The sequence below is a fragment of the Enterococcus sp. CWB-B31 genome (assembly GCF_020567645.1).
Classification (GTDB): Bacteria; Bacillota; Bacilli; order Lactobacillales; family Enterococcaceae; genus Enterococcus_L.
On the sequence record NZ_JAJDJW010000009.1, the window covers coordinates 1 to 57671 of the forward strand.

The 57671-nt window shown below is 37.8% G+C and carries 48 protein-coding genes; 10 read left to right on the top strand and 38 right to left on the bottom strand.

What is annotated here, in order from left to right:
• Positions 1–144 precede the first annotated feature (144 nt).
• Positions 145–834, bottom strand: coding sequence for an ABC transporter ATP-binding protein (locus LI954_RS09470; protein WP_202067460.1), 690 nt, complete (start codon positions 832–834; stop codon positions 145–147).
• 13 nt (positions 835–847) lie between these two features.
• Positions 848–2386, bottom strand: coding sequence for an ABC transporter permease (locus LI954_RS09475; RefSeq protein WP_229444343.1), 1539 nt, complete (start codon positions 2384–2386; stop codon positions 848–850).
• 176 nt (positions 2387–2562) lie between these two features.
• Here LI954_RS09475 and LI954_RS09480 point away from each other — a divergent pair, with 176 nt between their 5' ends.
• Together LI954_RS09480 and LI954_RS09485 are read left to right on the top strand one after the other, a co-directional pair.
• The gene (locus LI954_RS09480) at positions 2563–3570 is read left to right on the top strand and encodes a serine hydrolase (RefSeq protein ID WP_420705976.1); all 1008 of its coding nucleotides are present in this window, start codon (positions 2563–2565) and stop codon (positions 3568–3570) included.
• A 273-nt stretch (positions 3571–3843) separates the two neighbouring features.
• The gene (locus tag LI954_RS09485; RefSeq protein ID WP_229444396.1) at positions 3844–5769 is read left to right on the top strand and encodes a heavy metal translocating P-type ATPase; all 1926 of its coding nucleotides are present in this window, start codon (positions 3844–3846) and stop codon (positions 5767–5769) included.
• A gap of 328 nt (positions 5770–6097) precedes the next feature.
• On the opposite strand, the gene wecB is transcribed toward LI954_RS09485, so the two are convergent.
• The gene (gene wecB, locus LI954_RS09490; protein WP_229444344.1) at positions 6098–7195 is read right to left on the bottom strand and encodes a non-hydrolyzing UDP-N-acetylglucosamine 2-epimerase; all 1098 of its coding nucleotides are present in this window, start codon (positions 7193–7195) and stop codon (positions 6098–6100) included.
• A 470-nt stretch (positions 7196–7665) separates the two neighbouring features.
• On the opposite strand from wecB, the gene rpsT reads away from it, so the two are divergent.
• Entirely contained in the window at positions 7666–7920 is a 255-nt protein-coding gene (gene rpsT, locus LI954_RS09495) for a 30S ribosomal protein S20 (RefSeq protein ID WP_229444345.1), read from the top strand.
• A 795-nt stretch (positions 7921–8715) separates the two neighbouring features.
• On the opposite strand, the gene holA is transcribed toward rpsT, so the two are convergent.
• The 4 genes from holA to LI954_RS09515 all read right to left on the bottom strand — a co-directional run bounded on the left by holA (position 8716) and on the right by LI954_RS09515 (position 13326).
• A complete protein-coding gene (gene holA / locus LI954_RS09500) occupies positions 8716–9744 on the bottom strand; it encodes a DNA polymerase III subunit delta (protein WP_202067455.1) in 1029 nt (342 codons plus the stop codon).
• Between the two features lie 49 nt (positions 9745–9793).
• Positions 9794–12118 carry a DNA internalization-related competence protein ComEC/Rec2 gene (locus LI954_RS09505; RefSeq protein WP_229441060.1) on the bottom strand — a complete coding sequence of 775 codons (2325 nt, stop codon included), beginning with the start codon at positions 12116–12118 and terminating at the stop codon, positions 9794–9796.
• Positions 12090–12593 carry a ComE operon protein 2 gene (locus LI954_RS09510; protein ID WP_202067499.1) on the bottom strand — a complete coding sequence of 168 codons (504 nt, stop codon included), beginning with the start codon at positions 12591–12593 and terminating at the stop codon, positions 12090–12092. The genes LI954_RS09505 and LI954_RS09510 overlap by 29 nt, the downstream gene beginning before the upstream one ends.
• 112 nt (positions 12594–12705) lie before the next feature.
• Entirely contained in the window at positions 12706–13326 is a 621-nt protein-coding gene (locus tag LI954_RS09515; RefSeq protein ID WP_202067453.1) for a helix-hairpin-helix domain-containing protein, read from the bottom strand.
• Positions 13327–13421: 95 nt separating this feature from the next.
• Between LI954_RS09515 and LI954_RS09520 the strand changes: the two genes are divergently transcribed.
• Together LI954_RS09520 and LI954_RS09525 are read left to right on the top strand one after the other, a co-directional pair.
• On the top strand, positions 13422–13967 hold the full coding sequence (locus LI954_RS09520) for a sigma-70 family RNA polymerase sigma factor (RefSeq protein ID WP_229441061.1): 546 nt from the start codon (positions 13422–13424) through the stop codon (positions 13965–13967).
• Complete coding sequence (locus tag LI954_RS09525) at positions 13951–14733, top strand: hypothetical protein (RefSeq protein ID WP_229441062.1); 783 nt, start codon at positions 13951–13953, stop codon at positions 14731–14733. Before LI954_RS09520 ends, LI954_RS09525 begins: the two co-directional genes overlap by 17 nt.
• A gap of 142 nt (positions 14734–14875) precedes the next feature.
• Here the strand turns inward: LI954_RS09525 and LI954_RS09530 are convergent, their stop codons facing one another.
• The 15 genes from LI954_RS09530 to LI954_RS09600 all read right to left on the bottom strand — a co-directional run bounded on the left by LI954_RS09530 (position 14876) and on the right by LI954_RS09600 (position 31131).
• Complete coding sequence (locus tag LI954_RS09530) at positions 14876–15922, bottom strand: SepM family pheromone-processing serine protease (RefSeq protein WP_229441274.1); 1047 nt, start codon at positions 15920–15922, stop codon at positions 14876–14878.
• The gene (coaD, locus tag LI954_RS09535) at positions 15912–16406 is read right to left on the bottom strand and encodes a pantetheine-phosphate adenylyltransferase (protein WP_202067449.1); all 495 of its coding nucleotides are present in this window, start codon (positions 16404–16406) and stop codon (positions 15912–15914) included. Before coaD ends, LI954_RS09530 begins: the two co-directional genes overlap by 11 nt.
• Positions 16399–17019: a 16S rRNA (guanine(966)-N(2))-methyltransferase RsmD gene (gene rsmD / locus LI954_RS09540; protein WP_267491466.1), complete on the bottom strand. Its 621-nt coding sequence runs from the start codon at positions 17017–17019 to the stop codon at positions 16399–16401. Before rsmD ends, coaD begins: the two co-directional genes overlap by 8 nt.
• Before the next feature lie 101 nt (positions 17020–17120).
• Positions 17121–17477, bottom strand: coding sequence for a YlbG family protein (locus LI954_RS09545; protein ID WP_202067447.1), 357 nt, complete (start codon positions 17475–17477; stop codon positions 17121–17123).
• Positions 17467–17898, bottom strand: a complete 432-nt coding sequence (locus LI954_RS09550; RefSeq protein ID WP_202067446.1) for a YlbF family regulator — start codon at positions 17896–17898, stop codon at positions 17467–17469. The genes LI954_RS09545 and LI954_RS09550 overlap by 11 nt, the downstream gene beginning before the upstream one ends.
• A gap of 1 nt (position 17899) precedes the next feature.
• A complete protein-coding gene (locus LI954_RS09555; RefSeq protein ID WP_229444346.1) occupies positions 17900–19030 on the bottom strand; it encodes a CAP-associated domain-containing protein in 1131 nt (376 codons plus the stop codon).
• Between the two features lie 20 nt (positions 19031–19050).
• The gene (locus LI954_RS09560) at positions 19051–22479 is read right to left on the bottom strand and encodes a pyruvate carboxylase (protein ID WP_229441065.1); all 3429 of its coding nucleotides are present in this window, start codon (positions 22477–22479) and stop codon (positions 19051–19053) included.
• 40 nt (positions 22480–22519) lie between these two features.
• On the bottom strand, positions 22520–23716 hold the full coding sequence (locus tag LI954_RS09565) for an FtsW/RodA/SpoVE family cell cycle protein (RefSeq protein ID WP_202067443.1): 1197 nt from the start codon (positions 23714–23716) through the stop codon (positions 22520–22522).
• Between the two features lie 3 nt (positions 23717–23719).
• Entirely contained in the window at positions 23720–24022 is a 303-nt protein-coding gene (locus LI954_RS09570) for a YlaN family protein (RefSeq protein ID WP_202067442.1), read from the bottom strand.
• A gap of 313 nt (positions 24023–24335) precedes the next feature.
• On the bottom strand, positions 24336–26135 hold the full coding sequence (gene recQ, locus LI954_RS09575) for a DNA helicase RecQ (protein ID WP_229444347.1): 1800 nt from the start codon (positions 26133–26135) through the stop codon (positions 24336–24338).
• A 335-nt stretch (positions 26136–26470) separates the two neighbouring features.
• Positions 26471–27256: an ABC transporter ATP-binding protein gene (locus LI954_RS09580; RefSeq protein ID WP_229444348.1), complete on the bottom strand. Its 786-nt coding sequence runs from the start codon at positions 27254–27256 to the stop codon at positions 26471–26473.
• Positions 27253–28140 (bottom strand): ABC transporter permease, encoded by an 888-nt coding sequence (locus LI954_RS09585; protein ID WP_202067439.1) that lies wholly within the window; start codon positions 28138–28140, stop codon positions 27253–27255. Before LI954_RS09585 ends, LI954_RS09580 begins: the two co-directional genes overlap by 4 nt.
• A 73-nt stretch (positions 28141–28213) precedes the next feature.
• On the bottom strand, positions 28214–29206 hold the full coding sequence (trpX, locus tag LI954_RS09590; RefSeq protein WP_202067438.1) for a tryptophan ABC transporter substrate-binding protein: 993 nt from the start codon (positions 29204–29206) through the stop codon (positions 28214–28216).
• Between the two features lie 410 nt (positions 29207–29616).
• Positions 29617–30192 (bottom strand): GNAT family N-acetyltransferase, encoded by a 576-nt coding sequence (locus LI954_RS09595; RefSeq protein WP_229444349.1) that lies wholly within the window; start codon positions 30190–30192, stop codon positions 29617–29619.
• Positions 30193–30306: 114 nt separating this feature from the next.
• Positions 30307–31131, bottom strand: coding sequence for a hypothetical protein (locus LI954_RS09600; protein WP_202067437.1), 825 nt, complete (start codon positions 31129–31131; stop codon positions 30307–30309).
• Positions 31132–31723: 592 nt separating this feature from the next.
• Here LI954_RS09600 and LI954_RS09605 point away from each other — a divergent pair.
• Positions 31724–33385 carry a phosphoenolpyruvate carboxykinase (ATP) gene (locus LI954_RS09605; protein ID WP_229444350.1) on the top strand — a complete coding sequence of 554 codons (1662 nt, stop codon included), beginning with the start codon at positions 31724–31726 and terminating at the stop codon, positions 33383–33385.
• A 69-nt stretch (positions 33386–33454) separates the two neighbouring features.
• Here LI954_RS09605 and LI954_RS09610 read toward each other — a convergent pair whose 3' ends face one another.
• Both LI954_RS09610 and LI954_RS09615 read right to left on the bottom strand, forming a co-directional pair.
• A complete protein-coding gene (locus tag LI954_RS09610; protein ID WP_202067435.1) occupies positions 33455–33718 on the bottom strand; it encodes a hypothetical protein in 264 nt (87 codons plus the stop codon).
• Positions 33719–34591: 873 nt separating this feature from the next.
• A complete protein-coding gene (locus LI954_RS09615; protein WP_202067434.1) occupies positions 34592–35536 on the bottom strand; it encodes a haloacid dehalogenase-like hydrolase in 945 nt (314 codons plus the stop codon).
• Between the two features lie 310 nt (positions 35537–35846).
• Between LI954_RS09615 and LI954_RS09620 the strand changes: the two genes are divergently transcribed.
• Together LI954_RS09620 and LI954_RS09625 are read left to right on the top strand one after the other, a co-directional pair.
• The gene (locus LI954_RS09620) at positions 35847–37550 is read left to right on the top strand and encodes an NFACT RNA binding domain-containing protein (RefSeq protein ID WP_229444351.1); all 1704 of its coding nucleotides are present in this window, start codon (positions 35847–35849) and stop codon (positions 37548–37550) included.
• Between the two features lie 1116 nt (positions 37551–38666).
• A complete protein-coding gene (locus LI954_RS09625) occupies positions 38667–39494 on the top strand; it encodes an undecaprenyl-diphosphate phosphatase (protein ID WP_202067432.1) in 828 nt (275 codons plus the stop codon).
• 248 nt (positions 39495–39742) lie between these two features.
• Here LI954_RS09625 and LI954_RS09630 read toward each other — a convergent pair whose 3' ends face one another.
• A complete protein-coding gene (locus tag LI954_RS09630) occupies positions 39743–40768 on the bottom strand; it encodes a DUF1002 domain-containing protein (protein ID WP_420705900.1) in 1026 nt (341 codons plus the stop codon).
• 191 nt (positions 40769–40959) lie between these two features.
• A complete protein-coding gene (locus LI954_RS09635; RefSeq protein WP_229444352.1) occupies positions 40960–42111 on the bottom strand; it encodes an AI-2E family transporter in 1152 nt (383 codons plus the stop codon).
• Between the two features lie 628 nt (positions 42112–42739).
• Between LI954_RS09635 and LI954_RS09640 the strand changes: the two genes are divergently transcribed.
• Positions 42740–43018, top strand: a complete 279-nt coding sequence (locus LI954_RS09640) for a hypothetical protein (RefSeq protein WP_202067430.1) — start codon at positions 42740–42742, stop codon at positions 43016–43018.
• A 31-nt stretch (positions 43019–43049) separates the two neighbouring features.
• On the opposite strand, the gene LI954_RS09645 is transcribed toward LI954_RS09640, so the two are convergent.
• From LI954_RS09645 to LI954_RS09690, 10 genes are all read right to left on the bottom strand, one after another.
• Positions 43050–43679, bottom strand: a complete 630-nt coding sequence (locus tag LI954_RS09645; protein ID WP_229444353.1) for a V-type ATP synthase subunit D — start codon at positions 43677–43679, stop codon at positions 43050–43052.
• Between the two features lie 4 nt (positions 43680–43683).
• Complete coding sequence (locus LI954_RS09650; RefSeq protein ID WP_229441076.1) at positions 43684–45060, bottom strand: V-type ATP synthase subunit B; 1377 nt, start codon at positions 45058–45060, stop codon at positions 43684–43686.
• Positions 45053–46834, bottom strand: a complete 1782-nt coding sequence (locus LI954_RS09655) for a V-type ATP synthase subunit A (RefSeq protein WP_324254751.1) — start codon at positions 46832–46834, stop codon at positions 45053–45055. The genes LI954_RS09650 and LI954_RS09655 overlap by 8 nt, the downstream gene beginning before the upstream one ends.
• Before the next feature lie 256 nt (positions 46835–47090).
• Positions 47091–47402 (bottom strand): V-type ATP synthase subunit F, encoded by a 312-nt coding sequence (locus tag LI954_RS09660; RefSeq protein ID WP_229444355.1) that lies wholly within the window; start codon positions 47400–47402, stop codon positions 47091–47093.
• Entirely contained in the window at positions 47392–48393 is a 1002-nt protein-coding gene (locus tag LI954_RS09665) for a V-type ATPase subunit (protein WP_324254752.1), read from the bottom strand. The genes LI954_RS09660 and LI954_RS09665 overlap by 11 nt, the downstream gene beginning before the upstream one ends.
• Positions 48394–48405: 12 nt before the next feature.
• Entirely contained in the window at positions 48406–48987 is a 582-nt protein-coding gene (locus LI954_RS09670; RefSeq protein ID WP_202067424.1) for a hypothetical protein, read from the bottom strand.
• 12 nt (positions 48988–48999) lie between these two features.
• Entirely contained in the window at positions 49000–49473 is a 474-nt protein-coding gene (locus LI954_RS09675) for a V-type ATP synthase subunit K (protein WP_202067423.1), read from the bottom strand.
• Between the two features lie 16 nt (positions 49474–49489).
• On the bottom strand, positions 49490–51490 hold the full coding sequence (locus tag LI954_RS09680) for a V-type ATP synthase subunit I (protein WP_229444356.1): 2001 nt from the start codon (positions 51488–51490) through the stop codon (positions 49490–49492).
• The gene (locus LI954_RS09685; protein WP_202067421.1) at positions 51477–51803 is read right to left on the bottom strand and encodes a hypothetical protein; all 327 of its coding nucleotides are present in this window, start codon (positions 51801–51803) and stop codon (positions 51477–51479) included. Before LI954_RS09685 ends, LI954_RS09680 begins: the two co-directional genes overlap by 14 nt.
• 654 nt (positions 51804–52457) lie before the next feature.
• Positions 52458–52907: a universal stress protein gene (locus LI954_RS09690; protein ID WP_202067420.1), complete on the bottom strand. Its 450-nt coding sequence runs from the start codon at positions 52905–52907 to the stop codon at positions 52458–52460.
• A 204-nt stretch (positions 52908–53111) separates the two neighbouring features.
• Here LI954_RS09690 and LI954_RS09695 point away from each other — a divergent pair, with 204 nt between their 5' ends.
• Positions 53112–53261, top strand: a complete 150-nt coding sequence (locus LI954_RS09695; protein ID WP_202067419.1) for a hypothetical protein — start codon at positions 53112–53114, stop codon at positions 53259–53261.
• Between the two features lie 780 nt (positions 53262–54041).
• Here the strand turns inward: LI954_RS09695 and LI954_RS09700 are convergent.
• Positions 54042–55307, bottom strand: a complete 1266-nt coding sequence (locus tag LI954_RS09700) for an aminoacyltransferase (protein WP_229444357.1) — start codon at positions 55305–55307, stop codon at positions 54042–54044.
• 484 nt (positions 55308–55791) lie between these two features.
• Positions 55792–56769: a S66 family peptidase gene (locus LI954_RS09705; RefSeq protein ID WP_229441083.1), complete on the bottom strand. Its 978-nt coding sequence runs from the start codon at positions 56767–56769 to the stop codon at positions 55792–55794.
• Between the last annotated feature and the right edge of the window lie 902 nt (positions 56770–57671).

A 57671-nucleotide genomic window follows, 5' to 3' on the forward strand; every position in this document is an offset into this window, starting at 1 on the left:
GAGTCGTGAGTAATTGTGGTGCTAGCGGGAGACCTTTCTTCAGTGGGCCTTTCAGGCTCTGGCCGGTAATAGAGGCTTTCAGCCGCAGAGCAAACCTCCAGTTCACACTGGAGGTTTTGATTGATGTTCCAATGTTCCGCCTGTTCAACTGACAGCTTCGTTGGCTTCCTTATTTTTACGCTTCTTGGTAAACTTCTGATTTTTCAGTTCAAACACTGTATCACATGCATTTGCTACATCCTGTTCATGCGTTACAATAATGATACATTTATGCTCTTCATGAGCAACCTTTTGAAAAAGTTTAACAATGTCCTCAGATGTTTTTTCATCCAGATTCCCTGTCGGTTCATCCGCTACAATCAGCTCATGATCACAGCATAATGCACGAACAATTGCTACCCTTTGTTGCTGTCCACCGGATAATTGAGTCACATTTTTCTTTGCCAGTGCTTCATCAATACCGACTGCAGCCAAATGTTCAAGGGCACGGCCCCTTCTGTCATCCTTTTTCAATCCTGAAATAGCCATAGCAGTAAGAACATTTTCCAATGCTGACATATAAGGAAGTAAATTATAGGCCTGAAAAATAATCGATACATCATTTCGGCGGTAATTTCTCAAACCAATATTTTTTAAAGATTCTCCATTGTATTGAATCGTTCCGGTTTTTGGTACATCCAATCCTGAAATCAGTGACAGAAAAGTTGTTTTCCCTGATCCGCTGGCACCTAAAATAGCGTACATCTTCCCCTTGTGAAATTCCAGATCCACATCTTTATATAAATATTCTTCTTCCTGTTTGTACCAGTATCCTACATTTTTAGTTTCTAACATTTATTTACCCCTCCTATGTTGTCAAAATTTTACGCGGCTGCAGCCGAATAATTCCAATTGAAGATAACAGAATTGACCCAAAACTGATCATCAGACCCATTCCAGCCAGCATTGCAATTTGTTCTGCAGTAACCTTAATATCCATATCTTCAATTTGTGCAGCTGCTTCCTGTGAGCTTGCTCCAAGACTTCCAAAGTTGCCAGGACCACCGCCCATATTACCTTGTTGACCTCCTGGACCTCCACCTGCCATTTGAGCATTATCATTACCATTCGCGGCTGTCTGACTTGATTCTGTCTGCTGCTGAATCAGCTGTTCACCAACAACATTTCCGACAACATTTCCACTAACAGAGGCAACTGCTAATGCAATCAACATACAAACAAATATTTCAGTAAAAAATTGCATAATGACTTTTGCCCTTGCTTCACCCATTGAAAGCAGAACACCAATCTCATATCTTCTTTCACGAATTGTCATCATAACAATCAGTGTCAGAATAATTACACCTGCAACAGCAACCAAAATCACAATATTTCTTGCAAAGCTTGCTACATTATTTAATGGCTGCAGCATAGACTGATACATTTGATCATTCGTTTGCAGACTAAAAGTGTCAGTATCAATCAGTGCTTCTGCTTCTTCGACAAATGCCTCCATTTTTTCAGGATCAGTCAGGCTATAACTTGCTGAATCAATTGTCCCTTCTGAATCATCCCCCTTAAGTGTATTGGCAAATGTATACGAGCTGTACAAAGTATTGGATGGGTTCAGAAAATTGAACATCATCCCCATGCTGCTCCCGCTTTCTGACGTTTCAAAAATTCCCTTTACAGTAACTTCATAGGTAGTGTCTTCGTCATCAGGACTTGTAATAGTAAATGTGTCACCTACACTTAATTCATTGGCATCCGCTAATGTCTGCTCAATAACAACATTATTTGTATCCTCATCAGCAGAACTTATTACCTCTCCCTCAACAATAGTGGAAGTACCCTCAGAAAATCCTGAATACATGGATAGATCCATCACACCAGTTACCTGAAAATCGCTTTGCATCATTGCAGCACCGTCACCGGTCTGTTCGCCTCCACCCATCATTCCGCCGCCTCCGAAGCCGTTCGTGCCGCCTTCAGCTGTTTCTGTTGACGCAGAATCTGTTGTTTCGTCTTCGCTGGAAATTGGTATGATATCATCCGTCGCTCCTGCAGAGGATGAAGAAATAAATGAGTAGCTTTTAACGTTATCCAATGCAGCAATCTTTTCTGCATCCTCCAGATTTACCGGTGTTACGCTAAAACTTCCCGGATCAAATCTTTCGCTGCTTCCGTCAGAGCTTTCAGCTCTCTGTATACTGCTCTCTCGGTTGGTACTCAAGGTTACGGTTGCTCCTACACTTTTCTTTGCGTTTTCAGTTGCTGTCAAGGCTGCGCTTCGAATAGTCAGCCCTGCCAAAACAAATATTAAAATCGCTGAGAACACAGCGCTCAGCAGTAATGTCCGTCCTTTCTTTGCTTTCATACTTAACAATGCCCGTCTAATAAAATCCATAAAAATCCTCCTAGCTAGATAATCCTTTCGGAACTATCATTACTTTATTCCTGCCAACTTAAATAGAACTTAAAATTTCATAACAAAATTTCACCTTGCAAAAAAAAGGTAAAGATGTTTAAATGGAACTGTCTCAATTTATTTATAGAAAGGACAGTACATTGGTTAAAAAGAAAATGAGCCTATATGGAGTGGTTTTCCTTGTCTGTTTGTTTCTAATATTCACCTATTTCTTCTCAACGAATACAGTTGATTATGCAAAAGAAGAGAAAATAACACAGACTTCTGAACCCGATATAGTGATAGAGCCTCCTGCTCAGCCCATTGCAGGAAAACAGGAAAGTAATCCTGAAACAGCCATTGAAATAGTTGATGCTGAAGAGCTGGACGTTTTTTATGATCAAATACAAACGATTATCAATAAAGCTTCTGTTGATTTTTCCGGAGATTTCGCTGTGACATATATAGACCTGTCAACTGGAAAACAATTGTCAGTTAATGGCGACAAAGAATTCTACACTGCAAGTACCATTAAAGTCCCTCTGGCTATGATGGTTGCAGATAGAGTTAATGAAGGTGTCCTTCACTGGAATGATCAAATTGTTTATAACAAAGAAAGAGATTATGAAGAAGGAACTGGAAAGATAATCAACAATATTCAACCCTCCTATTCTTTAAACACTCTTCAGGAATACAATATTACTTACTCAGATAATATTGCGAAAAATATGCTGTACAGCTTATTTGGCGGAGAAAAACAGGCTAAACGTCAGCTTTACAGATACTTTTTTTCTCGTGAAACAGATGTAGAAGATGTCCAGTTTACATCGGAAGAAGCCGCTTCCATCCTTCAGATACTTTATCAGGAAAAAGCTGAAAATGCTGAATACCAAAAAATTTATGATTATATGAAAAAGACTGTTTTTCACGAACGCTTGGAAACCTCATTAACGGAAGGAAAAGTCGCACATAAAATCGGTTCTTACGATAACTATATTCATGATATTGGTATTTTGGAAACTTCACATCCATTTATTCTTTCTGTTTTTACAAAAGAAGAAGTTTCCGGAACCGGTGCAGAAGCTATTTCAAGACTGACAGATCAACTATGGAAGCTTCAGTCTGAACACTACCCTTCTTCTGCCGCTTCGCCTCAACAGCTGATACAACAAGCAGGTGCATAAAAAGTAGAGACCTCTGAACATTCAATAATACATGTTCAGAGTTTTTTTGTGCGCCGATCATTATTTTTTTATCCGTTGCCTTTCCCCTTTTACTGTTCTTTTATCCCCCTAACAGTTGATAATTATTATCATTATGGATTAGAAATATCATAAATAAAAATACATAAAAACAAAGATTTTATCTAATTGATAACTACTATCGTTCTCAATTAGACATATTTATTATCAATTACAATTAAATTTATGCTACTCTTTATACAAGGAGGGATTATGATGAAATTATCAAAAGAAAAACAAGCAGTATTATCCACTGTTTTTTGTTTTCTATTTATGATCACAGGTCTGCTGTTAGAAAAATCAGGAAGTTCTATCTATCCAATCAGTTTTGTTTTAGCAATAATCAGTGGTGGGGCAAAGCAGACAAAAGAAGGGATTTTAGACACCTGGAAAAATAAACATCTGAATGTGGATTTACTGATGGCACTGGCAGCTGTTGGAGCCTGTATTATCGGCAACTGGTTTGAAGGAGCCATGCTCACTTTTATCTTCTGTCTAAGCGGAGCACTGGAAGAATACGCGACAAACAAAAGTAAAAAAGAAATTTCCAATCTGATTAATATTCAGCCGGAAACTGCCTTGAAGCTCATGGAAGATGGAGAAACGATTAAAATACCTGTCTCTGAGCTGAAACTTAAAGACCATGTATTAGTTCCGAAAGGCTCCAGCATTCCAATTGACGGTATCCTTTTAAGCGGGGACAGTTCAATTGATGAAGCAGCAATCAGCGGAGAATCCATTCCTGTTGAAAAACAAGCCGGTGCTGAATTGTTTGGCGGAACGATTAATTTGGGAGAAGTGTTTACCATGGAAGTCAACAAAAAAAGTGACGATACTCTCTTGGCAAAAATTGTTCGACTCGTTGATGAAGCGCAAAACACGCCATCTCAAACTGCAAGCTTTATTGATAAAATAGAAAATATCTATGTAAAAATTGTACTGATTATTGTTCCCTTAATGATCTTTATTCCTTATCTCTTTCTAGATTGGAGTTGGAATGAGAGTTTCTACCGGGGAATGGTTCTGTTGGTTGTTGCTTCTCCATGTGCGCTCGTAGCCTCAGCAACCCCTGCAACCCTTGCAGCAATTTCAAATGGAGCTAGAGAAGGTGTTTTGTTTAAAGGAGGTATTTATCTCGAAAACATTGCTGATCTGAAAGCAATCGCATTTGATAAAACCGGTACACTGACAAAAGGTGTTCCGGCAGTCACAGATGCACTGTTTTTGACAGAAAATCGTGATGGTTTGAATATATTACTGGCGATGGAACAGCAATCTACCCATCCGCTTGCACAAGCGATTGTGTCATTTTATAAAGATCATAACGAAAAAATCATTGAAGATTTGGTTGTTCATAACATCGTAGGATTTGGGATGGAAACTGTTGTTGAGGGTATCACTTGGCGTGTTGGAAAGCAATCCTTTTCTGATGGAGAACCATTGAAGCCTGAACTTATTCAACAAGTTGAAAAACTTCACAGCGAAGGAAAAACAGTTATTTACCTATTTAAAGAAAAGGAAATTGCAGCTTATTTCGGGTTGCTGGATCTGCCTAAACCGGAAGCAAAGAATGTCTTAGAGTACTTTAAGAATGAAGGAATCCATACAACAATGATTACCGGTGACCATTTAAGAACAGCGCAGGCAGTGGCAGCAGACCTTCCTATTGATGAAATCCATGCAGATTGTTTGCCTGAAGATAAAACAGCCTTAATCAAGCAGCAAAAAGAAAAATATAAGGTGAATGCGATGGTTGGAGACGGGATTAATGATGCCCCTGCTCTTGCAAACGCAACAATAGGCGTGGCAATGGGAGAAGGAACAGATGTGGCGATGGATGTGGCAGATATGGTTTTGATGAAGAATGATCTTGAAAAACTTCAGATGAGCCACCTTTTGTCCAAGAAATTAAAGCGAATTGTTACACAAAATATTATTTTTTCAGCAGCAGTTATCCTTCTTTTAATCCTATCCAACTTATTCCAGGTAATAAGTTTACCTCTTGGAGTTATCGGCCATGAAGGAAGTACCATTCTGGTGATTTTGAACGGTTTAAGATTGCTGAAAACAATTCCGCTTCCCACATCTAAAGATTCAAGTTCTCATGAACAAATGACTGGAAAGCTGATTGAAAATCGTTAATCGAATTGCTGGAACAGCAATAAAAAGAGTTTCTCCCAGCACCCTGACCAAGTTATAAATTATAACAAAAGACCGTTTATAAATGATATTCAATGATAGTAAATGTTAACCTGTATACTTCAATGACAAGAACAAAACAGCTTTAAACCTGTATTAAAAGCTTGCTTCCACGCTTCTTCAAATGCTCGTCACCTATCCAGTAGTCATATATGTAATATTACTGGATAGGCTCCATATTTCTTGGATTAGAAGCATAACTTAGTTTTAATTCATTCAATATGCTATCATTATCAGGAAAAACCCTTTTTATTATCTATGAAGTTCAGCTTTACAGTTCTTTTTCTAAAATATCTGCAATTCTCTGAGATGCATGCCCATCTCCATAAGGATTACTCGCCTGACTCATTTTCTCATACTCAGCAGGGTCTTCCAACAGCCTTTTAAAATTCGCATAAATGGTTTCTTCGTCTGTTCCGACGAGCTTCAACGTTCCTGCCGCAATGCCTTCCGGTCTTTCCGTTGTGTCTCTAAGAACAAGAACCGGCTTCCCCAAAGACGGAGCTTCCTCCTGAATTCCGCCGCTGTCAGTTAGGATCAGGTAGCTCCTGGCAAGAAAATTATGAAAATCAACGACTTCCAAAGGTTCGATTAATCGAATACGTTCCTCTCTGCCCAAGTATCTATTTGCCGTTTCTCTTACCTTGGGATTAAGATGGATAGGATAAATGGCTTTAACATTATGATGTTCATCAATAATTCTGCGAATTGCCTTAAACATGCGTTCCAGTGGTCCGCCCAAATTTTCTCTTCGATGGGCTGTAATCAGAATCAGACGATCCTCCCCTATCCAGTCCAGCTCCTCATGTTTGTATGAAGGTGTCACAGTCGTTTCTAGAGCATCTATTCCAGTATTGCCAGTAACATAGATATGCTCCACTTTCTTCCCTTCTTTTAATAAATGTTCCTTTGCTGTTTCAGTCGGAGCAAAATGAAATTTACTGATTAACCCGGTTGCCTGACGATTAAACTCTTCTGGAAACGGTGAGAAAATATTGTAAGTACGTAATCCTGCTTCTACATGACCAACTGGAATTTGGAGATAGAAACAAGCCAGCCCTGTAACAAAAGTGGTGGTTGTATCTCCATGAACAAGCACTACATCCGGACGTTCTTTTTCCAAAACCTCTTTAATACTAAGAAGTATGTTTGATGTAACATCGAATAACGTCTGATTTTCTTTCATTACAGCCAAATCATAATCGGGCTTCACGTTAAAAACATGTAAAACCTGATCCAGCATTTCCCGATGCTGACCAGTCACACAGACCTTTATGTCCAATTTTTTTCGACTTTTTAATTCATTTACTAATGGACACATCTTAATTGCTTCTGGTCTCGTACCAAAAACTAATAATACTTTTTTCATAAATATACGCCCCTCCTGATAAAGCAGCTCATTTTTTATACTTATACTATTCTTAAATATTATATTGCTGTTTCATATCCATCGTTAATTATAGCAGTTTTTCATCAACTATTTAAGCTTACACATCCTTTTGAAGTTCTTTCATTCTGTCAGCAGGCAATATAGTAGGAGAACAGTCTGCCTCTTCTTCATTTATGGTAATTGAAACGATTCATTCAATCATTACTCCTGTGAGAATTTCTGGAATATACAGCCAGCTATCTGTTATATAATTAAACTTTTTACTTCTACACTTTTAAAGATGAGAAACGAACTGAACCTAACAGTAAAATGAAAAAATTTACTGTTAAGGAAAAAAACTTGTCATCTTTTATTGCAATGAATGATTTGATTCGGTATAATGATTACTGTTGAATTACATTTTGGGCTCGCCTGAATTGTAAGACCTTATTTTATCGGAGGTGAAAGAAATGCCAAATATTGAATCTGCAATCAAACGTGTACGTACTAACGCAAACGCGAATGCTAAAAATTCATCTCAAACAAACGCTATGCGTACAGCTATTAAGAAATTTGAAGAAGCTGTCACTGCTGGAGCTGACAACGTGGATGCATTATATAAAGATGCTGTAAAAGCTATTGATATGGCTGAAACTAAAGGTTTGATCCATAAAAACAAAGCGAACCGCGACAAGTCTCGCCTAAGCAAAAAAGTAGCTAAATAATTGATTTTTAGAAGCTGATTTAAGTCAGCTTCTTTTTTGTAGTACGCCAGGCATGGCAACTACCTAGGTGGTGAAAGTCCACTGCGAGCGTACACATCGACCAATCGCTAGAGAAACGCAAGGTGGTATTCGTGAGGATGAGGCTGAAGGAAGCGTGTATCAAATTCTTGGCTCGACGAACAGAAAGCTGATACCAAGGATCGGTAAGTGGATAAGGTTTCTATACAAACCAAAGTCCAAAAGATGTACGTAAACTTATCGGGTAAATCAGGCGAGTAAAAGAGGAAAGTTAGTTGTCTTACCCTGGGAGATCTCACGAACGATTGAGAAGTCTCCTAGTAAGAAAATTGGGCGAAAAAGGTTTATCGTGAGAAGTCAGCCGAGGTCATAGTAGTGGATTATCCAAAGTTGTTCATGGAGCATTATCCACTAAATGACTAAAGCAAAGAGGAATCCTCTTTGCCTTAGATTATTATCTAAACGTACACACTGCAATATAAGTTGAACCGCCGTATGCCGAACGGCTTGTACGGTGGTGTGAGAGGGGGCGGAAAGTCAGTTAGCTTTTCCCTCTACTCGATTCCAATGATATAACTATTAGAAGGCTTAGAAAAATTCAGATAAAAAGCTGCTTTAACAGTTCCCATAAGCAGGCAGATTAGATTGATTCAATCATTTTCTTTTGGCCTATAAATACAATATATCTTCAAAACAAAATCAGTGATTTTCTGGATATTTACAGACTCAGAAGAACACTGATTTTATTATTTGGAACACTTTTTTCTTATTTGTTTTCTATAAAACCTTATCTGAAATCTTTAGAATAAACAACTCAAATTGTAATTCTTTATCCATTCTTCCAGTTTTGACTGAAAAATCATTTTCCACCAGTTCATCATAAATTTTTTCCAATCTCTGTAATTTGAAGCTGCGGCTTTGCTGCAGACCCAATTTAATTCGATAAGGATGAACCTTCAATGCTTCGGCTATATTTGACTGCTGATAGCCCAGCTGAGACAATATCTTTGTCTGGAGCAGCAGACGTATCTGACTTAATAGGATGGCAGTCAGCTTGATCGTTTCTTCTCCCTGCAGCAAAAGATCCTGATAAGTCTGAATTGCTTTTTCACTATTGCCTGCCAAAATCTCTGCTGTAAGATCAAACACATTATGCTCTAAGGATTTTGGTACCAGTTCTTCCACTATCTCCAAAGTAATCCTTTTATCTTCAGAAGAAAAAAGAAACAATTTTTGCAGCTCTCCCATAATCTTCGTCAATTGGAAATCAGATAAATAAAGAAGCTTATCAAATGCTTTAGGTTGAATCTCATAGCCTTCATTTTTAATAGTTTGCTGAGTGTACTCTTTTAATGCCCGCTCATCCATTGGAGAAACATCAACCACCACCGCCTGTTTCTTTAGGAGTTTGGTTATCTTCTTTCTTTCGTCCAGCTTTTCAACATGTGCCTGAAAAACAACCACTGTAGAAGATGAGGGCTGCTCAAGATATGCAGTTAACTCTTTCATATCATGTTCGACAGGCGCAGCTTTCTTTTCACTGGTTAAAAAATAAGGATTCTCTATAAAAACCAGCCGATGATCCCCAAAAAAAGGTAACGTGTCTGCTTCAGCCAATGCTGCAGATAAAGAGATTTCTTCCATGTCATAAGAAGTTATATTAAATTCCTCTTCTCCTGATTGAAATAAGTGGTTCTGTAATTCTAACTTGAACAGTTCACTCAAATAGGTTTCTGTTCCTAAAACCAAATATAACGGAGCAATCTTACTCTCACGAACATCTTTCAATACTGTCTGCAAACTCATCTGATCCCTCTTTTCTCTTATTTATCCTAACATTCTCAAGTGTCAAAAGCTAGTCTGATCCTGTCACTGTTTTTAATTGCAGATCAGGTGAAAAAAATGACCACTCACAGTAAATCATTCCCTGTTTGTCGGTTCGATATATCTTCATTTTTTCTTCGTTCAGCTTTTCAAGTGTTTCTTCATGCGGGTGGTTAAAATGATTGTTTTGTCCACAGGAAATAACTGCTTCCTGCGCAGAGACAGCCTTTAAAAATTCTCGAGTTGTTGATGTTTTACTACCATGATGTCCGACTTTTAAAATATCTGCTGACAAAGCAGGAAATGCCTCAACCAACTTTTTCTCCCCTGTCTCCTCTAAATCTCCTGTAAACAAAAAACGCTTCTGCATTATATTGGTATAAAGAACAAGTGAATCATCATTGCTTCCTGCGCCAGCTTCCATAGGAGCTAATACTTTGACATCTAACTCCCCAGGTAAATCAGCTTTTGATTTAATGCTATAGAAAGAAGTTCCCTTCCTCTCCATTTCTTGAATTATTTGAAAAAAAGCAGTATCCTGTTCTGCTCCTTCAGAAAAATAAACAGATTCAATTTTTATTTTTTCACTAACAGCCAGCAAGTCGCCCATATGATCTGTATCACTGTGTGTTATAAAAACTTTATCAAGCTTTTTGACCCCTCTGCTCTTAAGAAATGGAATCACCGTATATTCTGCTGGACTTTTCTGCATTGTACGAGTTCTCCACGGCTCGGTCTGAAATGTGATCCTTCCGCCTGTATCAATCAAAATTGACTCACCACCAAAAGGAGCCTGAATGAATATACTGTCTCCTTGTCCAACATCTATAAAAGCTACAATCCCTGACTGCAGCACATATTTCTGAAATAAAAGAAACACCAATATTCCTGTATACACTAAAGCCTTTATTTTCTTATCAGGAAGATAAAACAGAATAAGCAAAACCAGGATAATTTCTGCCGCAAAAAGAATGAACGGTATCTTTCCAATGGCTGCAGAAAAGAACTGCTCCTCACTCATACTGGCAAATACTTTGTTCATTTGAATGAGGCATATTTCCAGCAACTGGCTGAGTATTGTCTTTTTTAAAATAAAAGACAATACAAATCCACTTGTCAAAGCCGGTAAAAGCAGATTTTCAAAAAAAGGAAGTAAAATAAATGTTAAAAGAATCCCAAGCGGCTGCCACTCATAAGTAGTCATTCCCAAGATCGGAATAGTAAAGATAGAAAGTAGTGCAGAGAAAAGAAATTTCCGAAAAATTGGAGAGCTTACCGTTTTTAGCGCTTCACTTAAATAAATAATGGAAAAAGACAGAAAATAACTGTACTGCCCTGCTAAAGTAAAAAGCAGAAAAGGCTGAATGAGTACCGCAAAAAATAAGGTCAAGCTCCAGATATCCAATGTGGAGAGGTGAAGCCGAAAGCGATTGCTGCCTTCTGAAAGATTTTTTTGAAGCAGCGCCCGAACCACACTGACAGAAAAACCTGTAAGTCCTGCGAAAAGAAAAGAAAGCAGCAACTGCCACCAGAAAAATGTCTCTATAGAAACACCCAGTCTGAGCAGCGTGTATCGCAGCAGGTTGGCAAAAAAAGCAACGTGCATACCGGATAAACTGAAAAGATGTAAGATACCCAAGCTTGTAAAAATTTCGTTCAGCTCATCATCTCCTGCTCTTTCTCCAAACAGAAATATCTTACAGTAAACGGCTGTAGTTGGATAGAGTACTTCATTACAATATAGCAACGCTTTTTTCCGAATTACGGACAGTTGCTCAAACAAAGAGAAGAATGGAGCCTTTACATCTTTTTGACTATGAATTTTTTCAATTCTCAGAATCTGATTTATATGATTCTGTCTAAGATATTCTGCATAATCAAAACCGTTTAGATTTGTTTTGCCTGACGGAAGTTCAAAACTTCCTGATACACATACCTCTGCTATTTCTGTCTGATGAAGCCAAAATTGCTGCTCCTGTTCTGAGGACAGCTGGTAAGTTCCCTTTACAATCAGCTGTCTGTCCTCAGTCAAGTCCCCTTCCACCTGTAAAAGATCACCATCTACTTTAATTTTATCAGGATGAATACGCAGAATTTTTTCTGTAACCGGACCTCCAAGCTTCTGTTCAGCCTCTTCTTTAATCAAAACATTAATCGAAATGAGAATAGTAAAAAAACTGCACAGAAAACCCGCATAAATAATCTTACGTTTTCCTGTGCTTACTAATCGGATGATACTGTATATCCATAAGATCAGGGTAATACTATTAAATTGTAGAATCACACAATTTCCGGCAACCGCAAAAAGAATTGGATAAAACCAATAATTAGTCAGTTCCTGAAGCAGGCTCTTCAAATGAGCTGAGTTCCTCTTCTCCTAATTGAAGTTCAGCAAAGTATTTTTTGGATAAGGTTACTTTTTCCGCTACGGCCCCTGCTTTTGAAATCAGTTCAACTGCATAAGGGTCATTTCTATAATCTTTCAGGTAATGAATTTTCTTGATTCCAGCCTGTAGGATCATTTTGGTACATTGCAGGCATGGAAAATGTGTGACATAAATTTCCGCCTGATCTGTTGGAATACCGAATTTTGCGCATTGTAAAATGGCATTCATCTCCGCATGTATTGTTCTTACACAATGACCATCTACGACATAACAGCCGTCGTCAATACAATGAACATCACTGCTGACAGAACCATTGTAGCCTCCTGCGATGATTCGTTTATCCCGCACAATAGTTGCCCCGACTTCCAGACGAGTACACGTGCTTCTTAAGGCCAGCAGCACACTCTGTGCCATAAAATACTGATCCCAAGGTATACGTTCCACTGTCAATATTGCTCCCCTCCATCTCATAAATCTTCTTTTGCTGAAACTTAAGCTATACAAATAGTACGTGAATTAGAAATTGCCGTCAATAGGATTTACAAAATAATTCGTATTAAGAGACAAAAATAGAGTCTCTTAACTTCTCAAATGTTTTCTCTCCGATTCCAGAAATATCAGACAATTCCTCAATAGAGCTGAATCTGCCATTCTCTTCTCTGTACTTAATGATCTCCTGTGCTTTTTTCTCCCCAATACCCGATAGAGTCATTAAAGCTTGTTCATCTGCAGTGTTTAAATCAATCTTACCACTTTGTGAATTATTGGTTTTATTGACTTCGTCTACAGCACTTATAATTTCCTCTCCTTCCTCAGGAACATAGATGACCATTTGATCTTCCAGCCGTTGAGATAAATTGATCTGCTTTTCATCAGCTGATTCAGTCAGCCCTCCAGCCATTTCCAAAACGTCCCATACTCTCATTTCTGAACTAACTTCATAAATCCCTGGAACTGCAACTGCTCCCTTTACGTCCACATACACCTGCTCCTCTTCAAATGAGCTTTCCTGTACAGCTGCTTCAGAAGTTGAAGTAGCTGCGTACCACTCTTCCTGCGGTTGCTCACTGAGGATGGGTTTTAGGAAGATTAAGCGATAGACACAGAAAATGATACAGCAGAAAATCACAGCTCCCCCACCCAGCCAATAACGATAAGTAACGATTTTTTCCTTCATAATCCTCCCTCCTAAAAAATAATACGCATTTTTTAGCTTTTGTTGATAAAAAAATAGTTTGTCGATCGTATAATAGGATGAAAGGAGGGCCAGATATGGATGCAAAAATTGTAGAATTAATGAAGATGAAGGACTTCAGGGGGTTGGAATTGCTGATTAACTCTTATGGAGAAGAAATTATCAAGACAATTAATGCGGTATTAAATCGTACTGAAGAGCACAATTACCATAAAGAAGCAGAAAATGAAGTTTTCTACAAAATTTGGAGATCAATAGATCAGTTTGATGTATCGAAAAGCAGTCTGAAAACCTGGTCTCTGACAATCACCCGTAATAGCTGCATTGATAAAAAAAGAACTATTATCCGTAAGCAAAAACTTGTACCTCTTGAACAAGCAGCAGAATCTAAAATATATGATCAATACTTTGAAAAAGAAGAGTTTCTGGATTTGATTTGCAGTCTGAGCAGCGAAGATCAGCTGATTTTTCTTAAATATTATTACTATCAGGAAACTCCGCAAATGATTGCAGAGGAACTGCAATTGCCGATCACACAAATTTACAATCACCTATCCAGAGGTCGAAAAAAACTCAAAAAAAATTTACAGGAAGGAGTAATAAATCATGGCGAATACTTTTAGAAAAAGTGTCCGGAAACTGAATCAGGAACAGATGAATCAAGACGCATCTGCACTCTTTTCCAGCGAGCAGAAAAATGCACTTTTCAAACAGACTAAGATGTATATTTTCCTGCAGGAGCTGCTTGAGTCAGTCAAAGGTGAACTTGAGGCAGAGGAAGAAATCCAATCCTACTTTCCTCTGACAACTGATGGCCCCAATCTCAGCTTTATGAATGTTGGTTATTTGGGCATTTATCATCCAAAAACAGAAAAAGGTCGTAAATATATCAAAGATTTTCATGATTTGAGAGGAAACAGATTATTAATCTTTACTGATCAGAGGATTATCTTTTTGACAATCATTGAATATATTGATCAGGGGTTATTTTACAGCTACCCATATGAAGCGATCAGCGTGATTACCGTGAAAAAAATGAAGAGCAGTTATTGGGAGCGGGAAGGTGGTTTTCGATTTATCAGGAAAAAATTAATTAGTTATTACTTCGACTTTGAATGTGAAAACAGTATTTTTTCGGAGTTGATCGATGAAGCAGATGCCCAGCTTTTCTTAGAACAAATATCAGAAATTGATAAGATGAAAAATATTTCAATTAGAGAATCCGTCTACAGAAAAAGAAAATTTGATTTCCTGATTAATAATTTTCAAATGGGTTTGCGAATTGGTATTTTCTTATCCTACTCAATGATTGTTCTCTTTATACTTTTCTTTTTGCTGGGAGTTGTGTTTCATATTGGTCCGTGGGCCGACTTGATACCAAAATACTAACGCTAAAAATACACCTGTATGCCATACCTCAAACGGCTCACAGGTGTATTTTTTTATGAAAGGTTCGTCTAATTGTACTTGTAAATTGGGAAAAATCTACATCCACTATGTGAACACGATGTTCAGTCAATAACTATTATTACTATTTTTCTTCCAGCTCATTTAGGTAATCCAAGGCATCCTGAACGGTTTTTACAGGAACAATTTTCATATCTGTTCCAATTTTTTCGGCTGCAGCAAGTGCTTCTTCGTAGTTGGTTTTGGTCTCTGGGTACTCTTCTTTTAATTCGTCAGATATTTCATCATCTGGAGCGAAAAAGATTTCTGCCCCGTTTTCACTGGCAGTTACCACTTTCTTATCGATTCCTCCAATTCTTCCAACTGTTCCTTCAGAATTAATCGTACCTGTGCCGGCAATTTCATGACCTTTCCGAATTTCTTTTCCTGTAAGCAATTCGTATGTCTGCAACGTAAACATCAGCCCGGCTGAGGGCCCTCCGATGCTGCCTGCATCAATTCTCACATCCACATCTGTCTCAATCTCTGTATGATCCGTCAGTCCAATACCAATCCCCGGATTTTTTGTGGAAAGCTCCATTAATCTGCCAGATGCTTCCTTTTCTTCCCCATCATGTAAAAACGTTACTGTTACTTTTTGACCCACTTCCTGGCTTTTTACATACTCTATCAGCTCTTCGCTGTTCTCAAATATTTTTCCGTCAACTCCTGTTACTGTGTCACCAACTTCAATTTTATTCTTAAAATCTGATTCTTCATCGATCGTCAAAACGTAGACACCTTTATACTCCATCCGATAATCAATTCCTGCGAGCCTCAACGCCTGTTCAATTGCAGCATTTTGAGAAGAATCCATGTAGTATTGTTGAATTTGTTCGTATTCCTTACTTGTGCTGCTGCCCATCAGCTCCTCTTTGCTTAGCAGCTCATTGAAATCCGTAAAATGGGCTACTATAGCTGATACAGCAGTTGCTCTTCTCACACTCACAGTTGTCAGATAAAAGCCTCCGGCTCCTTCATCTTTCTTTCCATCCACTGTTACAAAGTCCTTCAGATTTTCTGTCGAGCCAGGCCCTTCAATATAATAAGGAATTCTCACAACAAACAATAGAATGAATACAAGAATCAAAAAAAAGGGAATAAAAGAAAATTTTTTCTTATTATTTATCATCAATCATCGCTCTCTTCTCCAACATATCATTTACTGCATTTGGCAAAAATTCTGAAACATCTCCACCAAATACTGCTATTTCTTTCAACACACTTGAACTGACATGCGCATATTTTTCATCTGCCAGCAAGAAGACAGTATCTATCTTCGGCTCTAAATGCCGATTCATCAAAGCAATGTTTTTTTCATATTCATAGTCCTGAATATTCCGGATTCCTCTGATTAAAAATCCAGCACCTAGTGCACATGCAGTTTCTACTGTAAGTTTCTTTTCCTGATGAATAACACGAATATTACTCAAATGTTCGGTTGCTTTCACAATCATTTCTTCTTTTTCTATCGCATTGAACCAGGAATTCTTTCCGGTATTTGTAAAAATACCAATAATTACCTCATCAAAAATCTGTGCTGCGCGCTCAACAGTATTTAGGTGCCCCTTAGTAAAAGGGTCAAAGCTTCCTGGAAAAAGAGCTGTTTTAGTCATCAGCAGAGTCCTTTCTATAAATCGATATTTTAGATATCCCATAAACAGATTCCTTTGCTTTATATAAAGAATCGATTGTTTCAGGCAACTCAACCTCTTTATCTGTTTCACAAACCACAACACAATGATCATTTAACAGATGGGTTAAAAGCATTTTTTTGAGCTGTTCTTCAATTTTTTGTTGCGCATACGGCGGATCAAGAAGAATCACATCAAAATGCCAGCCTTCACCTGATAAATAGTCCAATGCTTTGTCCGCATCCATTTTTTTTACAGTGAACTTTTCATCTTCTTTTGTCACAGCAATATTTTCCTGAATCACTTTAAATGCCGAAAAATTTTTCTCGATACATACTGCTTTTGCTGCACCTCTGGAAACAGCTTCAATTGCAAGGCTTCCACTGCCGGAATATAAATCCAGCACATATTCTCCATCAAAATAAGGACCAATCATATTAAAAATGGATTCTTTTACTTTATCTGTTGTAGGTCGTGTGCTATCACCAGTTAATGCTTTTAAACGACGACCTCTATATTCACCTGCAACTACTCGCATCTTCTCGCTCCTGTTCTTTTTATAGCTAACTGAATTCACTCGTTTTGCCGCAGTCATCAAACAAAACAGTAACAGTCATCAGCTTTATTCTAGCTTTTCTTCATGGAAAAAAGATGAAAAATGTTTGAAGTTCCTACACATTTTTCATCTCTTCAAATTTATACATTTTCAGCTAAGCGAATCTGAGTATTGATTTCTTCAACTTCAAAACCTTCTTCTTCAACATATTGATAAGCCGCCTTTGTCCCGATTTTTTCTGCAAAATTCATTTCAACATCCGGTCGATAAGAACGTTCCACCTTGCGAACAAAATGCAGTCCGTTAATTTTTGCTTCTGCTGACTCAATTTCTTCTTCATTCATATAAAGAACAATATATTTCATCCTTCTGGAAACATACTGTATAAGTCCATATCTCTTCAGTGTTTTCAACTGCTTCAAAGAATAAACCCAAATAATGATTGATCTGCGCTTTTGCAGAGTCAATTCTTTTTCCTCATTTACATTAACTTGCATGACAGCTTCCTCCGCATCCATGCTGAGTTCCTTTGGTAAAGAACGGGTTCCCAGCATCCACTTTAATATCATCAGAAATTGTTTTTGCGATTGCAGAACTGATCGTATCTAAAATATCCTGAATATCTGTTTCTGAAATTCTGAATTCAGAAACCTCTTCACACATATCCAGCTGTCTTTTCGCCTGACGAAGTGCTCTTTGCTTCGTTTTAAAATCAGGGGCATGCGAGCCATAGCTTTCTATACGCTCAAACGCTGTTTTTGAAGACAAAAATTCAGACAGCCTCTCCTGCACCGTTTCTGACTGATTCATTTTTCTTTTATTTTCTTTATATTGTTTAAGTTTGCTGCTGCTCAAAACAGTTTGAACCAGCAGCTCTGTTTGATCCTCTATGTTAAAAAGTGATTCATTCACTATCATCTTATCTGCTATCCTCTGTTTCTTCTGTATTATTTTGTGTATTCTCTAATAAGACTAACACATCTTCTTTAGAAAAAGCAACGCCAATGTTCTGAGCATTCTCCTGTGAAAAGCGTGCATAATAGGCACCATCTGAAAACCAAAAAAGAGCAGCAAAGGAAGGATCATAGACAGGGGTCATATAAATCCCATCCGGCTTTCGCAAAGGCAGATTACTTTTATCCGCCATTTTTTCAAATTCTGTATTTGAAAATATAAAAGCAGAAGCAATTTCGCCAAGGCTTTCATTTTTGACTTGTGATAGAGATTCCAACCGTTCGACAGAAAGGAATTCTGAAGCATTCTCTTCGTAAAACCGATATAACTCAACTGCATTCTTCATTGTCTCAGAATTTATTGCGTAGGGTTCCAGACCATCATTAATTCTTAATAAATTGATCATTCGAATGATTGTTTTCTGCTTCTCCGCTGCTATCTCAGCTTCAGTTTCTTCAATAGTAATTGGCAGCGCCTGTCCCGTTGTCAGCTGATAAGGCATTACTGTCAACAGATACTCTTTTGAAACATATGTAATCCCAGAAATACTCTCTTTTCCATGCGTAAAAAATAAAACAGCAAAGCTTTGATTGTCAAAGGCTATCAGCGGTCGATAGTTCATATCTTCTTCCGTAAGCTCTATCGAATACTCTTCTGCTTCATAATCAATGGAGAAATTTGAAAATATGGTGGTTAATTCTGAAATATCAGACAAGGTCATCTCAAAATTAAACGGGGCAGTTCTGTCTGTAGTATTAAACACCTTAACAGACTGAATAATATCATTATTTACGCTAACTTCCATATATTCTGAATCTTCCTCACCAAATATTAACAAATCATAACCTAAGCCTGTGGAATATCTGGTAAGCGGCTCGCCGAATTCCTGCGTAAACGTGCTGATTTTTTTTCCTATGTATAAGGCATACCCCGAAGCTTCAAGCTCTTCGTGGGGCAATGCCGTATGAGAGACAACCTGTCCCCCGTTATTACTTATATCGATTTCGACTTTTTCAGGAGGAAAAAATACAGGTTCAAGATAGCCAATAATCAATACCGTTGAAAGTACTGCAAGAAAAGCCAAAACTCTTTTCATTTTTTCCTCCCTCAATGCCTTTATTTTTCCTCTAATTCCAATAATAGATCGCCTGAGCTGATTGCTTCGCCCTCTGACACATAAATATGATCTACCATTCCATCAAAATGAGCTTCCAGACTAGTTTCCATTTTCATTGCTTCTGTGATAATTAAAGGGTCGCCTTTTTTAACTTTGTCACCTTTCTTAACAAGGAGCTGCAGAACTGATCCGGACATAGTAGCCCCTATCTGCCCCTTATTTGTCGGCTCAGCTTTTCGCTTCGTTTGAACACTGGATTTGATTGAGTGATCCTTGATCTCTATTTCACGTCGCTGACCATTCAGATTAAAGAATAATGTTCGATTTCCTTCCACATCCGGTTCACCGATTTCGTCTAAGCGAACAATTAACGTCTTTCCTCTTTCAATCTGGACTTCAACCGTTTCACCCAATCGAATTCCCTGGAAGAATGTCGGTGTATCAAGTAGAGTAACATCGCCATAATTTTGATAAGAGGTCCGATAATCAAGAAAGACCTGAGGATACATCAAGTAGCTTAATACTTCTTCCATTTTCGGCTCATATCCGATTTTCTCAGCAAGCTCTTTACTTATCGCTGCAAAATCTACAGGCTCAGCCAAATCTCCCGGACGATCAGTAAAGGCCGGACGTCCCTTAAGAATAATACGTTGCAGCTCTTTAGGAAATCCGCCAGTCGGCTGCCCAAGATCTCCCTGGAAAAATGTTACTACAGACTCAGGGAAGCTCAATTGATTGCCGCACTCAAAAACTGCTTCTTCTGTTAAATCATTCTGCACCATGAACAATGCCATATCCCCAACAACTTTCGAAGACGGGGTTACTTTCACAATATCACCAAACATTAAATTAACTGTCTGGTACATTTTTTTTATATCATCCCATTTGTCACCTAAACCGACTGCTTTTGCCTGCTGTTGCAAATTGGAATACTGACCGCCAGGCATTTCATGCATATAAACTTCTGTCTGAGGCGCATTCAAGCCATTTTCAAACGGAATATAATACATACGAACATCTTCCCAGTAGTGATTGATTTTCTGAGCATTGTCAACATTGATATCCGGAGTACGTTCTCCATTTACCAGCGCATAATACAAACTAGTCATACTAGGCTGGCTTGTTGCTCCGCTCATTGCACTCGCCGCAACATCTACAATATCCACTCCGGCTTTTGTTGCTGCAGAATATGTGATAATACCATTTCCGCTTGTATCATGAGTATGGAGATGAATAGGCAGGTCAACAGTATCCTTCAGCTCGCTGATTAAGCGATAGGCAGCCTGTGGTTTGAGCAGACCTGCCATATCCTTAATGGCTATGATGTGGCTGCCCAGCTGTTCAAGCTCTTTGGCCATATCCTTATAATATTGAATAGTATATTTATTTCTGGATGGATCATTGATATCTCCAGTATAACAAATTGCCGCTTCTGCAATTTTTCCTGAATCGCGAACAGCCTGAATACTCTTTTCCATTTGAGGAATCCAGTTTAAGCTGTCAAAAATACGGAAAACATCTACTCCCTGCTTGGCTGACTCTTTAATAAATTCTCTGATGACATTATCTGGATAATTTTGATAACCGACTGCATTTGACCCTCTAAACAGCATTTGGAACAATGTGTTCGGCATCAGCTTTCTCAGTTTTCTCAATCGCTGCCATGGATCTTCATTTAAGAATCGGTAAGCTACATCAAATGTAGCCCCGCCCCACATTTCAGTTGAAAAAAGTTCAGGCAAACCTTCTGAAGTTGCCTGGGCAATTTCCTTGAAATCTTGTGTGCGAACTCGTGTAGCTAAAAGGCTTTGATGCGCATCTCTGAATGTTGTATCCGTCAGTAAAACATTTTCCTGTTGTTTTACCCATTCAACAACTCCTTCTGCTCCCTTCTCATCAAGCACATTCTTTGCAGTAATGAAATCTTTCTTAAGAACCAGATTTTCAGGCAATCTAGGTTGACCAAAATAACGCTTTTCTAATTTTTCAATCCCCGGAAAACCATTTACAGTTACTTCACCGATAAATTTCATTGTTTTGTTTCCACGGTCGCGTACACGAGGAAATTCAAATAATTCAGGTGTATTGTCAATAAAAGTTGTATGTGCCTCACCTGATCGGAATAATGGGTGACTTACTACATTTTGCAGAAACGGAATATTCGTCTTTACACCACGAACACGAAATTCTTTCAGACAACGCTGCATTTTCTGCACAGACTTTTCAAAGGTAATACCATGCGTACAGACTTTAACTAATAGTGAGTCAAAATAAGGAGTTACCGCATAACCTGAATAGGCATTTCCAACATCCAAACGAACTCCAAAACCACCTGGAGAACGATACGTATCAATTTTTCCAGTATCCGGCATGAAATTGTTCAGCGGATCTTCTGTCGTAATTCTGCACTGAATAGCAGCACCATTCAAGCGCAACTCTTCTTGTTTAGGAATGCCAATTTCTTTATGAAGCTCCAGCCCCTGAGCAATAAGAAGCTGCGAAACTACGATATCGATATCTGTAACCATTTCCGTAATCGTATGCTCAACCTGTACACGCGGATTTACTTCAATAAAATAAAAGCGGTCGCCTTCAACCAAAAACTCAACAGTTCCGGCATTCACATAACCGACATGACTCATCAGCTGAACAGCGGCATTACAAATTTCTTCCCGCAATGCTTCATCCATTGAAACACATGGAGCAACTTCTACAACTTTTTGATGACGTCTTTGCACAGAGCAGTCACGTTCAAACAAATGAATAACATTCCCATGACAATCTCCTAATATCTGAACCTCAATATGCTTTGGATTTGAAATATATCGTTCTACATATACTTCATCCGAACCAAAGGCTGCTTTGGCCTCGCTTTTTGCACGCTCATAACCTTCACGTGCATCTTTTTCATTATAAGCTACCCGCATCCCACGACCGCCGCCGCCCAATGCAGCTTTGATCATGACAGGAAATCCATGTGTATTTCCAAACTCAAGTACTTCGTCAATTGTATCAACTGGACCGTCCGATCCTGGAATTGACGCAATACCAGCAGCTACAGCCGCTTCTTTAGCTTTAATTTTGTCACCAAAGATATCTAAATGATGGATATTGGGTCCGATAAATGTAATTCCTTCTTCTTCACAGCGCTTCGCAAATTCAAGGTTTTCAGAAAGAAAACCATATCCCGGGTGAATTGCATCAGCTCCTGCATTTTTAGCAATCTTTAAAATTCCTTCGATATCCAGATATGCTTCAATCGGTTTTTTCCCGCGTCCTACCAAGTACGCTTCATCCGCTTTAAACCGATGGACTGAATATTCATCTTCTTCCGCATAGACAGCAACTGTCTGGATATTTAATTCAGTACATGCCCGAAAAATACGAACAGCGATTTCACCGCGGTTTGCTACTAAAACTTTCTTCATTTTCCCACTCCTACCTTCATTTATAGTTGCTCTCAAATCGTTATATATCAGATTCAGCCACCTGGTAATCATCGATCAGTTTCTGCCGCTTTTCATCCGCACTGATGTTCAGTACAAATCCAACAGCTGCCGAGACGACCAAAAGGCTGTTTCCTCCATGACTTAAAAATGGGAAAGTTATCCCGGTTAAAGGAATGATTCCTGTAATTCCGCCTAAGTTGACAAACACTTGAATCATCAGCATTGCGCCAATTCCGATACAGAAGAGTGAATTAAACGGTTTTTTCGAACGAACCCCGACCAAAATAATCCGACTAATCAAAAAGAACAAAACTAAAAGAATCAAAATTGAAACAATCAGTCCCAGCTCCTCAATCGTAATCGAAAAAATAAAATCCGAGTGTGCTTCAGGCAAAAAACCTTTTTTCTGAATGCTATTTCCCAGACCTCGACCAAACCAGCCGCCATTACTCATTGCATAATAGGAATTAATCAACTGATGTCCAGTTTCTCTTTCGTCAATAAAAGGATTCAAAAAAACTTCAAAACGTTTGTATACATATTGAAACTGGGCTGGAATAAAACTTCCTTTTGTCAGTAAAAGAGCTTCAATAAAAGCAATACTTCCCAAAATCCCTGCTCCGGCGATTACATATGTATACATGTAATTGATTCCGCTCGCCAACAAAATAGTAATGGCTACCAGAGTCAACACTGCTGCATTTCCTAAATCGGGTTGAATAATAACCAAAAAAATAAGAGCAGCAACTAAAAGCATGGGTCTGAAAACTGCTTTTTTAAATTCTTTATCAATATATTTTTGGCGTCTGGCCAATATATATGCCAGATACCAGATAATCATAATTTTTAAATACTCCGCAGGCTGCATGGAAAATCCGGCAATAACAAGCCAACCCTTGGCACCATTGATTGTCTGCCCCAAATCTGTGAAGCGGACCGCCAGAAGTAATGCTGAAATCACTGCAATAGCAAACATGATAAACCCTTTATTCTGATAAACAGTTGTCTTCATCTTGTAAATAAAAAACATCGCCACCAGACTCAAAATCCAAAACTGAACCTGATTTATCACCATTGCAGTTAAAGGTTTTCCCTCTGTAAGCTGTTTTGCCGAAGTTGTACTGTAAACCATGATCAAGCCCACACAGCTCAAAATTAAGTAAGGAATCAAAATACTATAATCCAGCAGATGTCTTTTCTTTACTTTCTTTGGCAAAGTTTAAACCTCCTTGCCACTCTCATTTTTATCTTGTGTCACTTCATACACTTCAGTATATAATCGATTCAGTTCTTTTTCCAAATCACTAAGCATCTGGTGACCTTCTTGAGAACTAATAATACCCAGTCGAACAGCATAGGTCATTTGTCTTGAAAAGCCGTACATTTGCGTGTCAACAACCTCTTCAAATGCCTTACATTGAGAAATACAAAGGCTGTTATTTTGATTGCGAATCAGCATCATAATTCTGTCAGCATCCTCTTTCAGCAGTTCCATCGCAAATTCTTTTGTGATAGGTTTCATCTGCAGTCAACCTCCTAATCTTAATTATGTAATTATAGCATATTTCCTTGCATTATTAATAGAAATTTTCTGAAAAACAACAGTCTATACTCTTTTTTAACTTTCCGGCAGCAGACTTGTCTGTATTGACCTCTAGCTGAAACTTCACCAGCTGCGAAAAAATTTTAATGAAAAATCATTTGTTTTTTCGGCTGATTTCCATCAGAATATTTCAAAAAAATACCAAATACATTTATACATAGTATCAAAAAAGATAAAAATCTGCTATTTATAACCTGTTGTTTCTCAAAAAACACAAGCTTTCAAGACTAGTCTAATTTTTTGTCGATTCTGTATTGTCTGACGGCGGATAGCTGTTAATTACTTGAAGAAACTGCTCCCCATATTTCTCCAATTTATTTTGCCCAACACCTTTGACCTGTAAAAATTCAATCGAATTTTTAGGCTGCTTTTCACAGAGCTCTTTCAATGTACTATCTGAAAAAATGAGGTATGGGGGTACATTCCCTGCCTGAGCAAACTCCATCCGCAAAGACCTCAGTAATTCAAACAACTGATCATCCACTGCTTCAAGACGCCGAATCCGCTGATCTTCTTTTCTAAAGACCTTTTGTTTACCAAGCAGTACTTGAACACCTGACTGAGAGACGGATAACAGAGGGAACTGACCATCAGAAGGAGAAAGATACCGTTCAGCAGTCAAATAATCAATCAGCTGTCCTACTTCCTTTTGAGTACGATCTTTCATCAGCCCATAGGTTGACAGCCTGTCAAAGCCCCACTGATCAATCTTCTGATCCTTTGATCCCGTCAGCACTTTAGTTACCAGTCCTTTTCCAAAGCGTTCCCCCATTCTTTTTACACAGGAAAGAACCTTTTGTGCCTCGAGACTCACATCTACCAGTTCTCTATTATCCAGACAATTACTGCATCTCCCGCAATCTGTTCCTTTTTCACCAAAATATCTTAAAATAAATTTTTGCAGACAAATTTGAGCATTGCCGTATTGTGACATTTCTCTCAATTTCATGTATTCTTTTTGCTTATATTCAATAGGAGAATCTGATTGGTCGATAAAATATTGTTGTATTTGGAGGTCCTGTGGGGCATAAAATAATATAGCATCACTTGGCAAGCCATCCCGGCCGGCCCTTCCTGCTTCCTGATAGTATGATTCTATATTGCCGGGAATTTGGGCGTGAATAACGAAACGCACATTGCTTTTATTAATCCCCATACCAAAAGCATTTGTCGCCACCATTACCCGCAGTTCATCAAAAAGAAAACGTTCCTGACTTTTATTACGAAGTCCTTCATTCATTCCGCCATGATACATACCGACAGCAATATTTTTACTTTTCAGCAAATGATAAATACGTTCCACTTCTTTTCGGGTACTCGCATAAACAATCCCCGACTGATCTCCATTCAACTTCAAATATTCTAAAAGAAAGACATCCCGGTTCTGATCTTTAATCACCTGAAAAGCTAAATTTTCTCTGGCAAAACCAGTTTTAATCTGATTCTTCTCAGGGATATGCAGCTGTTGGATTATATCGTCAGCAACTTGCGGCGTTGCTGTCGCCGTTAACGCAATGATTACAGGTACCTGCTGGAACTGTTGAACAACTTCAGCCATCCGCAAATAACTCGGACGAAAATCATGTCCCCATTGCGAAATACAATGCGCTTCATCAACAGCTAAAAGATCAATCTCTACATGTGTAAGCAGCTGTTGAAACTCAAATGATTCCAATCGCTCAGGAGCTACATACAAGAGCTTGATTTTTTTATCTACAACTAACTGAATCCGCTGATTCATTTCCTGCGTTGTTAAAGTGCTGTTAATAAACGCAGCAGGAATTCCCATCAGGTTCAGAGCATCCACCTGATCCTTCATCAGTGAAATTAAAGGAGAAACAACAAGGGTTACATTTTCCATTAATAATGCCGGAAGCTGATAGCAAATTGATTTCCCGCCGCCAGTAGGCATAATTCCCAAAACATTTTCCCCATTCAATACATGATCAATAATTTCTTTTTGACCTTCCCTAAATTGATCATACCCAAATACTTCTTTCAATACTTTCTGAACTTTCTGACTGTCAGTCATATATAATTCTCCCGTCCATTCTCGCTGTTAGCTATTTTAACATGAGAAGAAGTATCGATTCAAGACGCCATTCAGCATCTGAATCAACAACAATAAAAATTCATTGCCGGACAATCTGCATAACAACAAATTTCTAAGCCAACAATGAATTTTCTGATAATTTTTCTTATTTTTGCTTTTATATTCTTAAAAAGTAAAATGCCGATCTGGAAACACTTGTACGTTTACTAAAAAACAGGCCTGAGTATTTGACACAACCTCATAATAAACCAGGAGCTGATGTACCTGTTTCATAGAGAACAAAGAATAAAGTACTATTTTTTTTGATTTAACCTCTAGTCAACTGACAGCTCTTCCGGTTCTTCTTCAAAAAACAATAGCAAATCCTGCAATTTCAAAGCAGCCTTCTCTTCTCTGTCTAAGTCTTTAACAATCCTTCCTTTTTGCATAACAATCAGTCGATTGCCATAATGCAACGCATCTTCCATTCGATGAGTAATCATCAGACAGGTAAGATTTCCATCGGTAATACGCTGATCGGTCAGCTTCATTAACTGTTTGGAAGTTTTTGGATCAAGTGCAGCAGTATGCTCATCCAAGAGCAGAAGTCGAGGCTTTGTCAGAGTGGCCATCAATAAGCTGAGTGCTTGACGCTGTCCGCCTGACAGATTTCCAGTCGGCGTATCCAAATGTTCTTCCAGTCCGTTTCCAACCTCACTGCAGATTTCAAAAAAGAGGTCCCGGCGTTCATTCAAGCGTCGGTTTTTTAATGTCCTCTTTTGACCTCTATACAATGCTAACAATAAATTTTCAGCAACAGTCATCCTTGGTGCAGTACCAAGCTTCGGATCTTGAAAGACTCGTGAAAAATAATTTGCCCGTTTTTCCTCAGAAAAAGAGGTGATTTCCTCACTTCCGCTTTTTATTTTCCCACCAGACAAGGTCAATGTTCCTGTGATACTATTAAACAATGTACTTTTCCCAGCTCCGTTACCGCCCAAAACAGTAATAAAATCTCCCTCATTAATGGTTAATGAAACATCGTTTAAAATTACTTTCTTTTCATTTATTCCATTATCAATCACTTTAGTTGCATGGCTGATTTCCAGAATTGCACTCATTTTTCTTCCCCCTTTTCTGGCAAAATACGGAGATTCAACGCTTTTCTTAATTGCGGAATCATCAGACATATCGCAAGAATTCCTGCTGAGAAAATCTTAAGATAGGTTGTATCAAATCCTAGTTTGATAACAGCCAGAATCAGCAGCTGATAAATAATACTGCCAATGACAATTGCCACAAGCCGCTCCGCAAATGTCAGTTCACCGAACAGTACTTCCCCAATGATAATAGAAGCCAAGCCAATCACAATGACTCCAATCCCTTTATTGACATCTGCATACCCATCATTTTGTGCAATCAAAGCTCCTGACAGTGCAATAATACCATTGGAAAGTGTCAGCCCGAGAATTTTCATGTTATCTGTTTTAATCCCAATTGAGCGGGCCATATCTTCATTATCTCCCGTAGCAATGTACGCCTGTCCTAGAACCGTATTAAAGAAAAACAACAGAAGTCCGATAATCAGAACCAGAACGATTGCTCCAAGAAAAACACTGTCAAAATAATTCGGCAGTTCCATGGAAGAAAAAATATCCTGAATTTTGGGTTGATTCAACAATGAAAGATTGGGTGTTTGCATCACATATAAAATCACTGAATTCAAGCCTGACATCACCAATATACCAGATAGAATGACTGGTATTTTCCCTTTAGTAAACAAGAGTCCAGTTACAAAGCCTGCACACATACCAGCTAAAATCCCCAGAAGTGTTGCAAATATCGGTGAAATTCCTTGCGTAATCGCAGTGACACAAACTGCCCCGCCCAATGGGAATGAGCCCTCCGTTGTCATATCCGGAAAATTCAATATCCTGTATGTCATAAATATTCCCAGTCCTAAAATTGCCCATAGCATTCCTTGTCCAATTGCTGAAACAATCATGTGATCCACTCCTGTTCTTCATTTTATAATACGAAAAAATCTATTTTAACCGCTCGTTTTAAATTATTCAGCTTTATTCTTCTCCTACCAGCTTCGCCTCTTTTAAGACTGCTTCCGGTATCGTCACACCAAGTTTTTTCGCCTGAACTTCATTAATGATAATGTCTCCTGTGTTAAATGTATAGATAGGCGTTGTTGCTGGATCTGACTTGCCTGAAATGATATCTGCCGCCATTTTTCCCGTTTGGACCCCAAGATCAAACTGATTAATTCCCACAGTGGCCAGTCCACCTTCAGAAACCATAGTGTCCACCGAAGGAATAATGGGCGTGTTCATTTTATTTGCCTCGTTCACAACAGTCTGCATTGCATTTGCAATGGTATTGTCTGTTGGAATATAGATAAAGTCTATCTCACTCGACATAACCTGAACTGTCTGGGCAATCTCATTACTGGACGGAACAACATACTCCTTAACCGTCAATCCAAGTCCCTGTGCTGCTTCCTTCGCTTCAGCGGCCTGATACTTTGAGTTTTCCTCTGCGGAAGAGTAAAGTATACCCACACTCTTCGCTTTAGGCAATAATGAAACTGCTAAGTCAAGTTGACTATCGACCGGCGATTTATCACTGACACCGGTGATATTTCCGCCCGGCTTTTCATTTGTTTCCACCAGTCCAGCACTTACAGGATCTGTAATCGCACCAAGTACAATTGGAATTTCGCTGGTACTGTTAGCCAATGCTTGCGCTGCTGGTGTCGCTATACCAATTAAGACCTCTGAATTTTTTTGAATTAACTGCTGACTCATTGTCGTCAGCTTACTCTGATCTGCCTGACCATTTTGAAAAATAATTTTTATGTTCTCTCCATCTACAAATCCGCTTTCTTTTAATCCCTCTTGAATCCCGTTGTAGATTTCATCTAAAGCCGGATGACTGACATACTGCAACACACCTACTACAGGAATTTCCTCAGCTTTTTCTTCACGTTTTTCTGTAAAAAAAGCAATGATTAAAAATAAAAAAACAACGCCAAGTGTTCCCATTAATTTTTTCGATTTCATACACTTTCCTCCTAAATGAATAACTTATACTTCAATGACCTCTTTAATTCTGAAGCAGTTCTAAAATCATCATCTTCATTTTTTAAACAAAAAACAGCAACCGTCTTTTTAAGAATGGTTGCTGCTCAACGCAAAAACCACATAGATGATTATCTATGTGGTTTGAATTTCAAAATAATTTGAATAAGCCAGCATAGATACAAATTTTAGAATCCATCTTCTAAAGTTGTATCTATGAAAAATCATACATACAACTTATCTACGCCAGTTTTGCCATGATTGAGCTTTGGTAATAGATAGTTGTGTCATGTTTGATTCCTCCCAAATTTTTGTTAAAGTTATTTTACCGTCAATTACTTGATTCTGTCAATAACCTTTTATCAAAAATTTCAGTTTTTGATGGTGGAATTTCACTGTTTTTCAGAAACAGTCAGTCTTTTTTGATAGCTCCAGCTGTTTTTATGCTCCTTAAAGGGATAGAATTTCAGGCTGGTGAACATTTTCTGAGAAGCTTTATTCCAGTTGAATATCTCGCTGACAATCATTGATTCTCTGCCCATTTTTCTTGATTTATAAATAAAGTATTTCGTAACTGTCCGCCCAATATGACGACTTCTAAAATCCTGATCAATCACAATTGCGTAATCATCTTTTGCAAGCCAGACATCCCCAATTGTCTGATATTCATCATCTTTCAAATATTCTATATAGTATAATTGCCCATTTTCATTTTGCCACTTATACATTTCTTCAATTTGTTTTTTATTATAAACAGCTGCAGTCCCGACTATATTCTTCATACTCTCCGGATCACTATACCAACGAAGAGATTCTCCCCGAGTCTTATCAAAGCGAACCAGCCTAATTCGTTTCCCTAAATATACCCGTCTATTCTTAAACTGCCTGAAAGAGGGCTCCTGATTATCCGGAACCCTCTTTCTTTTTAATAAGACTGCTGCTTTTTCTTTCAAATCAGTAACGATCACGTGAACCACTTCTTACATATACAGGAACAGCACTCCTGCGTGTATTTAACAAGAAGAAAACACCTAAAGTGAATAAAATCATAAATCTCATCTTAATCCCTTCTTTCTGTCAGTCTACTGTACCGTCTGTAGTTTTTCCTGATGCAGCTGTTCTGCAGTTGGTTCCGGTTCAGTTGGTTCAGGAGCAGCAGATTCTGTTGTTGGAGCATCTGTGGGAGTATCTATCGGCGCGTCCGATTCAACTATTGCTAATGGCAACTCATTAAGCTTTAATATTAACTCTGTTTTGACATCCATTGTACTCTCAACAATAAATCGATTTCGCTCCTTGCCGCCTTCAAAAAAGATAACTGTGACGTCCTCTTTTTTTATATTATACTGCTTTTCGATTTCACTTGCATCATATATGATTGGATAAACAGTAAGACTGCGGCTGAACATCTTCATTTCTTCCTCATCTTCAAACAGTGAAATTACCCGATCATACGTTTTTCCACTTGGTACTGAAAATACAACTGTAATTGCACGGCTATCCTTAATCTCTTTTTCAATTGTTTTTGTATCAGCAAACTTCACTTTTTTACTGCTGAAGTCCACATCAACTAATGATTCGACCTGTGATAAACGAATATTTGCCTGGACTCTTGGAATGACCAAGAATAGTGCTGCAATAATAATGATCACAGCAACCCCCAGTTGAATCAGCAATTTGGGGTTCTTATTTCCCTTTTTAGGTTTATTGGTTGGGGTAGAATTGTTTTGCAAATGACTCTCTCCTCTTTTAAATTGATTATAGTCCATTCGTTGTTTCTTGGTTAATGGATTTTTTTCTGATGGTCCGGCTGCCAATGCGTTTCGGCTTCTCATAAACGCATTTGTATCGAGGATCGCAGTCCGGCGAGAACCGTAGATACAATGATTGTTACGGGGTGAAATCACAAAGAACTATTGGCTCTCCTTTTAATTTTTGTTAGCAAATAATCTTTAGCTCTGTTTGGTAGATTATTTGCTTTCTTTCGGACAGTCCGGCTGCCAATGCGTTTCGGCTTCTCATAAACGCATTTGTATCGAGGATCGCAGTCCGGCGAGAACCGTAGATACAATGATTATTACGGGGTGAAACTGCAAAGAACTATTGGCTCTCCTTTTAATTTTTGTTAGCAAATAATCTTTAGCTCTGTTTGGTAGATTATTTGCTTTCTTTCGGACAGTCCGGCTGCCAACACGTTTCGGCTTCTCATAAACGCATTTGTATCGAGGATCGCAGTCCGGCGAGACCGTAGATACAATGATTGTTACGGGGTGAAATCACAAAGAATCATCAACCGGGAATTCAGTATAGAATTTTTTCTCTTTTAAACTTGTGTGAACTATAGAATTCACTGAATTATTTTATTCCTTCTCATTTTCATTATACTAATACTTTGTTTTTTTGCCTAGAGAAACTATATTATTTTTTTATAGAAAACGCATACAAAACTGTTATTCTTATGATAAACTAGAATTAAACCTGACGAAAGGAGTGTTATTTATGAGCACCATCAGAAAATACAATCTTCAAGATATCACAAAATCGAATCCGTTTTTCTCAAAAATCAAAAGTATAATTGAAACTTCCTTTTATGCCAATAACGTAACTGAAGTTACAACAATTGCTCAGGCTTATCGGTTGGCACAACAGTCTCCCGGAACAATCGTCACAGATTTACCGATCGATCAGCCTGATTTATTCGGTTTACCTAAAAACAGTAAGATTCTTGTCACAAATGACGGAGAAATAGTCGGAAGAACTGCATCCGCCCGCCGAATTATCGGTCAGCCTGGAATAGATGAAGAATATTACAGCAGAATTCTTCGCGAAGCTGTTTATAAACTTGGAAAAAAGGAATGCTATCATTCTTCTGTAGGAATAGGTCTTGCAAAAGAGTTTATGCTTCAGGGACATCTTTTGCTGCCAAAAGGATTTGAAGGAAATCTTTATTCTTATTTACTAAATTTTCAATTTTTTGATTTCGAATATCAAAAGAGATACCAGGACTCTGTTCTTTACAACGAACCTGACCTTTTTCTGCTGGCTGATCCTGACTGGGTACACCCAGATTTTCCAAATGGTCTTGTCCTGATTGATTCGCTTCATAATACGGCTGCCATACTAGGTTTACGATATTTTGGCGAATTAAAAAAGGCTGCTTTAACACTCAGCTGGTCCATTGCTCATAGAAACGGCTATGTTGCCTGTCACGGTGGAATGAAACAGTTTCAATTAAATAGTCGTACTTATACAATGGCAGCTTTTGGACTTTCCGGTTCCGGTAAGTCAACAATTACTTTGGCAAGCTATCATAATCAGCCTGTCACGGTACTTCATGACGATGCCTTTATCATTTCAAAAAAACACGGTTCCTCAATTGCATTAGAGCCCTCCTATTTCGATAAGACACAAGATTATCCAATGAATAATCCAGCTGTTAAGCATTTTCTAACCTGTCAGAATGTAGGTGTCACCTTAAATGAGAACGGCAAGAAAGTTTTAGTAACGGAAGATGTTCGAAACGGCAATGGCAGAACAGTCAAATCACATTTAGCTACTCCAAACAGAAAAAATTATTTTGCTGAAAAAATTGATGCAGTTTATTGGATCATGAAAGATGACAGTCTTCCTCCGGTTGTAAGAGTGGACAATGCTCAGCTTGCCGCCCTTTTTGGTGTTACTTTGGCTACAAAACGATCAAATGCTGAACACTTAACAGAAAAAACGGACGAGGGGCAACTAGTTATTGAACCATTTGCCAACCCCTTTAGATGTTATCCTCTGGCAGAAGACTATCAGGACTTTCTAACTTTATTTGAAGATAAAATCTCCTGCTATATTTTAAATACTGGGCACTTTAACGGAAAGAAAATTACTGTCAAACAGACATTGGACAGTATTGAACAAATTATAGAAGAACAGACTGAGTTTGTTCCTTTCTCTCCAATCTCAGGTATGTTTTACCTTCCGATTCCGGATTATCTTCCAGATTTTTCAGATCAGACCTATCTAAACAAAATTTACTGTCATCTGGCAGATCGACTTGCGTTTCTAGAAGAACAGCAAAAGCTGTTGGCAGGTTACAACGCACTTCCATACGGAACTATTCAGCTATTGAAAAAAATCATGGTATCTTTGAGTGACTTTACTTCTGAAAAATAACGAATGTCCCATTGTGAAGAAAAAAAACACTGTTTTCATTTAAGATGAAAACAGTGTTTTTAGCCTATATTATTTCCGTACTCTCTTTGCTTCCTGATTCATCACCATGCTGCTCGCAATTCCAGCTGCACCTAAAATTATCGTCCACTTACGAGATGAAAGCAACCCGTAAGCTACTAGACTTGCTCCAACTATACCATTTGTAATGGTGCTTATTTCCAATGATCTTTTTCCAGGCTTCGGAAGTCTGATATTCATTCCAATGGATTTTTGAATTATTTCCTGAGCATCATCCAGTACACTAAATAATGAATCTTCTTTTTGTTCCTTCATCAATTTCTCCTCTTTTCATTTATTAATTTTTCTTCAACCATGTTTCTGTTTTTACTCAAACAAATCATCAATCATACTGTTTAAAATGAACATAAATATTTCTCTGGATCTGCGGCTCAATTGCTTCTTCATCTCTACAGTAAATAATAATGTACTTGAAACTGCGTAAACCTTCTCCCTGTCTATTTTCAATTTCAGGCTGGCTTCTTTAACCATTAAAAAAAGAATGATTTACTGTCAAATCTCATTTTTTCCACTTCTTCTGCAGGAATTCTATTTAAAAATGAGAGAAAAGCCGGAGAACCGAAATCATAGAGAAATGGTGTACGTTCATATTCCTGAAACTGCTATTCCATAGATTTAATAAATCTAATTATTTTTAGGACCGCCTCTTCAATCGTTCTTAAACACGAATTAAAGTATCACAGACGAAGGATAAAGCAGGTAAAAAGCTCCTGTTGAAATTCCTATAGCCGAAGTTACATCGCTGATACTCATTTTTTTATAACCAAACAATCTCCATCTTTTTTACATTCCACACATAGTCTGTCCTTCATATAGTACCTTTTCTACCTCTGGACATACGCTCTTCTCCTATGCTATGAATAAAAAAATTTTTTCGTTCACAATATAATTATAACCTACTTCGCTTTTCTGTCAATTCATTCTGTATTTGAATTTACCCCAAATTTTAGAAACTGATACAAAAAATTATTAAACTAACAGTATTTCGAAGTGTATTGCATTTGTTTAGAAAATAGCTTCTGCAGCTACTGATATAATAGGGTTCTTAGTGACAAGCAGGTAAATTCCAAATTCTATAAATAGAAAATGAGTACAGATCTTTTTTTGATCCATACTCATAATTTTTTTCTATCTGTTTACTGATCGAGCCATCCGATTAATGGTGTGGCGCATTCCTCTGATTGCTATAGACATTTCATAAATATTTTCAGCCGGTGCCAAACCGCCATAGCCAGCATCCCCAATATGCTGAATGTCCACTCCGCAAATTTTGTTAATTAATGCAATTTGGCGAATCGTTTCTTTATTCGCACTTTCCTGACTCGTTCCAATCGCAGACATAGTCAACAAGTTGTATTTTTTTGCTATAGCAACTGCTTCTTTCAAATTATCTTCGGTAAAGCCCGGAACTGTTCCAACTGCAGGAAGTAATAGAATATCCGCTCCTGCTTTCGCATATGCTTCAACTGCTTCACTTGAAACAACAGGCTCCTCTGAACCGGCACTATGCATTTTCCCTGCAATTACAAGTCCGGAGAAATTTTCTTTTGCTACAGCTACTGCTTTCGCAATTTGTTTATTTGTTACACCTGTACCTGGATTACCAGTCAAACAGATAAAATCTATACCTAGCTCTTCTGCTCTTTGAATCGATTCTTTTGAACTTGTTCTCCCTGCAGAAATTTCAAGCTTTTCACTAAACATTTCGGAATCTGAATCTACAGGTTCCAGATTGACGCCAATTGGTCGTCCAACCAGCTTTTTTAACTCAGCAATTGGATTTTCTTTATTTTTTTCCGGATGTTGAAGATAATCAAATACTTTCGCCTCATTCATTCCAGGCAATCCCTGTACAATTGGATTAAAGCAGTCAAAAGCATTTAACAGAATCAAATCAGCACTATAGGCAGCTGCCACTTCTGCATTCGTAATATCTCCCGCCTGAGGAGAAGCAATTACTACATTTTCAGCCAGAATTGTTCGGCCTTCACTTGCCTTAATTGACTGTTTCAGTTCACTGGCTGACATTTTTGAAATATCACTGTAACTTGCACTAATAAGTCTTTTTACCATTATTCATCCTCCCAAAATTAGGACATGTTATGTTGAAAATAACAACAGAAATCTATTTTTTAAACTTTTTGCCGCTGATGCTCCAACCATGCCTCATTATATACCTCCTAAAGTATACTGTACTGAACTGAGAAATAAAAGAAAATTGACAATAGAATGTTAATCATGCAAATGAATTTTTTTCACGATCAGCTATTCACAATTAGCAACATTTTCTTTTAAATCGGATACATACACTACTTCCTTTATTATTAACTCTGTATTCGTTATAATAAGAATGTTATGGATATTACAGAAATGAGGGAATAACATGTCTTTCGATGGAGTTTTTACCCACGCAATAATAAATGAATTATCCGATCAGCTTATATCCGGACGTATTTCAAAAATTCATCAGCCTTATGCCAATGAGGTTGTTTTAGTCATTCGTTCTCAAGGAAAAAATCATAAATTGTTGTTATCTGCCCACCCAAGTTATGCTCGAATTCAACTTACCAAAATGGTTTACGGAAACCCCGAGACACCGCCGAACTTTTTAATGATGCTGAGAAAATATTTAGACGGTGCCATCCTCGGAACCATTCAACAAGTAGAAAATGATCGGATTATTCATCTATCATTCACAAAACGCAATGAACTTGGTGATCTTCAAAATATTCTTTTAATTGTTGAATTGATGGGACGACATAGTACGATTGTGCTTATTAATCAGGAAACCGGTAAAATTTATGATGCAATCAAACATGTCGGCAGTTCTCAAAATACCTATCGTTCACTGTTGCCGGGAGCAGAATATGTTTCACCTCCCAATAAAAATCAACTAAATCCATTCACAGCATCAAAAGAGAAAGTTTTTGAAATCCTATCTAAAGCAGAGGAACTAAGCGGTTCATTTTTACAGCAGCAGTTTCAGGGCTTAGGCAGAGACACTGCTGAAGAGCTGGCTTTCCGTCTAATCCAACAACCGAATAATAAAATCCCTGTATGGACATCCTTTTGGGCGGACATTCAATTACGTCCTTTACCCACCCTTACACAGACAGAACGAAAAGAGTTTTTCACTCCTGTTCCATTCGAAACATTGTCTGGAGAAAAAACAACTTATGACACATTAAGTCAGCTGCTTGATGTTTTTTACAGCGGTAAAGCTGAAAAGGATCGTGTAAAGCAACAAGGAGGCGAACTTATTCGTAAAATTGAGAATGAGTTAAAAAAGAATCATTCCAAGCTTGGCAAATTGGAAAAAACATTGGCTGATACTGAAAATGCAGAATTCTATCGCAGAAACGGTGAGCTGCTCACCACATTTATGACACAGGTTCCAAAAGGAGCGGAAATAGTAACACTGGATAATTATTATGAAGAAAATCAGCCAATTGACATCAAACTAAATCCTGCTTTTTCTCCAAATCAGAATGCCCAGAAATATTTCCAGAAATATCAGAAGCTGAAAAATGCTGTCCGTGTTGTACAAGCACAATTGGAGCAGACGCAGCTAGAAATTCTTTATCTCGAATCTGTTCTTTCACAGCTGGAATTGGCCACCCCTATGGATATTAGTCTGATCCGAGAAGAATTGCTCAATGAAGGCTATATAAAAAAACAAAGACAAAATAAGCAAAAGAAACAGCAGCAGAGTAAACCTGAGTCTTTTATTTCTTCAGAAGGCGATACGATTTTAGTCGGCAGAAACAATCTTCAAAATGACCAGTTGACACTAAAAACAGCGAAGAAAACAGATTACTGGTTACATGCCAAAGATATACCGGGATCACATGTTATTATAAAAAATTCGGCTCCCTCTGAAAAAACACTTTATGAAGCTGCAGTTCTTGCCGCTTATTTTTCAAAATTCCGATTATCTGCTCAGATACCAGTAGACTATGTTCAAGTCAAACATGTGCATAAACCCAATGGGGCAAAGCCCGGCTATGTAATTTATGAAAATCAGAAAACATTATTTGTCACGCCTTCAGAAGAAGATGTAGAACGATTAAAAAGAGAGTCAGTCTGAAAATTAAAATAGTTTTGAAGAAGTTGTGATAAAACTTCTCCATACAACGAGTAACCGCAGGAGCACTTCTACACGTCCTTAACTGCGACGAGTAATCGCAGGAGCACTTGCACGCCCTTAACTGCGACGAGTAACCGCAGGAGCACTTGCACGCCCTTAACTGCGACGAGTAATCGCAAGAGCACTTGTGCACGTCCCTAACTGCGACGAGTAATCGCAGGAGCACTTGCACGTCCTTAACTGCGACGAGTAATCGCAGGAGCACTTGCACGTCCTTAACTGCGACGAGTAATCGCAGGAGCACTTGCACGCCCTTAACTGCGACGAGTAACCGCAGGAGCAGAAGTTCCCAGCTTCAAGCAATAAGCAGAAAATTCCGAAAATGACAAGAAACACGGAATGTTTCATTCCGATATTGATTGATTCCTAATTGGTACTCCACAAATTTTTAGTGAATTTCGGCTTATTTCCGAGATGTTGCCTGCGATTACTCATCACAGATTAGGACCGACAAGTACTAGTTCTACTTTGCCACTTCTGCTTATATTCGTACTTTAGCAGAATGGTATGCGTAGTTCCGATAAGTATTCCTTGAATCACTTGATGTAGTAGAACTTTATGCGTAGCAAAACTACTGTTGCTACGAGTCTAACGATTCTTGAGACAAAACATTACGCTGTATCCGTTATTCTGCGTCTGCAGTTCTCACTACACTACACATCATTTTGATCTCATCACTTTCTAAACGGCAGAGCCGCTAAGAATTGAAGGACTTCGTTCCGATCCTCGAAGCATGGAGGGGCTTGGCTCCTACGCTTCTTACGAATGCTCGAACCATACAAAGACTGGAACACCGTTTATCCGGCTTTAAAGATTTAGGATATATTAATGTCACAGACCCTTTCCTACGATTAGTCAAGAGAAATATAGAACATTTTTCTTATTATTTAATTTTTTCAATGGATAAAAGAGTGGATAAAGTGTACACCAAATAAACCATATAATTCTCTAAAATTTTTATCTGGTTTTCTATCACTGGTTGGTTTTTTCTCGACTTAAAGGTATACTAGGTTATATGCATTTTTATATGTATTTATCATAGAAAGGAATGAACCTATGTTATCTAATTTATGGAAAGCAATTATCCTTGGTATTATTGAAGGTATTACGGAATGGCTTCCTATCAGCAGTACCGGGCATTTAATTCTGACCGATGAATTCATAAAAATGAATTTAAGTGCAGATTTCATGGAAATGTTTAATGTTGTTATACAATTAGGCGCGATTATGGCTGTCGTTGTTCTCTATTTTCACAAGCTTAATCCCTTCTCCAACAGTAAGTCAGAGGGAGAAAAAAGGGAAACCTGGGAATTGTGGAAAAAGGTGCTGGTCGCCTGTGTTCCTGCTGGTATAATCGGAATATTCTTGGACGACTGGTTAGACGCACGTTTTCATAACTTTGTCACTGTATCCATTATGCTGATTGTTTATGGGATTGGCTTTATTGTTATTGAAAAACAGAATAAAAATAAACAGCCCAAATGTACGAATTTGAAAAACTTTACGTATAAAGCAGCAGTGATTGTCGGTTTTTTCCAGGTTTTATCATTAATACCAGGGACTTCCCGTTCTGGAGCTACAATTTTAGGAGCAATCATGATAGGTGCTTCCCGTTATGTGGCAGCTGAGTTTTCCTTCTTTTTAGGAATTCCTGTAATGTTTGGTGCAAGCTTTCTTAAAATTGCGAAGTATCTGATGAAAGGTAATTCGTTTAATTTTTCTGAGCTGTTTATCTTACTGGTAGGTGCAGTTGTTGCTTTTCTTGTATCAGTAATGGTGATTAAATTCTTGTTAAACTACATTCGAAGACACGATTTCACTGCATTTGGCTGGTATCGCATTGTACTTGGTATCTTGCTGATGAGCTACTGGCTGTTTTCATAAGCATCACGAGCGATTTTTATTAATTTATGCAGAAAAGAGCCTGTGACAAACACTTTTATTGTACTCAAAAATCCCAATGAAATGAACCCTTTCCAGTTCTTTCATTGGGATTTTATTATGGACTTTTTATCACAAGCCCTTTCATAACATACAAAAAAGTTGGTTATCGAAAATCTTCCACTTTCAATAACCAACATACGTATTTCAGTTAGCAGTTCCATTTGACAATGAGCCTATAAAAGCAGCTGCTAATTAAACAGTCCGCTGAAGAAATCTTTGACTGACTGCCACAAGCCTGCAAAAAAACCTTCATTAGCTTTTAAAGCACCAGTCAGATCACCAAATCTGTTGCCAAGATCTTTTAAAGTATTCTGGAAGCCTTCACTGATTTTATCAAGCTGTGCAATAGATTCTGCAGAAAGTACCCCATCTATTGAAAGATACTGTTGTGCCAGTGCAATTAGTCTGTTGATGCTGTCCTGAGAAATATACTGTGATAAATCATTTTTTTCAATGGCATTATTGACAACCGTTTCCACTTCTTCGACAGTGACTGCATCCCCTTTCTGATTTTTCAAATCAGCAAGTTCCCTTTTTATGTCAACCAGCGCCTGATTCAGCTGAGTCTGATAAGCTTTATTCGCTGCCTGTTTTTCTTCATCTGTCATATTCGAATTGTTCCTGACTGCCTCGTTCGTAATATCATTGGCAACATCGGTTGTAGTTGTTAACTCTTCCTGCGCCAACTGTGCACGATCTGAATCCACTGCTTCTCCATTTGCTTCAAAAGCTTTGTAAACACCGGTCAATGCACTTTCGCCAGTTACCTTGACCACACTTCCTACTTTGATTGTTGCATCACTGATACCTGCTGTAACAAGCGGATTTTTGTACTGATCTGCTGTAATCAACGTAATATTTTCAGGTGTCACAATATCAACAGTGATTCCTTTACCTTCATTTTCTCTGTTTACCACGACTGAACTTAGCATTGCTGCATCATCACCGCTTCCTGAGCCCAGATATTTAATTAAATCTGCGCCTGTAGCAGTTTGGATATTCACCTGATCTGCACTGATACCAAGTATTTTCATTGTTTCTTCCCGTTGGGCATCTGATAATCCTGCGCCTGCTACAAATGTTGGTTTTCCCCAACGTTCATTAATCACTGTATCCGAGGCACTCGCTTCACTTAAGGAAGGCATCATTGTACTGATTCCACCAACCATTAATAAAGCAGCTGTCACTGCAGCTGTTAGTTTTCTAAATTTCATTTTGACCCTCCACCTTACTTTGAAAGATATAGTTGCACATTTCTATCATAGCGGAATTTATCAAATAAGGGAAATAACAACGTTTTTCTTTAAAGATTATTTACTAAAATTTGCGAAATTTAAACAAATCAAAAAGGTTGTAAGACAGCCTCCAACAATAGTTGCTTGTCTTCATCTGACTCATTAACATCTCAAAGATTCAACTCAGATACCTTTTCCTGCTTTTTTTGGGTCTCTTCTCTTTGAATATATATTTTTCCCAGCTTATAGATACTGGCAGTAAAAGGAATACCCAAAAACATACCTGGAATCCCAGCCAGCGGACCAAAAACTATGACTGAACCAAGTACATAGATACCCGGCAAGCCAACAGAATTGCCTACCACACGCGGATAGATGAAATTGCTCTCGAATTGCTGCAGAATAACTAGATAAACCAGAAACCACAGTGACAATACAGGATTAACCGTAAATACCAGAAACATACCAATGGCTCCGCCTACATATGCCCCGACAATCGGAATAATATTGATAACCCCCACTAAAGTCCCTACCAGTACCGGATATGGCATATTGAAAAGAAACATGCCTGTTGCACAGAGTGTCCCCAGAATCACTGCTTCCAGACACTGTCCTGTTATAAATGCGCTGAATGTCTGATGAATAATTAACAAAACCAGATTCGTCCGCTGCTGAATTTTCTTTGGAAAATAAAGCTTGGACAAGCGTTTATACAAATGTATGAATCTTTCTTTATCAACTAGCAAATAGATAGCAAAAACAAAAATCAGTAAAAAATTAAACAGACTCCCAATTAATGTACTGATTAAATTAATCAGTATATCAACAGTATTCGCCACACCGCCCCCAACAAAACTAAAAATATTTTGAAGGAAAGACTTCCAGTCCAGTTCAAGTAATTTCAGATTTTTTTCAATTTCCGGATTATTTTTAAAGATTGCTGTCAGAAATTCCTGAATCTGATTAAACGTCTTAGGCAAAGAAGCCAGCAGCATATTAATTGATTCAAAAATTGTCGGAAAAACCAATCCAAAAAATGTTGCAATAATTATTACGAGCAGAATTAGCGATGCCAATAAACTCAACGCTCGTTTAAAGCGATAGATTTTCTTTTCCCTTACTTTTTCAAACAGCTTCTCAATTCGGGACATAATCAGATTAATTACATAAGCCAGCAGGATAGCAAAAATGATATTGGAAAAAGCACCTAAAAGATTCTGCCCCCATTTCAGTATCGTCTGAAAATTTAAAAGCCCCAGGACAATGATCGTCCCTATAATCAAATATTTTTTTATCATTTTATCAATTGACAAATTATTCATGAAAATACAGCAACCTCCTTAGATATCTCTAAGAATACACAAAACTTCAAAAAAAGTATAGAACTATCTGCTTTTTACAGAATCAGCATTTAGATTTCTCTTACTTAATACCTGCTGAATAACTCAAAAATACTGCATAAATTAATTGTTAAGCAAAAAAGGTTAGCGAATCACCGATAAAAAACATTTTTTAGAAGTTATTTAGACTTTTTGGCAGACAATAAGTTTATGAAATAAGTATTCATTTATAAAAAGTGCACAGTTTTTATTTTAATTAACAGCAAAACCGTGTACTTATTTTACAAAATTGGGATAAACACTTTAGATTAGATATATTTTCTGTTTTATTCAGTATGAATTACTTAAAGAAGCCTTGAATCCCAGCTGCAAATAATATAAGCACTCTATCTAAATAATCCTTTAATCAGAAAAAAATGTTGTATTTCCCTGTAGAAAAGATGAATGTCTCTTTCATTCAAAAATGGGATGTTACATTTATTGATCAATATAGCATTCTTATAGTAAATAAATTTTTTATTTTTAAATAGAATTCATTTACATATTTATCATCTTATGATATCTTACATATAAATGTAAGCGCTGTCCAAAAAAAAAAGGAGATGTTTTCTTGGAAGAATTTAATGTAATTCTCAAACAGTTTGAATATTTGAACATGGACAATCCGAAAGAATGGATGAATTCTTCATTGACACCTTCTCTGCTTAAAACAATTCAGTCGCTCGAAAAACAAATTGGTTTTTCTATTTACTATATTTCTCACACAAACCAGCCGGTACTGACAACGAAGGGCAGAATATTTCTTCAAGTTATGGCCTCTGCTGCTAAAAAGAACAACCCTGCATCCTTATCATTCAGCTTTGATCAACAGGAAGACCCGATGGAATAACTCTGATTCCTCGGATCTCTGATTGTATTATCTAACTCCCCATATCTTTAATCTTGATTAAACGGGTGATTTCCCCACGCTCGTTTTCTTCCAGCTTCATCTTAATATAATAAATCGTTTCTTCCAACTGCGGAATCGTCAAGTACTTCAATGCATTAACACGCCTGCGTGTCTTTTCAATTTCTTCTGCCATCAGCTGACAAGTTTTTTCAACCTCTGCCAATTCAAGCATTTTAGGCAGGATTGAGGATATTTTATCAAATGAACGATCCAACTCTGCGTTGGAGTTTAAATACCCGTAATCTAAAGGCGAATCCACGATTTCTTCATCATAATGAAAGTTCATAATTGGAACGGTTACACTCATTACGTTTTTTTCGATGATATCCATCGTTACTTCACTTGCAGGAATGGAAACCAGCCCTTCAATAAAGGCTTCATTCAAGGTACTGCTTGCCAGAACAAAACTTGACAGCGCACCATTCAATTCTTCTTCCACATCAATTCTCAGCTGATTGTTTTTTCTGATCAGGAGAATAAATTGGCGAATTAACTCATCCTGCTTATCCTTTAATAATTTATGCCCTCTGGCAGCAGTTCCCAACATTTTTTTTAATCGGGTAAGCTCCATGCGGGTAGGATTTACATTCAAGCGTACCATAAAATCACTCTCCCACAGTCAAATATTCATCCAGCATATCATCTTTTATTCGCTTTAATTCAGTTCGCGGCAGGATGGACAGCAGTTCCCAGCCAAGATCAAGCGTTTCCTGAATTGAACGATTTTCAGAGAAGCCCTGATTGACATACTCATTTTCAAATCGATCTGCAAATTTCGCGTAGATTTTATCAACATCAGAAAGTGCTGATTCTCCAAGAACCACAGCCAGTTCTTTTGACTGTTTTCCCTGTGCATAGGCAGCAAACAGCTGATTCATTGTCGGCGCATGATCAATTCTTGTTTTCCCTTCGCCTGTTCCTTTATCCTTCAAACGAGAAAGCGACGGCAATACATCAATCGGCGGCTGAATCCCCTTCTTATACAACTCTCTGGATAAAATAATCTGACCTTCCGTAATGTAGCCTGTCAAATCAGGAATCGGATGCGTCTTGTCATCTTCCGGCATGGTTAAAATTGGAATTTGAGTCACTGAGCCTTTTAGACCTCTGATTCGTCCGGCACGTTCATACAATGTTGCCAAATTCGTATACAAGTATCCCGGATACCCGCGGCGACCAGGAACCTCACGTCGAGCTGCTGATATTTCACGCAGTGCTTCACAATAATTTGTCATGTCGGTCATGATTACCAGCACATGCATGCCTTTTTCATAAGCCAGATATTCAGCAGCTGTCAATGCCATTCTTGGCGTAGCAATCCGTTCAATCGCAGGATCGTTGGCCAGATTCATGAATAGAACAGAACGGTCAATTGCACCGGTCTGACGAAAATCCTCCATGAAAAATTCTGCTTCCTCAAAGGTAATTCCAATTGCTGCGAATACAACCGCAAAATCATCCTCACTGTTCAACACATTTGCCTGTCTGGCAATTTGTGCCGCCAACTCTTTGTGCGGCAGCCCTGATCCTGAAAATACAGGGAGCTTCTGACCACGGACTAATGTATTTAAATGATCTATTGCAGAAATTCCAGTCTGAATAAATTCATCTGGATAATCACGATTAAATGGATTGATTACTTCCCCATTGATATCCACCTGTTTTTCAGGAAGAATAGCCACACCATTATCCTTGAGACGTCCAAGTCCATCAAAAATACGACCGACCATATCTTCTGAAACACCCAGTTCAAGAGGATGACCTAAAAATCGAACTTTCGAATCACGAATATTAATGCCGCTGGTTCCTTCAAAAATCTGAACCATTGCTTTATCTCCGTTAACCTCAAGTACCTGACCTCTTCTAATTTCACCATTCTGCATGCGAACTTCGATCAGTTCCTCATACTTTACACCTTCAACTTTTTCAACAATCATCAAGGGACCGACAACTTCATTGATCGTACGATATTCTTTAATCATTGGTCATCCCTCCATCTGCCACAATTTGCTTCATCGTTGTTTTAATTTCGCCTGCCAATTCATCCATCTGATAAATCTTTGCTTCCGGAACATATTTGCTTCGGGCTATTTTATCTCGAATCGATTCCGTTCCCTTCATAATTTCAGAAAAGTAAGCATTTAATTCAATGGCTTTCTTTCCTTCTTCAAAGAATGTCAGAATCAGACGCATCATCTTAAACTGTTTTTCTCTTGAAGTAAATGTATCCACATCATCAAATGCATTTTGCTGCAAATAATCTTCTCTAAGCGATTTAGCAGTTTCTAAAGTTAGACGGTCTTTATCAGATAAAGAATCAATTCCAACCAGTCGTACAATTTCTTCCAGCTGTGATTCTTCCTGCAAAATTCTCATTCCGTCTGCTACCATTGCAGACCAATCCTGCTGCAGCTGCTGATCCAAATATTTGCCGACTTCCGTACTATACAATGAATAACTCTGAAGCCAGTTAATTGATGGAAAATGTCGTTTCTGAGCCAATGCCGAATCCAGCCCCCAGAATACCTTCACCACACGCAGAGTATTTTGTGTCACAGGTTCAGAAATATCTCCTCCTGATGGTGAAACAGCACTGATAGCTGTAATGCTGCCTTCCCGATGATCTTTTCCTAATGCAACGACATAACCTGCACGTTCATAATATTCTGCCAGTCGGCTGCCGAGATAAGCAGGATAGCCTTCGTCACCCGGCATTTCTTCCAGACGCCCGCTCATTTCTCTAAGTGCTTCTGCCCAGCGGGACGTTGAATCTGCCATAATTGCCACTGAATAGCCCATATCACGAAAGTATTCTGCAATAGTAATTCCTGTATAAATCGATGCTTCCCGAGCAGCTACAGGCATATTGGACGTATTTGCGATCAATACTGTCCGTTCCATTAATGATTTGCCTGTATTTGGATCAATTAGTTTAGGAAACTCATTTAGTACATCCGTCATTTCATTTCCACGCTCGCCGCAGCCCACATAAACAACCAAATCAACATCTGCCCACTTGGCAATTTGGTGTTGAACTACTGTTTTACCTGCACCAAACGGACCTGGAACAGCTGCTGCTCCCCCCTTGATTACCGGGAAAAAGGTATCAACTACTCGCTGACCGGTAATCATCGGTGCAACAGGATTCATTTTCTGAGAAATTGGACGTCCTCTTCGAACCGGCCATTTCTGCATCATGGTGAACTCTTTGCTACCTTGTTCTGTCTCAAGAACATAAACAACTTCTTCAATTGTGAATTTGCCGGATTTTATTTCCGTAATTCTACCTGATACACCAACTGGCACCATAATACGATGCTGAATAGCTTCCGTTTCTTCAACCGTACCGATGATGTCGCCTGCTGAAACTTCTTCACCAGCCACTGCAACAGGAACAAACAGCCATTTCTTTTCTCGATTCAATGAAGGGATTTTTACACCTCTGCTGAGAAAATTACTGGCAGTCACTTCTGCAAAGGTATCCAATGGACGTTGAATCCCATCAAACATTTCAGAGATGAGTCCCGGAGCAAGCTCCACTGACAGAGCTTCTCCTGTGGTTGCCACCGGTTCACCCGGACCGATTCCAGTTGTTTCTTCATATACTTGAATGGATGCAACATCATCGCGCATCTCAATAATTTCTCCTATTACTCCCAAATCGCCTACATAACAGATGTCCTGCACACTTGCATCGGACATGTTATCTGCCATAATCAGCGGACCGGATACTTTAACAATTCTTCCTTTTTGCACTATCATTCCTCCTGTTCCGAGCTTTCACTGAAAATTTATCAGAGGGCATTAACCGCATTACAGCTTTCCATTAAAAGCAGCACTGCGAACCCCTCCCATTCAAAGTCAGATTGGGTTTTCATCTGCTTAACTCAAAATTTCCGGAATTCATATGATACTCGTAAGTAATTCGTTCTATTATTATTTTAGGCTCTAAATTTCCATAGTGTTAAAAAGTTTCTTCAGCTTCATCCTTCTTGAATTCAACAGATAAATTCTATAAAATATTTTGTCCAATTGCCTTTTCAACATTTTCCTGCACAGCTTTTTTTCCAATCCCCTTTGATCCTGCATTACTGGGAATTAGTATGATGGCCGGCTGGATTCTGCTTCTGTAACGGTTGATTGTTTCTGAGACCTGTTCAGAAGCTTCCTCCGTAATAAAGATTACACCATAATCTTCAGCAGCCATTTGTTCAATGCTGTCTCTAATTTGACGAGCAGACATCCCATAACAAACATCAAAGCCAAACAGTTTGAAGGGCATAACAGAATATTTATCCCCGATAACGCCAATTTTATGAGCCATGGACTATCCGCATCCTTTCTTTCAGTCGTTCTGTCGGAAAATGATTTTTCTTTCCAACAACAAGCAAACGGAGGTTTTTCCACTCTACTTCCTTTGCATTTAGATACGCAAGCAAAGGTAACGGACCAAATGCAGTCACACGCCCTTTAACAAAAAGGTTTGTTAAATAATCATCTTTCTTTTTTTCAAAGGCAGTTAAATCCAAAACATGCGTTTCCGGATTCACGATTGAAGAAAGCATATCACCATATTTCGTTGACAAAATAAATGAGGTATATGCTTCCAACGATTCTTTTGCATATGGCAAATGGTCTTGCTTTGCAATACTGCCCGAACTAGAAAGGATAGTGGATAAAAAAGTTCTCGTTTGCCTCTGAATAATCCCTCTTGCCATAACAGCAATGTTTGTCAGATCAATAAACGCTGTAACCTCTGCAATAATATCTGGGTATCCCAATTTATCCGCCAGCTGTTTTTGAAAAGTTAAAAACAGCCGATCATAGATAACGTCAATCGCCTGAAGCAGTGTTGATTCCTGAAGATAATCAAATACCTCTCTGATGGTACTCAGCAGCTCTTCCGGCAGTTCACTGGACATTTTTGTATGAACCGCACTTTTCATAGTTGATAGAGAATATCGCCCGTCCTCAATAAATAGGTGGTCCAAATGTTGATTTGTGACCTCTGCTTTTGTCAGAACCTTTAAATTATGAAAAGTAAAACGAGAAGTATAGATAGCAATAATTTCAGGCTCAGGCGCCATCTGATAGAGCCATTCAAATAACTTTCCCTGTTCTTTTGAATAAATATACTCAAAATTTTCCTCAAAATCTGTTTTTAAATATTCTCCATAAACAGTATTTCTTAAAATATCACGAAGCTCCTCCATATCTGCTGCCTTCAATAGCTGCTCATATTGGGATGCTGTCAGCAGCTCCATTTCTTTAAGACGAATTAAAGGATTGATTTGATTGTATGCTGTTTCTTTCAACGCTATCCTCTCCTAACCAAATAGCATCTCCGCTATTTTATAGATTTCCGTCGTTTGTACTTCCTGAACCAACGTAGAAAACAGGAAATTATATTCAATTCCATCCTTTGCAAGCACAAAGCCGCTTTCTTTTGGGATGATTTTCTCAGACAACTGTAATGTCAGCTTATCTGTTGCAAATTGATCAAGCCAGGTCTGACTTATTTTATCTTTTGAGTATTCTCCTGCGTTGAATACAACTTCACCGGATAAATCCAGCTTGGATAACATTCCAGATGCAAACTGCTGAAAGGTTTCTGTATCCCATTGCTTCATTTTTTCAGTCGTTTCTTTAAACAATTGACCGAGAAGCTCCTGCTTGCTGTTTAATGTCGCCTGCTTTACTTCCAGCTGCTGTCGATTTTGTTTTTGCCTAAATATCTTTTTACTCAGCTCCGCATTTTTAGTGATTTGTTGCTTTTTTTGAATGTCCAAAGCAGCAATCTGTTCATAAAAGTTACTTTCAATACGGTTTACTTCGCTCTTTTTGACTGCTTCTGCTTCGCGGGTTCCTTTTTCGAGAATCTGCTCAACAATCTTTTCAATTGCATCCATAGTCAACCTCCCTTACTTCACATTCAGCACAAGTAAGAAGGAAATTACAAAGCCCAAAATTGCATAGGTTTCTATCATTGCAGCATAAATAATTCCCTTTGTTGCATGTTCAGGCTTTTTAGCAAGAATTTGGATACCTGCCGCAGCAACACGTCCCTGTGAGATACCTGAGAATAATCCTGCAAATGCAATTGGTAATGATGCAACAAAATAATTCAGTCCCTGAACCATTGTCATACTATTATCAAGGTCGATAAAGATAAGGAACGCGATAACGAATCCATATAATCCCTGTGTTCCGGGAAGCAGCTGCAGGATCAGAGCTTGTCCGAATTTCTCAGGCTGTTCGGTTGTCAGTGCTGCTGCTGCTTCTCCTGTGAATCCAACACCTTTGGCAGACCCAATACCAGATAAAATTGTTGCCATGGCCATTCCTAAAACTGCAAAAAGTATTCCGCCATTTTCATTAATTAAATAATCAATCATCTCTACATTCCTCCACTTATTTCTTCAATTTCGTCTTTTCGATATTCAGATGTTTCTCTTCTGCTTTCAGCGGTTGAAAAGCTCTTCCGCCTCCTGAATAAAATTTTCCGAAAAACTCTACATATTGCAAACGTGCACCGTGAACATAAGCACCCAGCAAACTCAGGAACAAGTTTAACGTATGCAAAGCGATAATCAGCAAAATTCCGACAGTAAATCTGGCAATCGGCGGCATGAATGCAACAAGCATATTAAAAGCTGCAGCAATGCTTCCGCCTGAAATTCCCAGTGCCATTAAACGTGTATAACTAACCAAATCACCAATATAACCCGTTAAATTGTACAGTTCATAAAGTCCTTTAGCAATCCCTTTTACTTTGGATTTGGATTGAATCACAGGTACTGCCACAATTGACAGGGCAGAAATTACAGCTGCTGTGATTCCGACAATGAAAAAGCCATTGTTGTTCATTACCAGCATTCCCAGAACAGCAATCAGAATACCTGTTAGCAATCCCTGCCAGGCAAAGCTGTCGCCAATACTTGTGAGATACTGCTTCCTTTTCATCAATTCAATTCCATTAATAATCAAACCGGTCATCAGCTGAATAAAACCAAACGCCACTGACAGAAGCAAAATCGTATTCACATCTTCAGTTGTTGAAAGAATTGGAAACGGCAGATGTATACTAAACAGTGTTTTTGGAAAATCAACACCAAAAAATGAACCGTAGATAATTCCCCAAACAATTGTCGGAAATGACAGGATAAAGAAAAAATCAACAAAACGTTTTTTAACTCTATTCAAAACTATATTTTTTCTTACAACCATTGTTATAAGAAACATTAACAGTCCATAACCCAGATCTGCAACCATCATCCCAAAAAATACCATATAAAAAGGAGTCATCACCGGTGTAGGATCAATTTCATCATATTTCGGTAAACTGTACATTTCTGTCAGCATTTCAAAGGGTGCTGCAACTTTATTATTTTTTAACTTAACAGGAATATCCATCTGAATTTCTTCAGCAGTCGGCTGTTCGAATGTCAGATATACCTCGGTTTCAGGGACTGCTTTATTTAGGACTGACAAAAAATTATTTTTTTCTTCCTCAGGAATCCACCCCTGCATCAGACAGAAATAGTGTGTATTTAACAAATGGTCCTTTGCCTGCTCCCTATAAATCAGAGCATAAATCATTTCTTCTGCAAGATACAGTTCCTCAAGATGATCTCTGTATACCCCAAGTTCCTTCTTAATTGTTTTCTCTTCATCAACAAGCTCTACCAGTTCTTTTTTTGTATTTTCATAGGCTTTGCTCGGTACAACATCATAAGGATAATTCATTCGCTCAAAGCTGAAACGGTTTAACAGTCCGCCAATCTCATCTTCATTTTCTTTCAAATAAATCAGGCTGTAGTAAACATGATTTGTACTATAATACAACTCTTCATAATAAATCGAAGGGATATTCTTTAAAGCTGCTTGAAACTCTTCATTGTTCGCTGCATTAATCGAACCTGATACCAGAGAAGCCTCGGTCAGTATCACTCGCTGAGGTACAACATCAAGTGCCTGCCACCTTGTCAGCCAATCTTCTTCTGTAAGAAGCTTTTTCCGTTGACTGTTCACATAATCCAGACGCCTTTTTAAACTTTCAACAGCACTCAGATAACCTAGGATTTTCTCCTGATTAAAAGATGATTCCAGAGAATCCAATGACTGTACTCTCCTCTTAAAACCATTTTTATGTCCTTCTTTACTTGAAAAATAATCAATAAACAGGAGTACATCATGAATCCTCAGCAGCATTTCTTCGTAGAATTTTTTCCTCTGCCTGTTGCTTGCTGTCTGATCTAAAGAAAAATAGTGATCAATATAGGACTGGTCCACACTGGAATGATAGAAATCTTTGATTTCTACTGCCTGCAGTCCCTGAATTGCCTGAAGGATCGTCTCCTCCTGATCTGCCGCGGCTATAATCGTTACTTTCTCCATTTTATTGACTGCCATAAAGTACATTCACCCTTTCAATGACATAATCAATCATTTCATCTTTATTTCTATCATATTTCTCCTTAAAAAGATCCTTCTGTTCCTCTGCTTCTTTCAATAATAGTTCTTTTTCATTTTGAAGCTGCTGCTGTTGAATTTTTGTTGTCTCCTTCAGCAGTTCTTCTACTTCTTTCTGGTTTTTCGTTTGAAGAAGGAGCAGTTCCTGTTCCATTTTCGCTTCATACTCAACCATTTCACGCTGTACATCCTTTTTCATTTCCTGTACACGCTCTTCCGCCAGTCTGATCTGTTCCAATGCATTGAATACCATCCTCTCACCTCCAACATTCGTCAATTTTGTCAATTTTCTAAATAGCATAAAAATTAAAGATTGTTTACAAGGAAACGGATTATTCCTCTCAATGAACACACAAAAGAGGCCGAACTCAAAAGTCGTTCTTCTCACCCCTTGAAGAACCTGATCCTTGAAGCTTCCGCCCAACCATTATATTCATTCACATAAAATACATTTTAACAAAAAAACTGCAGAAATTCAAACCAGTTGTTGAAATGTTATTTTTTCTACAGCTAACTCTTTATTTAGTTAAGCAGACATTTCTATAGTCCTCAGTATTTCCAGCAGTTGTGATATCAGCGATACTCTCTAATCAGCCAGTCATCCAGTTTTGACAATCCAGTTGCATAGGATCAATCGTCTCAGGGCGTTCAATCTCAATTAAGCACCGCACACCAGCGCTTCTTCTGTGCCTCTGACAATTACAGCTGCAGCTTCTTCTTTTCCAAAACAGCAATTGGCTCTTCGGAAAGCATCTTTTCACTCCCTCTTTTTTTACTGTTATAAATAACTTAACATCTTTAAGAAGATTTGAAAACAAGCTTTGAGAAAAAATATCACTTCCATTTTAACAGAAAAAGAAGTGAAAATAAGCGAATCCTCCTCACTATTTTCACTTCTCCTAAGTACCTATTCTTTCCCTGCAACAACCAATACATCACTGTTAGAGTGATTAACCACATACGAGGTTGTTGAGCCTACAAGTACACGCTGCAATGCATTCAACCCAGTTTTACCAATCACAACTAAATCAATCGGCTCTTCAGATTCAGAAAAATCAGAAAGCAATGTTTTAGGATAACCATAAAGAACATAGGTTGCCACATTATCCAACCCGCCTGCATGAGCCAAGTCTGCTCTCTGCTGCATTTTTTCTTCTTCTCTTTTTCTAAGGACTTCCATCGCATTGGTTACCGAAACCGTAAGCTCCCCAAAATAATTACCGATTTCCTCAATAACATAAACAATATGAAGCTTTGCCTGATTTCGTTTCGCAATTTCAAGTGCTTTCTCAAACGCTTGTTCTGCCTGAGCTGAACCGTCAACTGCTACTAAGATATTTCGATATGTTTGTTCCATGATGAATCCCTCCCTTTATAGTTCTATTTTACTATGAAATGGGGAAAAGGCAAAATAATCCAACATTTAAGAAAAGAAACAAAATAAATAATCTAAATAATAACAATTGTAAATAGAGGAAAAAAATGATATGATGTATTTAGGATTTCGTTATCATATTATCGTTGCCTTTCAAGAAACAATTATGAAAGGAGTATGATTTCTATGACATACAAAACAAGAAACATTGACTACCGTGTAGCTCTAGACACAAAGAAAAACATTTTTATGGTCTATGATGCGAATGATCATAACAAAGTTGCCTATGGTGTCACAATTGAACAAGCTATACAACAACTAAAATTAACTGCTTAAAGTAAGGAGTAAAACAGTTCAATGGACGAGTTGAGTAGTAACACTACGGAATAGAAAAGGTATCAGGACTATAAATAGATCTGATACCTTTTTTGTATTCTAAAATCCTTTGTATCCATTTCATACGTTTTTGGTTAAAAACTATATCCATCCCACGCACCCTCTTCACTAAATGAATTGTCTTTGGCATCGGCACCTCTTGATCTCTCATTCTCTATAAGCTGGTTTCTAAATAAAAAACAAGCTATAGCACCTCCCCAGGCACCATAGCTTACTTTTGCACTTTCTAAATTGAAAATTGAACTTAATCTGGTCTGCACTTTATAGTTCTTTAAAGTCTGTTGTAATTTGAAGTAAATCATTAGACTACTGTATTATTTCACAAGCAGCAGTATTAGACAATATTGCATGAGCAATTTTATCATTCCGGCCTCCCTTTCTCAAATTAAGAAAAAACATGTTTACAAACATCCATTTTCTTAAGTAAAGAATAACAAACAAATATGAAGAAATAAAGACATACACTTATTTTTTGCAAATTTTGCATAAATAATCTCAAAAAATACAAAAAAAACTAAAATGAGAGAAAAACTGTTCTTTTGTATGTTATATCAGCAAGAAAACTGATATAAGTACTTAACTTTAAAGGTTTTTTCTGTATCAAAAAACATTTTTTAAAGAAAAATACGAAATATTCCTCAAAAAAACCAAGGATAAAGTGTTTGTCATAGTCCCATCACTCTAAGTATAAACCAACAAACTGATAGTAGGCGCCTTATTCTACCCTCTACCTCTGAGTTTATTAACGAACTCGCGAACATGCTTCAGTATCATATATGCTTTATACTTACCAGGATTAATAATTGTTTTAAAGGTACCGATCTTTTCTTCTGCGTAGCCATTAAAAGACTGCTTAAATTTCAGAATACCATCTGAGCCGTCAAAAATACCCTCAATTCCATAAAAATTGTATAAAGGAATATTTTTTTCCACTGAATATCTTAGCATTTTATCTTGAATTAAAAATGGCGCATAAAGCTTTTTAAACTCTTCTTCTGTTCCTGAAAAGAGGTAAACTGTTTCATGGGGACAGCTCAGGAACAGTGCACAGGCTAATGCAACTTCATCTCCATGTGTTTCAAGCATTTTCTTTCCTTCTTCAATGCGCTTTTCATATGTTGAAAATTCATCTGAAAATTCACGTTTTTGGTTGTTTTTCTTTCGACTATTAGGATTGATCGCCAAAAATGCTGCTACTTCATCCAATTTTTTCTGCAGCTGCTCTTTCTGCTGTACCAGACTCTCCAAATAGGTTCTAAAATTTATTTCAGCAACAACAAATTTCGCCCGATCGCCGTATGCTTTGTAAACAGCTTGATAATAATCCAGTGATTTATCCTTGAAGTTTCTTCGAATACTTGTACGTTCAGTAATTTCTTTGAACTGCGGAAGCTCTTCGTACCTCAATTCTTTTGTTGTTATTCCAAAGTTTTTTGCTTTATTTAAACTGTATTTTGCATCTTTACCATAAGATTTCAGAAGCTCTGGCTCAGTAAAACCTTCAAGTGATTTTTTGTAAATCCATTGCGGATTCCCATCTGTAGCATAGCCGCTTGTAAACCCTTCGTGAATATATCCTTCTTTTGAAAACTGCTGAATCACTGACTTATCTTTATCATTCAACAATTTTCCATAGTAATCATACATACCATAAGCACAATTTGGACTAATTGTTAGATACAAACATCCTTCTTTTTTTACATACTCTTTTAAATTTTCCAGAAAGTAAGAAAGCAACGCTGTATTATTTTTAGGTATTTCAAGTCCGTCAATATCAAAAACAAAACCTACGCCCAATTTCGTTTTGGTCATTAATGCTGACATCACGGTATTATCAGATTCATCCTTGACTCCTGGGAAAAAGACCTCTGCTCCTCTTGATTTTTTCAGTGAAGCCATCTCTTTCGTTTGGAGATAATTTCCATTCTCAGCTTCATCAGTAAATTTTCCAAATTCATGTTCTTCAAGTAAATAAAATTTATACATACAGCAGACTCCCTCATCATTTATAAAGATTGAATTATTGTCATTTTAGTTTCCTAATGTATAGACCAAATTAAAACTAAGTAATACTTCTAGTCCAAGAAACGTACAGCATATACCAGAAGCATAGAAGCAAGTCTTGCATGACCCTCAGACATGTGACGAGCATTCGTAGAAGCAAGCTTTTAACACAGGAATAAATTATTGCTAATTCATCAGATTATCGGTTCACATACCATTCTACTAGATGTTCCTGTAACAGTGGGACTGGCGATTCTCCCGCTGCTTTTATAGCTGTTCGTTCTTGTCATCGAAGCGTACAAGTTACTATTTTCTATCATTGGACATCATCTATAGACTATCTTTTATCGTAATTTGAGCAGAACGCTAGTTCGCTATTACACAGTCAATCACTGGCTTAATTAGAACTTTTTTCCTTTACACAGTAACATTCTATATTATACCTATTCATGGTAAATGAAAGCAATCAATTTTCCTCATGGTCCATGAAAGAAATTTCTTGGTTTGCTGTATTTATTGTCATCTTTTGACCAACAGGAAAAGTAAATATTGGTTGTGTATGTCCAAAATTGACATTGTACAGAACAGGAATCGTTTTTGCTACAGGATGTTTATCCAATAGCATGATCAAGCGCTCTTCCGTCATCTCTGTTGCAGCAGAAAATCTGCCAATCACTAAAGCAGCCGGTTTCCGATAAACTTGCAGGATTGAAGCCATGTCACGGGCAAAATCTCTAAAATCCCCTTCTTCTTCCATTTCCATAAAGATAACAGGATGATCAATTAAAGGCTGATAAACAGTCCCTGAAAGTAAATTGAATGTCCCTATGTTTCCTCCCAAACTAACACCTTCTGCTGTCCCTTCAGAATAGACTTTCCAGCCATTTGAACTAATATTCGGTTTATATTCATCTAGAAACCAAGGATCATCACTCCACTGCTCTGAAGCAGTTAATTGATGCTGTCCGAACTTCATTAACACATCCTCAAAAGAAGCTGTTTGATACTCCTGAAGCATTTTCATTTTAAAGCTTGAATAATGCGGACCACTATACGTTACTAAATCAGATTTCGTATAAATTGCATTATTCAAAGCAGTAATATCACTATACCCGCAAAATATTTTAGGATTCGCTCCAATAAGTTCATAATCCAAATAGGGAAGCAGTTCATTACTGTTGAAACCACCTATAGAAGTTAAGATTCCCTGAACCTGCGGATCTAGAAATGCTTCATGGAGATCTTCTACTCTGGATTCAATAGATGAAGAGCCCATTTGATCGTTTTCCATACTGTTTTTACTGAAGCTGACAGTTAATCCTAATTTCCCCAAGACTTTTTCTGCCTCCTGATTTCCTGCTGCTCCACCGATTCTTACCATACTGCTCGAAGGAGAAATCACTCGGATATGATCTCCCTTTTTTAATTTTTTCGGAATAATCATTACTGATGCCTCCATATCCATTAATACTTTTCCTTATCCTATCATAAATTGTCAATTAAAAGATATGGGCTGCTGCCTAGAGAACACAAAAATTCATCGTTTCCATTAAAAAAAGTTTCTAAAAACAAGCTGTTTGATTATCCTGCTAAAAATTTATCCGCCTAACCTTAATCTTTCTGACAAAATAATGCTAGCATATTAACCGGATTAAACCTAAGTTATGCTTCTAATCCAAGAAATGTGCATCTATCCAGTAGTCTTACATATAAGACTACTGGATAGGTGACAAGCATTCGTAGAAGCAAGTTCTTACATGACCATAAAACATGTACCAATATAAATGAACAGCGGCTCCAAATTAAAGATAGGTGATCGCTTTGCGACCTAAGACAACCTATTAAATAAATTATTATAAGGTGGAGAAAAGCAGGGGATGAATCCTTGTATGTCAAGTATTTTTGGGGTATTAAGTGAATATACTTCAAATTATCATAATAAAAAAGAGAATTAAAACTACTTTTACTTTTCCCTATCACATGAATTACAATCCATTTAAGGAAGAGACTATTTCCATAATGTCAATAAAAAACATTGGATTATGTGTTTGAGGAGCATACTCTGGATAATTTCAATTTTTTTTACATTATCAAATAATGAAATAAATCATTTTATTCAGAGTATTTTTGAAAAGGGGCAATAGGAAATTGAGTATGCTGAAAATGATGGTTATATTCATAAAAGAATCACAACAAATACTAACAAAGCCTATCAGTACTTTTATGATTTTCTTGATGGTCATTCAATCAATCTACGCTTATAAAAAAAATTGCTGTTGCAGATTTTACATAGAAGCAACAAGAAGAGAGCAAGACAAAAATAAAGTTTCAAACGCTCTTCGTATC

Bases quoted from the DNA above. Each gene is read 5' to 3' on its own strand.
- LI954_RS09615 (WP_202067434.1), bottom strand. From the start codon at position 35,536: ATGGTAAAAAGACTTATTAGTGCAAGTTACAGTGATATTTCAAAAATG.
- LI954_RS09705 (WP_229441083.1), bottom strand. From the start codon at position 56,769: ATGATTATTCCGAAAAAATTAAAAAAGGGAGATCATATCCGAGTGATT.
- LI954_RS09635 (WP_229444352.1), bottom strand. From the start codon at position 42,111: ATGAATAATTTGTCAATTGATAAAATGATAAAAAAATATTTGATTATA.
- LI954_RS09645 (WP_229444353.1), bottom strand. From the start codon at position 43,679: ATGGTACGCTTGAATGTAAATCCTACCCGCATGGAGCTTACCCGATTA.
- rpsT (WP_229444345.1), top strand. From the start codon at position 7,666: ATGCCAAATATTGAATCTGCAATCAAACGTGTACGTACTAACGCAAAC.
- LI954_RS09545 (WP_202067447.1), bottom strand. From the start codon at position 17,477: ATGCAAGTTAATGTAAATGAGGAAAAAGAATTGACTCTGCAAAAGCGC.
- LI954_RS09580 (WP_229444348.1), bottom strand. From the start codon at position 27,256: ATGAGTGCAATTCTGGAAATCAGCCATGCAACTAAAGTGATTGATAAT.
- LI954_RS09550 (WP_202067446.1), bottom strand. From the start codon at position 17,898: ATGATAGTGAATGAATCACTTTTTAACATAGAGGATCAAACAGAGCTG.
- LI954_RS09650 (WP_229441076.1), bottom strand. From the start codon at position 45,060: ATGATTAAAGAATATCGTACGATCAATGAAGTTGTCGGTCCCTTGATG.
- LI954_RS09525 (WP_229441062.1), top strand. From the start codon at position 13,951: ATGGCGAATACTTTTAGAAAAAGTGTCCGGAAACTGAATCAGGAACAG.
- LI954_RS09610 (WP_202067435.1), bottom strand. From the start codon at position 33,718: ATGAAGGAACAAAAAGAAGATTCATTATTTAGTGTACTGGATGATGCT.
- LI954_RS09625 (WP_202067432.1), top strand. From the start codon at position 38,667: ATGTTATCTAATTTATGGAAAGCAATTATCCTTGGTATTATTGAAGGT.
- LI954_RS09475 (WP_229444343.1), bottom strand. From the start codon at position 2,386: ATGGATTTTATTAGACGGGCATTGTTAAGTATGAAAGCAAAGAAAGGA.
- LI954_RS09695 (WP_202067419.1), top strand. From the start codon at position 53,112: ATGACATACAAAACAAGAAACATTGACTACCGTGTAGCTCTAGACACA.
- LI954_RS09660 (WP_229444355.1), bottom strand. From the start codon at position 47,402: ATGGCTCATAAAATTGGCGTTATCGGGGATAAATATTCTGTTATGCCC.
- LI954_RS09685 (WP_202067421.1), bottom strand. From the start codon at position 51,803: ATGGTATTCAATGCATTGGAACAGATCAGACTGGCGGAAGAGCGTGTA.
- LI954_RS09560 (WP_229441065.1), bottom strand. From the start codon at position 22,479: ATGAAGAAAGTTTTAGTAGCAAACCGCGGTGAAATCGCTGTTCGTATT.
- LI954_RS09585 (WP_202067439.1), bottom strand. From the start codon at position 28,140: ATGATTGTTTCAGCAATTGGACAAGGAATGCTATGGGCAATTTTAGGA.
- coaD (WP_202067449.1), bottom strand. From the start codon at position 16,406: ATGACTAAAACAGCTCTTTTTCCAGGAAGCTTTGACCCTTTTACTAAG.
- LI954_RS09520 (WP_229441061.1), top strand. From the start codon at position 13,422: ATGGATGCAAAAATTGTAGAATTAATGAAGATGAAGGACTTCAGGGGG.
- rsmD (WP_267491466.1), bottom strand. From the start codon at position 17,019: ATGACTGCGGCAAAACGAGTGAATTCAGTTAGCTATAAAAAGAACAGG.
- holA (WP_202067455.1), bottom strand. From the start codon at position 9,744: ATGAGTTTGCAGACAGTATTGAAAGATGTTCGTGAGAGTAAGATTGCT.
- LI954_RS09690 (WP_202067420.1), bottom strand. From the start codon at position 52,907: ATGGAACAAACATATCGAAATATCTTAGTAGCAGTTGACGGTTCAGCT.
- LI954_RS09480 (WP_420705976.1), top strand. From the start codon at position 2,563: ATGAGCCTATATGGAGTGGTTTTCCTTGTCTGTTTGTTTCTAATATTC.
- LI954_RS09630 (WP_420705900.1), bottom strand. From the start codon at position 40,768: ATGAAATTTAGAAAACTAACAGCTGCAGTGACAGCTGCTTTATTAATG.
- LI954_RS09530 (WP_229441274.1), bottom strand. From the start codon at position 15,922: ATGATAAATAATAAGAAAAAATTTTCTTTTATTCCCTTTTTTTTGATT.
- LI954_RS09485 (WP_229444396.1), top strand. From the start codon at position 3,844: ATGAAATTATCAAAAGAAAAACAAGCAGTATTATCCACTGTTTTTTGT.
- LI954_RS09670 (WP_202067424.1), bottom strand. From the start codon at position 48,987: ATGGATGCAATTGAAAAGATTGTTGAGCAGATTCTCGAAAAAGGAACC.
- LI954_RS09470 (WP_202067460.1), bottom strand. From the start codon at position 834: ATGTTAGAAACTAAAAATGTAGGATACTGGTACAAACAGGAAGAAGAA.
- wecB (WP_229444344.1), bottom strand. From the start codon at position 7,195: ATGAAAAAAGTATTATTAGTTTTTGGTACGAGACCAGAAGCAATTAAG.
- LI954_RS09680 (WP_229444356.1), bottom strand. From the start codon at position 51,490: ATGGCAGTCAATAAAATGGAGAAAGTAACGATTATAGCCGCGGCAGAT.
- LI954_RS09555 (WP_229444346.1), bottom strand. From the start codon at position 19,030: ATGAAAAGAGTTTTGGCTTTTCTTGCAGTACTTTCAACGGTATTGATT.
- LI954_RS09515 (WP_202067453.1), bottom strand. From the start codon at position 13,326: ATGAAGGAAAAAATCGTTACTTATCGTTATTGGCTGGGTGGGGGAGCT.
- LI954_RS09570 (WP_202067442.1), bottom strand. From the start codon at position 24,022: ATGAAACCTATCACAAAAGAATTTGCGATGGAACTGCTGAAAGAGGAT.
- trpX (WP_202067438.1), bottom strand. From the start codon at position 29,206: ATGAAATCGAAAAAATTAATGGGAACACTTGGCGTTGTTTTTTTATTT.
- LI954_RS09700 (WP_229444357.1), bottom strand. From the start codon at position 55,307: ATGTATAAATTTTATTTACTTGAAGAACATGAATTTGGAAAATTTACT.
- LI954_RS09620 (WP_229444351.1), top strand. From the start codon at position 35,847: ATGTCTTTCGATGGAGTTTTTACCCACGCAATAATAAATGAATTATCC.
- LI954_RS09605 (WP_229444350.1), top strand. From the start codon at position 31,724: ATGAGCACCATCAGAAAATACAATCTTCAAGATATCACAAAATCGAAT.
- recQ (WP_229444347.1), bottom strand. From the start codon at position 26,135: ATGACTGACAGTCAGAAAGTTCAGAAAGTATTGAAAGAAGTATTTGGG.
- LI954_RS09675 (WP_202067423.1), bottom strand. From the start codon at position 49,473: ATGATTGATTATTTAATTAATGAAAATGGCGGAATACTTTTTGCAGTT.